The sequence below is a fragment of the Pseudomonas sp. HMSC057H01 genome, from assembly GCF_001836405.1.
In the GTDB taxonomy this organism is placed as follows: Bacteria; Pseudomonadota; Gammaproteobacteria; order Pseudomonadales; family Pseudomonadaceae; genus Pseudomonas; species Pseudomonas aeruginosa.
Genome location: NZ_KV828514.1, coordinates 14,989 through 70,991, shown reverse-complemented (window position 1 = coordinate 70,991; position 56,003 = coordinate 14,989). Strand labels below are relative to the sequence as shown.

Below are 56,003 nucleotides of genomic sequence, written 5' to 3'. Positions count from 1 at the left end.
GAAAGGCAGCGATGCGGTGGCGGTGGCCTTCTTCGGCGATGGCGGCTCCAACGAAGGCGCGGTGTTCGAGGCGATGAACCTGGCCGCGGTGTGGAACCTGCCGTGCCTGTTCGTCGCCGAGAACAACGGCTATGCCGAGGCCACCGCGGCCAACTGGTCGGTGGCCTGCGACCACATCGCCGACCGCGCCGCCGGTTTCGGCATGCCCGGGGTGACCGTCGACGGCTTCGACTTCTTCGCCGTCCACGAGGCTGCCGGCGCCGCCATCGAGCGCGCCCGCGCCGGCGAGGGGCCGTCGCTGATCGAAGTCAAGCTGACCCGCTACTACGGACACTTCGAGGGCGACGCACAGACCTACCGCGATCCCGACGAAGTAAAGCACTACCGGGAAACCCGCGACTGCCTCAAGCAGTTCCGCGAACGCACCTGCCACGCCGGCCTGCTCTCCGCCAGCGACCTGGACGCCATCGACGCCGAGGTCGAGGCGCGCATCGAGGATGCCGTGCAGCGCGCGAAGAACGATCCCAAGCCGGAGCCGGACGACCTGCTGCGCGACGTCTACGTGTCCTATCCCTGAGCCGCCCGAAAACAAGAACGAGGAGAACCATCATGGCGAGAAAGATCAGCTACCAGCAGGCCATCAACGAGGCGCTGGCCCAGGAAATGCGCCGCGACCCGAGCGTCTTCATCATGGGCGAAGACAATGCCGGCGGCGCCGGCGCGCCCGGCGAGGACGACGCCTGGGGCGGCGTGCTGGGGGTCACCAAGGGCCTCTACCACCAGTTCCCCGGCCGCGTGCTGGATACCCCGTTGTCAGAGATCGGCTATGTCGGCGCCGCGGTCGGCGCCGCCACCCGCGGCATGCGCCCGGTGTGCGAACTGATGTTCGTCGACTTCGCCGGTTGCTGCCTGGACCAGATCCTCAACCAGGCCGCCAAGTTCCGCTACATGTTCGGCGGCAAGGCGGTCACCCCGCTGGTGATCCGTACCATGGTCGGCGCCGGCCTGCGCGCCGCCGCCCAACATTCGCAGATGCTCACTTCGCTATGGACCCACATCCCCGGCCTCAAGGTGGTCTGCCCGTCGTCGCCCTACGACGCCAAGGGCCTGCTGGTCCAGGCGATCCGCGACAACGACCCGGTGATCTTCTGCGAGCACAAGCTGCTCTATTCGATGCAGGGCGAGGTACCCGAGGAGCTGTACAGCGTACCCTTCGGCGAGGCGAACTTCCTCCGCGACGGCGACGACGTCACCCTGGTGACCTACGGCCGCATGGTCCACCTGGCGCTGGACGCCGCCGCCAGCCTGGCGCGCCAGGGCATCTCCTGCGAAGTACTGGACCTGCGCAGCACCAGCCCGCTGGACGAGGACAGCATTCTCGAAAGCGTGGAAAAGACCGGCCGCCTGGTGGTGGTCGACGAAGCCAACCCACGCTGCTCGATGGCCACCGACATCGCCGCGCTGGTCGCCGAACGGGCCTTCTCCGCGCTGCACGCGCCGATCCGCCGGGTCACCGCGCCCCATACGCCGGTGCCTTTCTCCGACGCCCTGGAAGACCTCTACATCCCCGACGCGGCGAAGATCGAGGCAGCCGTGCGCCAGGCCCTGGAAGGGAGGGACGCGGCATGAGCCGGATCCATACACTGACCATGCCCAAGTGGGGCCTGTCGATGACCGAGGGTCGGGTGGACGCCTGGCTCAAGGAAGAGGGCGCGCATATCGAGAAAGGCGACGAGGTGCTCGACGTGGAGACCGACAAGATCTCCAGCAGCGTCGAGGCGCCCTTCTCGGGCGTGCTGCGGCGCAAGGTGGCGCGCGAGGACGAGACCCTGGCGGTCGGCGCGCTGCTCGGCGTGGTGGTCGAGGGCGAGGCGAGCGACGAGGAGATCGACGCACTGGTGCAACGCTTCCAGGCCGAATTCGTACCCGCCGACGAGGACGCTGGGGATAGCGGACCGGCACCGCGGAAAGTCGAGCTGGACGGGCGCCTCCTGCGCTATTTCGACCGCGGCGAGGGCGATCCGGCGCTACTGCTGATCCACGGTTTCGGTGGCGACCTGAACAACTGGTTGTTCAACCACGAGGCGCTGGCCGCCGAGCGGCGGGTGATCGCTCTAGACCTGCCGGGCCACGGCGAGTCCGGCAAGGCCCTGGTGCGCGGCGACCTCGATGAACTCAGCGGCAGCGTGCTGGCCCTGCTCGACCACCTCGACCTGGAACAGGTACACCTGGCCGGTCACTCCATGGGGGGAGCGGTGGCGCTGAACTGCGCGCGCCTGGCGCCGCAGCGGGTGCTGTCGCTGAGCCTGATCGGCAGCGCCGGCCTCGGCGAGGAGATCAACGGCGACTACCTGCGCGGCTTCGTCGAGGCGGCCAACCGCAACGCGTTGAAGCCGCAACTGGTGCAGTTGTTCTCCGACCCCGAGCTGGTCACCCGGCAGATGCTCGAGGACATGCTCCGCTACAAGCGCCTGGAAGGCGTCGATGCGGCCCTGCGCCAGTTGCTGGACAACCTGTTCGCCGACGGTCGCCAGCGCAACGACCTGCGTGCCGTGGCGAGCGAGGGCCGCCAGCCGGTCCTGGCGATCTGGGGCAGCGATGACGCGATCATCCCGGCGCGGCATGCCGAGGGCCTGCCAGCCCAGGTGGAGATCATTCCCGGACAGGCGCACATGGTGCAGATGGAGGCCGCCGAGCAGGTCAACCGCCTGCTGCTCGACTTCCTCCGCCAGCATTGAGGAGACGACCGACATGAACAGTTCCCCGCAAGCCAACGCGGCGATGCGCGCCGCCGTCTGGCACGGCCGCCACGATATCCGCGTGGAAGACGTGCCGCTCCCGGCCGAGCCGCCGCCCGGCTGGGTGCAGATCCGCGTGCACTGGTGCGGCATCTGCGGCTCCGACCTGCACGAATACCTGGCCGGCCCGGTATTCATCCCCGTGGAGGCGCCGCACCCGCTCACCGGCCTCAAGGATCAATGCATCCTCGGCCACGAGTTCAGCGGCGAAATCGTCCGCCTCGGCAACGGCGTGACCGGCTTCGCCCTCGGCCAGGCGGTCGCCGCAGACGCCTGCCAGCATTGCGGCACCTGCTACTACTGCCGGCATGGGCTGTACAACATCTGCGAGAACCTGGCCTTCACCGGGCTGATGAACAACGGCGCCTTCGCCGAATACGTCAACGTACCGGCCAACCTGCTCTACGCCCTGCCGGCCGGATTTCCCAGCGAGGCCGGCGCGCTGATCGAGCCGCTGGCGGTGGGCATGCACGCGGTGAAGAAGGCCGGCAGCCTGCTCGGGCAGAACGTGGTGGTGGTCGGCGCCGGCACCATCGGCCTGTGCACCATCATGTGCGCGCGCGCCGCCGGCGCGGCACAGGTGATCGCCCTGGAGATGTCCTCGGCGCGCAAGGCCAAGGCCCTGGAGGTCGGCGCCAGCCAGGTGCTCGACCCCTCGCGGTGCGACGCCCTAGGCGAAATCCGCGCCCTCACCGGCGGGCTTGGCGCCGACGTCAGCTTCGAATGCATCGGCAACAAGCACACCGCCAAGCTGGCCATCGATGCCATTCGCAAGGCCGGCAAATGCGTGCTTGTGGGAATCTTCGAGGAGCCCAGTGAATTCAATTTCTTCGAGCTGGTTTCCACCGAGAAGCAGTTGCTCGGGGCCCTCGCCTACAACGGCGAGTTCGCCGACGTGATCGCCTTCATAGCCGACGGCCGCCTCGACATCGCACCGCTGGTGACCGGTCGCATCGGCCTGGAAGAAATCGTCGAGCGCGGTTTCGAAGAGTTGGTGAACAACAAGGAGCACAACGTGAAGATCATCGTCTCGCCGGGCGGCTGACGCTTCAGCCCTTGTCGCGATTGCGACACAGCCCCGCGGCCGGCGGGGCTTGCTTTACGAAACGCAGAGACGCGGGCGGAGGCTCAGAACCACTTGTCGTTGCGCTTGCGCCGCACCCTCAGCAGCGACGGCAGGATCAGCCCGGCGAACAGGCCGGCGCCGGCGATGCTGCCGCCGTAGACCATGTAGCGCATCAGCACCTGCTTGTTCTCGTCGCCCAGTTGCGCCTGCACCGCACGCAGGTCGGAGCGGGCCTTGCCGAGCTCGGCGTCCAGGTTGCTGCGCGCCGCCTGCAATTCGTCGATCAACTTCTTGCGCGTGTCGAGGGTTTCCTGCATGCCCTGCACGCGGGTCTTCCAGGTGTCGTTGATGCCGTCCAGCTCAGCGGTCAGGGCGGCCACCTTCTGTTCCAGTTGCGGCAGGCGCTCGGCCTGGCCGGGAACCTCCTGCAAGTCGCGGCTGGGAATCCACACGGTGCTGCCGTTCTCGCCGCGCACCTGGCTGTAGTTGCCCTGGGTGCCAAGCAGCTCGACCTTCTGCCCGGAGGTGAGGGTGCCAACGATGCGATAGCCATCGGTGGGGCCGCTGCGCACGAAAGTGGTCAGGCTGTCGCTCACCCAGCGCGCGTTGCCGGTCGCCTCCTCGGCCTGCGCCGGGGCGCCGGCCGCCAGCAGGCCGCCGAGCAGGCAGGCTCCGATGACGCGGTTCTGGAACGGGGAAAGAGCGGCGGGGATGCGACGGGATAGGGACATGGCAATCTTCACATGGCGAGAGAACGAAACCCGCAAAGGGGAGCGAAAAAGCCGGCCAGTCGAATTGTTATGGACAAGCGCGCGACCGGGGCGGGGCTACCGCATGGCCAAGGGCCATGCGCCCGGCCCGGTTGGGCCGACGGCTGACAGACAGCGCTCGGGGCGATTGAGTTCACTCGTTTCCGCAGGAATGGATGGATGGTTGTAACAGCAGAATGCCAGGCCTGCCGACGGCCAGCGCTGCCCAGGCTGCGACCTGTCCGGATGATCCCCGGGGTACGACGGTATCTACGCCAAGGCAGAGGCTCCCTCGCCTGTACCACGCCCCACCGGTCGGATGGCGTGCTGCGATACAGCGGGCCCGTCAGGCGGCCAACCGCAGGCGGTCACTCGCTCGCCATCGCCGCCAGGTCGCGGCCGTCGCCGGCCCTTTCCATCATTCCTCTGCCAGGTGCCCGGCGAAGGTAGTGGCGCTGTAGCGCTCGCGGAACAGCCCCTTCTCCACCAGGCGCGGCACCACCTGTTCGAGGAACAGCCGCAGCGAGCCGACCGAGCCTCCCGGCGCGGCGATGAAACCGTCCATGGCGCCGGCGGCGGCCCAGTCGACGATCTGCTCGACGGCATCGTCCACCGTACCGATGACCTGCCAGTGCGCCGCGGAAACCACCTCGGGGCGCAGCAGCAACTGGTCCAGGCGTAACGTCTCGCGCTCGATCAGGCGCCGCAGCAGGTCGGTGTGGGTGCGGCTGCCGGGGTTGGCCACCGGCGGCGGCAGGTCGGCCGCGGAAATCGGCCGGTCCAGCGGCCAGTCGCTGAGGTCGAGGCCGAGCATCTGCCTGATCGTGGCGAACTTGCGCGCGCGGTCCAGGCGCGCGTGGGTCTGCATGAAGATTTCCCGCGCCTCCTCACGGCTCTCCGCCAGGTACAGGCTGAAGCCCGGCAGCAGGCGCACGTCGCGCGGCGAGCGACCGTGGCGTTCGGCGCGGCGGGAAAGGTCGCGGCGCAGTTCCAGGGCAGCCTCCTTGTCCGGGGTCGGCGCGAACACCAGGTCGGCCACCGAGGCGGCGAAGTCGCGCCCGCTCTCGGAGGCGCCGGCCTGCACCAGGGGAATCCGCGCCTCGCCGAAGGCCGGCAGGTTGAGCGGTCCCTTGACCTTGAGGAATTCGCCGTCGTGGTCGACCGGGCGCACCCGGGAAACGTCGGCGTAGCGGCCGCTCTCGCGGTCGACCAGGAGTGCCTCGCGGGGGAAGCTGTCCCACAGGTCGTGCACCAGCCGGGTGAACTCGGCGGCGCGCGCGTAGCGCTGCTCCGCATCGGGCATCGCGTCCAGGCCGAAGTTCTCGTGGCCCTGCAGCGCGGTGACGATGTTCCAGCCGGCGCGGCCGTCGCTGATCCAGTGCAGCGATTGCAGCTGCCGGGCCACCACGTAGGGCGGATAGAACGTGGTGGAGACCGTCGACACCAGGCCGATCCGCGAGGTTTCGCGGGCGACCGCGGCAAGCAGTACGGTGGGATCCAGGCTGGCGAAGCCGGAGCCGGTCTCCAGCACATCCAGTGGCAGGCTGCTGACGTCCGGGCGAAACACGAAGTCGAGGTGGGCGGCTTCGGAGCGCCTGGCGATGTCGACGGCGAAATCGCTGCCGAAGATGCCTTCGATGTTGCTGTCGGGGCGCCGCCAGGCATCGCCGCTGAGCCAGGTGGGGGCCAGCGACATGCCGATGTGCAGGCGTTTCGGGGTACTCATCGTGCCAATCTCCTGTATGGGCTCTGGGGCTGGGCCGGCCCTGCGCGGGGCCGGCTTCTCGGGGCGCCTAGAAGGTGCCCTTGATGCCGATGCCGAGGGTCCGCGGCTGCGTCATGCTCGCCTCGATGCCACCGATCCCCCGGTTTTCCTGCATGTAGGTGGGCGAACGGTCGTCGAACACGTTCTTCACGTAGCCATAGAGCTGCACCTGGTCGTTGAAGCGGTAGCTGGCGCGGGCGTCGGTGAGGGTGTAGGCCTTGATCGAGTAGGCCTTGGTGTTGGCGGTGTCCGAGTAGTAGCCGTCCAGGTAGCGCACCTGGGCGTTCAGGTTGAGGCGCTCGGTGACGTCCCAGCTCGGTCCGAAGCTGAGGGTATAGCCCGGCGAGCGGGCGAACTCGTTGTGCTCGTAGCCGGTATTGCCGGACATCTCGTCGATCCGGGTGCGTAGCACGCCGGCGCTGGCCTTCAGCCGCAGGTCGTCGCGTAGGCGGTAGTCGAGGTCCAGCTCCATGCCGTAGGCGTGGGCCTTCTCGGCGTTGATGGTGTACGACTGCGCCACCCCCGGCGAAACCACCACCGGGATGTTGTACTGGGCGTCCTTGAAATCCATGAAGAACAGGTTGCCGTTCAGCAGCAGGCGGCCGTCGAGCAGGCTGGCGCGGGTGAACAGTTCGTAGTTCCAGATGGTTTCTTCCTTGAAGTAGGCCCAGTTGCGGGTAGTCAGGTTGAGCGACACGCCGCCGGGGTTGTAGCCGCGGCTGACCAGGCCGCCGACGGTCCAGTCCGGGGTTGCGGCGAAGGCCAGGGAGACTTTCGGCAGGAAGGCCGAGAAGGTCTTCTGGTAGTCCAGCGGACGCGGCGCCAGCACCGAGTTGCCGCTGCGCTCGATGCGATCCTCCTGGTAGCGCAGGCCGGTGGTCAGGGTCCAGCGGTCGCTCAGGCGGTAGTTCAGCTCGCCGAACACACCGAGGTTCTTCTTCGTGTCGTCGAAGGCCGACAGCCCGCGCAGGTGCAGTGTCTCGTCGGTGCGGGTGCGGGCGTAGTAGACCCCGCCCATGCCGCTGATCCGGTCCTCCTGCTCGCCGAAGCTGATCCGCGATTCGTTGGAGGCGTTCTTCTGGCGGATGTCGGCGTCGCCCTCGCCGCCCGCGCCGGTGGTGCGGTGCACCGAGGACAGCGAGTACTGCGCCTGGTTGAACAGGCGGATGCCATTGTCGAGGTCATAGGCGACGTCGAGGATGCTGGTGTTGGTGTCCTGCTCCCAGCTGGGCATGGTGGTCGAGCGATGGTCGAGCTTGTCGAACGGGCGGGTCGCCGCTTCCTGGGTCGGGCGGTTGCTGTCGTTGTGGGAGAAGGTGAACTTGCTCTCCAGGCCCGGAATTCCGCTGGGCAGCCAGAGCAGCTTGGCGCGCGCGTTGAGGGCGCGGAAGTCCTGGTCGGTGCCGCTGTCCTGGAACTTCGGGTTGTCGTAGTCGATGAAGGTGTCGCGGCCCGCGTAGTCCACCGCCAGGCGCCCGGCGAAGTCCTGCGCCAGCGGGCCGGACACTGCGATCGAGCTGCGCCGCGAATGGTAGCTGCCGATCTCCGCCTGGTAGGCAGCCTCGGGGCTGAAGGTCGGGTCCTTGGTGTTGACGATGATCGCCCCGGCGATGGCGTTGGCGCCCTGGGAGGTGGTCTGCGGGCCGCGGAACACCTCGATGCTGTCGACGTCCCAGACCGAGGTCGCGCCGAAGAACATCTCGTTGTAGTTCAGGTAGTGGCCATCGAGGTTGATCGTCGCCCGCGGCACTGTGCCACCCCAGAACACGTTCTGCCCGTTGTTCGGGCCCTGGGTGTCCTGGCCGCGGATGATCGGCGCGCCCACCGAGTCGGTGTAGACCACGTTGGGACTGCCATTGATCACCTCGGCGACCGAGGCGTTGCCGGTCTGCTTGCGGTCGATGTCGCGGGCGCTGGTGAGCGATACCGAGGACGCCGTGTCCTTCAGCGAGCGTTCACGTTTCTCGCCGGTCACGACCAGCGCCTCGAGGGCGGCGGGTTCGTCCTCGGCGGGCGGGTTTTCCCGGGCCAGTGCCGATGGCGAGGCGAGCAGGGTGGACAGCGTGACGACGCCGATTCCCCGGTTGAGCGTGCGGTGCGTGCGGGCGTTCAAGGATCTTCTCCAAATGGGAATGACTCTCTTTTCCATTCAGGCTATCACGCCACCAGATCATTCCTCAATGGGGAATACATTCCTCATTGCGAAATATGGAATCTCCTACGCCCGTCCCTTCCGCGGCGCCCCACCGCCCCGGGGAATCGGTATCATGGGCGCCGCCCGCGCCACCGCAGCGCGGACCGAAGCCTATGGATCAACCGTGGTGAGGAGACCGAGCCGTTGAATACTTCGCAGCCCCCGGCGGACGAGATGCCGGACGCCCCGGGCGAAAAGCGCTCCGGCACCATCCAGTCGGTGTCCATCGCCGCGCGCTTCCTGAAGACCCTGGCCAACGCCGAAGGCGAGCTGGCCCTCGGCGAAGTGGCCCGGCGCACCGGCACCGGCGGCTCCACCGCGCACCGCTACCTGCAGAGCCTGGTGAAGGAAGGCCTGGCCCGCCAGGACCCGCTCAGCGGCCTCTACGACCTCGGGCCGGCGGCGCTGAGCATCGGCATAGGCGCGCTGAAGCGGATCGACGCGGTGGATATCGCCGCCCGCCACATGAAGGCCCTGGCCCAACGGCATGCCGCCAGCGGCGGGGTGGCGATCTGGACCGAGCGCGGCCCGACCCTGGTGCGCTGGTACCGCAGCGCCTATTTCTCGATCAACCCGCTGGCCCTGGGCGATATCCTGCCCATCGACAATACCGCTTGCGGCCTGGTGTTCCAGGCCTTCCTGCCGAAGGCCGTGGTCGACGCCGCGCGCAAGCAGCAACCGGCGCACTTCCGCGGCAGCCCGCCGAGCCGCGCGCTGCTCGACGAGGTGCGCGAGCGCTGCTGGGCCGAACTGACCAGCCACCTGCTGTCGAACGTCACCGGCCAGGCGGCGCCGGTGTTCGACGCCCAGCAGGAGATCGTCTGCGCCATGACCACGGTGACCGATCTCGGCCAGTTGCAGTCGGCGGAAGACCGCGACGCGCTGTTCCACGAGGCGCTGCAGGTCAACCAGTCCACCGGCGGCCTGGTCCTCCATCCCGGCATGCGGCCGCCGCCGCGCTGAGCCACCTCAGCCCGGCGCGTCGGCGGCGATCCCGCGCGGCACCAGCAGCGGCGTGCCGCTGACCGGGTCGGCGATGATCAACGAGCGCAAGCCGAACACCTCCTCCACCAGACGCTCGGTGAAGATATGCGCCGGCGCGCCCTCGGCGAGGATCGCGCCGTCACGCATGGCGATCAGGTGCGAGGCATAGCGGCAGGCCTGGTTGAGGTCGTGCAGCACGGCGACGATGGTGCGCCCCTGGCGATTCAGCTCGGCGAGCAGTTCGAGCAATTCGATCTGGTGGACGATATCCAGGTAGGTGGTCGGCTCGTCGAGCAGCAGCAACGGGGTTTCCTGCGCCAGCACCATGGCGATCCACACGCGTTGCCGCTGGCCGCCGGAGAGCGCGTCGAGCGGTCGCTCGGCCAGGCCGTCGACCCGCGTGGCGCGTAGCGCCGCCGCTACCGCGCGCTCATCCGCCGGCGACCACTGGCGCAGGAACGACTGGTGCGGATAGCGTCCGCGCGCCACCAGCTCCGCCACCGTGATGCCATCCGGCGCCAGCGCGCTCTGCGGCAGCAGGCCGAGACGCCGCGCCACTTCCCGCCCCGGCAGGCTGTGGATATCCCTGCCATCCAGCACCACCCGGCCCTCGGCCGGCGCCAACAGACGCGACAATGCCGCCAGCAGGGTCGACTTGCCGCAGGCGTTGGGCCCGACGATCACACTGAACGAACCCTCGGGGATGGCCAGCGAGAGATTCCGCGAAACGGTCCGCGCGTCGCGACGCAAGGTCACGGCGTCCGCGTGCAGGCGATGGGTCATGAGAGGTTCCTAGATGAGATGGCTCGAATATGTGGAATCGATTCTACATTATGGAATAGACTGCATGAGAAGCATTATCATATGAATCCGTCCGCCCGGCTTCCCCTACAGCGAAAACAGCCTTCATGCCGACCCGCCGCCGCTCCGCCCTGCCATTACTCGCCCTCGCCCTGAGCCTGTTCGCCACCCTCGCCGCGGCCGGGGAGCCGAAGCCGGCGCGGATCGTCTCCACCACCCCGAGCGTCACCGGCATCCTGCTGGCGATGGACGCACCGCTGGTGGCCAGCGCCGCCACCACGCCAAGTCGCCTGACCGACGCCAAGGGCTTCTTCTCGCAATGGGCGAAGGTCGCCGACCAACGTGGCGTCGAGGTGCTCTACCGCAACCTGCGCTTCGACATCGAAGCGGTGATCGCCCAGGATCCGGACCTGCTGGTCGCCTCCGCCACCGGCGCCGACAGCGCCGCGCCATACCGTGCGGAGCTGGAGGCGCAGGGCGTACCGACGCTGGTGGTCGACTACTCGAAACACAGCTGGCAGGAACTGGCTACCGAGCTGGGCCGGCACACCGGCCTGGAACGCCAGGCGCAGGCCGCCATCCAGCGCTTCGACGCCTACACCGCCGAAGTCGCCGCGGCCATCGCGCCGCCGCAGGGCCCGGTCAGCGTGGTCGGCTACAACATCGCCGGCAGCTATTCCATCGGCCGCCAGGCCAGCCCCCAGGCACGCCTGCTCGAAGCCCTCGGCTTCCAGGTGGCGGAACTGCCGGAGGCGCTGGCGGGCAAGGTGACACGCGCCTCGGACTTCCAGTTCATCTCGCGGGAAAACCTGCCCGCCGCCATCGCCGGCGACAGCGTGTTCCTGCTCGGCGCCAGCGACGACGACGTGCAGGCGTTCCTCGCCGACCCGGTGCTGGCCAACCTGTCGGCGGTGCGCGAAAAGCGCGTGTACGCCCTGGGCCCCAGTTCCTTCCGCATCGACTACTACTCGGGGCGGCAGATGATCGACAACGTCGCCCGCCATTTCCGCTGAGCCATGCGCCCGTTCGCCGGAAGTCCGCTTATGCAGGCGTCCCCGATGCGCCGCCGGCGCCTGCGCGCCTGGGGCCTGCTCGCCGGCGCGCTGCTGCTCGCGCTGGCGGCCCTGGCCAGCCTGGCGCTGGGCTCGCGGCCGGTGCCTCTGGCGGTCACCCTGGACGCCCTGCAAGCCGTCGATCCGCACGATGATCGCCACCTGGTGGTACGCGAACTGCGCCTGCCACGCACCCTGGTGGCGCTGCTGGCCGGCGCGGCGCTGGGAGTGGCCGGCGCGCTGATGCAGGCGCTGACGCGCAATCCGCTGGCCGAACCCGGCCTGCTGGGGATCAACGCCGGCGCGGCGCTGGCGGTGATCGTCGGGGTCGCGCTGTTCGACCTGGCGAGCATGGGCCAGTACCTCGGTTGCGCCTTCCTCGGCGCCGGCCTGGCCGGCATCGCCGTATTCCTTCTCGGCCAGGCCCGCGAGACCGGCACCAACCCGGTGCGCCTGGTGCTGGCGGGTGCCGGCTTGTCGGTGATGCTCGCCTCGCTGACCGGGATCATCGTGCTGAACGCCCCGCCGGAAGTCTTCGACCGCTTCCGCCACTGGGCCGCCGGCTCGCTTTCCGGCAGCGGCTTCGCCCTGCTCGGATGGCCGGGTCTGGCCATCGGCGCCGGGCTGGCCGCCGCCTTCGCCCTCGCCGCCAGGCTCAATGCCCTGGCCCTGGGCCAGGAGATCGGCCAGGCGCTCGGCGTCGACCTGCGCCTGACCTGGTTGCTCGCCTGCCTGGCGGTGATGCTGCTGGCCGGCGCGGCGACCGCCCTGGCCGGGCCGATCGCCTTCGTCGGCCTGGTCGCCCCGCACCTCGCGCGACTGCTGGCCGGACCGGACCAGCGCTGGATCCTGTCTTTCTCGGCGCTGATCGCCGCCGGCCTGCTGCTCGGCGCCGACATCCTCGGGCGGCTGCTGGCGGCGCCGGCGGAGATCGCCGCCGGAATCGTCGCGTTGCTGCTCGGCGGACCGGCCTTCATCGTCCTGGTCAGGCGCTTCCGCCTGAGCCGCCTGTGAACGGTCTCCACGCCCTGCGCCTGGGTTCCCTGTCGCTGCGTTGGCGGCCACGGGCGGCGCTGGCCTGCCTGGTCCTCGCGGGGGTCGGGCTGGCGCTGGCGGCGGCGCTGCTGGGGACCGGCAGCCTGGCGCTGGGCCCGGCAGAGGTGTTCGCCAGCCTACTCGGCCAGGGCCAGGACCCCACCGCCCAGCGCATCGTCCAGCGCGTGCGCCTGCCACGGGTGCTCACCGCCTGCCTGGTCGGCGCCGCGCTGGGCATGGCCGGGGCGATCTTCCAGTCGATCTCGCGCAATCCGCTGGGCTCGCCCGACGTCATCGGTTTCACCACCGGCGCCGCCAGCGGCGCCATCGTGCAGATCATCCTGTTCGATGCCGGCCCGCTGGCCACCTCGCTGGCGGCGCTGGCCGCCGGCCTCTGCACGGCGCTGGCGGTGGTGCTGCTGGCGCGCCGGGGCGCCACCGCCGGCGGCTACCGCCTGGTGCTGGTGGGCATCGGTGTCGGCGCCAGCCTGTCGGGCCTGAACAGCCTGCTGCTGGTCACCGGCAACCTCGACCAGGCGATGTACGCCCAGCTCTGGCTGGCCGGCTCGCTGAACACCCGGACCTGGTCGCACGTCGTCCCGGCAGCGCTGGGCCTGCTCGCCAGCGTGCCGCTGGCGCTGTACCACGGTCGACGCCTGGAGGTGCTGGAGCTGGGCGATGCCAGCGCCGCCCAGCTCGGCGTGGCGGTGGAGCGCGTGCGCTTGCAGATGGTCCTGGTCGCCGTCGGCATGACCGCCATCGCCACCGCCGCGGCCGGCCCCATCGCCTTCATCGCCCTGGCCGGCCCGCAACTGGCCCGGCGCCTGACCCGCTCGGCCGGGGTGCCGTTGCTGTCCGGCGCATTGATGGGCGCGGTCCTGCTGCTGGCCGCCGACCTGCTCGGCCAGCGCCTGGCATACGTCGCCAACCTGCCGATCGGCCTGATGACCGGCCTGCTCGGCGGTTTCTACCTGCTCTGGCTACTGCTGCGCAGCCGCCGGATCTGAGCCCCGGCCTCAACGACCGCCCAGGCTGCCACCGCCGTCGACGCCGATCACCTGGCCGGTGACGAACGAAGCGCCCTCGCTGAGCAGGAACTCGATCAGCGCGGCCACTTCGTCCGGCCGCCCGAGCCGCTGCATGGGGATGGTCGAGAGAATCCGCCGCTCCTCCTCGCCGCCGACCGGGCGAGTCTGGCGGAACAGTTCGGTCTCGATCGGCCCGGGCGCCACCGCGTTGACCGTGATGCCCAGCGGCGCCAGCTCCAGCGCCCAGGTGCGAGTCACCCCGACCAGCGCGCTCTTCGCCGCGGCGTAGGCGGTGCGTTCGCGGGCGCCGTGGATCGCCCGGCTGCACAGGTTGACGATGCGGCCCGCCGGCGAACGTTTGAGCCCCGGCAGGCAGGCCTGGGCAAGCTGCACGGCGACCCGTACGTTGAGGTCGAAGACCTGTTGCAGAGCGGCCAGGTCGAGGTTCTCCAGGCTTTGCGGCAGGGCGATCCCGGCGTTGTTGACCAACGCATCCACGGCGCTTTCCGAGAGCAATCCGCGCAGCGTCTCGGCGGTTTGCGCAGGATCGGCCAGGTCGCAGCACAGCAGACGTCCAGGAAAGTCGTCGCTGGCATGGCGGGCGATGCCCACTACGCGCCAGCCGGAGGCCGCCAAGCGCCTGGCCAGGGCCAGGCCGATGCCACGGGTGGCGCCGGTGACCAGCGCGGTACGATGATTCGTCATGACGATTCCCCAGCGTGAAATGGTCCCCCCGACGCCGCACCTTACGCCTCGCCGGCGGCCGGCGACAGCCCGCGGACTTTCTCCGACGCCGCGCTTCGGCGAACATGGCGCGCATCATCCCCCTTCGCGAGAGGTCGCGGTGTTTTCCTCAGAACGTCTGAAAGGCATAGACGTCTTCGTCTGCGTCGCCGAAGCCGGCAGCTTCAGCGCGGCGGCGGAGCGACTGCACCTGACCGCCTCGGCGGTGAGCAAGGCCATTGCCCGGCTGGAAGACCGCCTCGGCCTGCGCCTGTTCGAGAGGACCACTCGTCGACTGGCGCTGACCGACGCCGGCACGACGTTCTACCGCACCTGTTCGCGAGTGCTCGGCGACCTCGAAGAGTCCGAGCTGGCGCTGCACGCCGAGCACCACCAGACAGGCGGACGCATCCGTCTCGACCTGCCTGCTTCCTACGGGCGCCTGCACGTGCTACCGGTGGTGCTCGACTTCGCCAGGCGCCACGCGCTGCTCGTGCCACATATCTCCTTCAGCGACGACTTCATCGACCCCGTCAGCCAGGGCATCGATATCCTGGTGCGCATAGGCGGTCCGGATATCTGGCCGGAAACCCTCGGTCACCGCTACCTCGGCGCACAGCGCCTGGTGTTCTGTGCCGCGCCGGCCTACCTCGCCGCACACGGCGAGCCCCGCGATGTGGAAGAGCTGGCCGCTCACGACTGCGTGCTGTACGGCCAGGGCGATGGCCTGACCACCCCCTGGAACTTCCCGGGACACCAGCCAGGCGAGCTGGAACGACGGGTGATGCCGACGCGGATCGCGATAGGCGATGGCGAGGGCGTGGTGCAGGCACTGCTTGCCAGCCACGGCATCGGCCAATTGCCGACCTGGCTGGTCAGCCGGCATCTGGAGAGCGGGCGCCTGCGCGAGGTCCTGCCACAACTGGCCAGCGACGGCCTGTCGATCAACCTGGCCTGGCAGAAGCGACGTGAAAACCTGCCCAAGGTCGGCGCCCTGCTCGACGTGCTTGGCCGCAGCCTCATCCCCTCCGGCCACATCTTGGGCAATTAATGAATTTGATTCCTCGCATAGAGGAAAAAACGCCAGGGATAGGAATTCGGAGAATCAATAGCATGGCGGCCTTCCATTCGAGGAATGCCGCTTCCATGACCGTCTTCACCAGCCCCGTTCCGGCCGCCGCCCCTCGCTCCACACTGAGCGTCGCGATCCTGGCCTTCTCCGCGTTTCTCATCGTTACCACCGAATTTCTCATCGTCGGCCTGTTGCCGAGCCTGGCCCGCGACCTGCAGATATCCATCTCCGCGGCAGGCCGGCTGGTGACCCTGTTCGCCTTTACCGTGATGCTCTTCGGGCCGCCGCTGACCGCCGTGCTCGCCCACCTGCCACGCAAGCCGCTGTTCGTCGCCATCCTGCTGGTGTTCGCCCTGTCCAACGGCCTCGCCGCGCTCTCGACCGACCTCAGGCTGCTCGCCGTCGCCCGCTTCGTGCCGGCGCTGATGCTGCCGGTGTTCTGGGGCACCGCCAGCGAAACGGCAGCGCAACTGGCCGGTACCGAGCGCGCCGGGCAGGCCATCGCCAGGGTCTACCTGGGCATTTCCTGCGCGCTCCTGCTGGGCATTCCGCTCGGCACCCTGGCCGCCAACGGCATCGGCTGGCGCGGCGCCTTCTGGATACTCGCCGGGCTGTCGCTGCTGATGGCCGTCGCCCTCGTCCTGTTCATGCCCGCCGTGGACCGTGGCGAACGTCTCGATCTGCGCCGGCAGGCGCGGATATTCGGCGAACCGCTGTTCCTCGCCAATGTCGCGCTGTCGGTGCTGGTGTTCAGTGCCATGTTCGTTTCATACACCTACCTGGCCGATATCCTCGAACGTATCGCCGGGATCACTCCGGCGCGGATCGGCTGGTGGCTGATGGGCTTCGGCGCGGTAGGCCTGTTCGGCAACTGGCTCGGCGGCAGGCTGGTCGACCGCTCGCCGCTGCGCGCCACCGCACTGTTCCTCGTCCTGCTCGCGCTCGGCATGGCCGCCAGCGTCCCCCTGGCCGGCCAGCCGCTCCTGTTCTGCCTCGCACTGGCGCTTTGGGGCGTGGCCAATACCGCGCTCTATCCGGTTTGCCAGGTGCGCGTGATGCGCTCGGTGCAGCATGCCCAGGCGCTGGCCGCGACCAGCAACGTCGCCGCCGCCAATGCCGGGATCGGCCTCGGCGCGCTACTTGGCGGAGAGACCATCGCGACTCTCGGCCTGGAACGAATCGGCTTCGTCGCAGCGGCCCTCGCCGTACTCGGTCTGGCGCTGCTCCCCGTCGTCGCGCGCCTGGCGCGACGACGCTGACGCCAGCGTCCTACCCCGCGCCAGGCGCAGGGCCGTCCAGCCGACAGGCATCGTGCAGCAGGTCCAGGTGCTGCTGGCAGAAATCCAGGTAGCACCTGACGATCGTCGACGGATGCCGGTGCGACGGATAGAGCAAGTGGATCTCCTGCTCCGGCAAGGGGTGCTCAGGCAGCAACTCGATCAGTTGCCCCGCACGCACCGCGGCGGCAGCCATGAACGGTGGTAGCTCGGTGACCAGTTCGGCATCCAGGGCGCGGGCACGCAGATGCGCGTAGTCATTGGTCGCCAGCACGATCCGCGGCTTGACCGCTTGGCCACCGAGCAGCCAGGCGCCCTCGCCGCTGCCGCCCGGGTACCACATGCCGACCGGGAAACGGCGCAGGTCGTCCAGCGTTTCCATTCCACCCTCGCGTTCAAGCAGGCGCGGGCTACCCACCAGAACGTGGCGATAGGCGAAGAGGCGGCGCGCCACCATCGCCTCATGGGCAACCGCGCCGACCCGAAGGGCCACGTCGACCCCATCCTCGACGAGATCGATGCGCCGCTCGGAGGTGAACACCTGCACGCGGATATCCGGATAGCGCCGCTGGAACACCCCCAGCAGCTCCCACCAGGGTTCGAAGCCGGGCGGCAACGACAACCGCAGGCGTCCCTTCAGACGCGCCTGGTCCGACGCCAGGGCCTGCTCCGCCTCGTGCAGTATCTCGACACCGCGCGCGGCGTTCTCGTAGAGACGCATGCCCGCCTCGGTCAGCCGCGTGCCGCGGACCGAACGCTCGAGCAGTTGCACGGCGAGCTGGTGCTCCAGCTCGCGGACCCGTCGGCTGAGCGTCGGCAGCGGTATCTCAAGGCGTGCGGCTGCAGCCGACAGGCTGCCCGCCTGAACGACGCCGACGAACATACGGAGCGCATTGAGGTCCATGCATCCCTCTCATAAATGATAGATAAACTCTCTATCCTGTAAGTTTTATACCGAATTCGAAAGGAGGAAAGTCGGACTCGCCCACCATCGACGGTGGCCCACCACGGAGATACCGACCATGACCATCCAGTCCATCCTGCAATCCTACGAGACCGCCCTCAACGCCAACGACATCGACGCCATCCTCGATCTCTACGGCGAAGCGCCGGTATTCATGCCGCAGCACGCCCCGGCCCTGGTCGGCCGCGAGGCAGTCCGCGCCGGCTACCAGCAAGTGTTCGCCAGTATCAAGTTGCAGATCCGCTTCGACATCCACGAGGTCGAGGTCATCGGCGACTGGGCCTGGGCCCGCACCAGTTCGGCCGGCCGCACCCGCCTCCTGGCCGAAGACGTGGAAATCGCGGAGGGCAACAACGAGCTGTTCGTGTTCCGGCGCGAACACGGCCACTGGAAGATCCACCGCTATCTCTTCGCCACCAACCAACCGCGCGCCTGAGGAGCCACCGACATGAAAGCCTACGTCATCGAACAGCCTGGCGGCCCGGAAGTCCTGCGCCTGCACGACATCGCCTCGCCCGAACCGAACGCCAACGAAGTACGGATACGCGTGCGTGCCTTCGGCCTGAACCGCGCCGAACTCTACCGGCGCGCCGGCAAGATGGGGCCGATCGCCGGGCCGGTGGTACCCGGTATCGAAGCGGTCGGCGAAGTCCTTCAGGACCCGGCCGGGCAATTCCGGGTCGGCCAGCGGGTCGCCACCGCGATGGGCGGCATGCAGTTCAGCCGCAACGGCAGCTACGCGGAAGAGGTCACGGTCCTGCGCAGCAATGTGGTGGCCTTGCCGGACAGCGAACTGTCCTGGGAAGAGCTGGCGGCGCTGCCACAGGCCTACCTGACCGTATGGGGCGCCCTGGATCGCAGCCTGGCGATCCAGCCTGGGCAGACCCTGCTGGTACGCGGCGCCACCTCTTCGGTCGGCCTGGCCGCCCTGACCTACGCCAAGGCACGCGGCCTGCGGGTGCTAGCCAGTACCCGCAGCGCGGAGCACACGGCGCGCCTGCGGCAGTTGGGCGCCGACCAGGTGTTCATCGACGACGGCGAACTCTGCGCGTCGATACTCGCGGCGGCGCCGGAAGGGGTGGACGCCGCGCTCGAGGTGGTCGGCGCGCCAACCCTGCGCGACAGCGTCCGCTGCCTGCGCCCGTTCGGCTCGGTGTGCGTGATCGGTCTGCTCGGCGGCCCGCCGTTGCTCGAACAGTTCCAGTTGATGCAGGACCTGCCCGGCGCGACCCGCCTGAGCTTCTTCCCCAGCGGCCTGCTCGGAGGCGCGTACATGGACCTGGGCGAGTCGCCACTGGGCTGGGTGGTGCGGGAACGGACCGCCGGCCGCCTGCCCTCTCTGCTCTCCGCCGCCTTCGACTTCGACGACCTGCCCCGCGCCCACAGCCTCATGGAGGCCAATCGCGCGTTCGGCAAGTTCGTCGTCCGTGTCTAGAGGAGAACCGACCATGCTCCGTATTCCCCTTGCCCGACTGGCGCTTCCGTTCCTGTTCGCCAGCCTCTCGCCGTTCGCGGCGCACACCGCCACAGCGGCCCCGGATACCAACGTCGAGACTGCCGTCACCCGGCAGTTGGAACGCTATGAACAGGCACTGAATGCCTCCGACGTCGACGCGGTGATGAAGCTCTATGCCCGCGACCCGGTGTTCATGCCGCAACACAGCCTGCCCGCGGTAGGCCGCGAGGCGGTACGCGCGGCCTACCGGCAGGTGTTCGCGAAGATCCGCCTGGACATCGACTTCAGCATCGACGAGATCCGTCCGCTGGGCCCGGACTGGGCCTTCGCCCGGACCCGCTCCAACGGCACGGTGAAAGTGCTCGGCGTCGACGCTCCCGCAGGCGCCGAGGCCAACCAGGAGGTGTTCCTCCTGCACCGCGAAAACGACGGCCAATGGCGCTTCGCGCGCTACATCTTCAGCACTACCAACCCTCCCCGGCAGCCCTGAGGCCGGGCCTGGCCGGGAACGGTCGCGACACGCCGGCCGGACAGCGCCGCCACCGGCCAAGTTGGTACACTGGCGCTTCCGGCGCCGGGCTAAGGTCCGCCCCCGTCGCAGCAAGCAGAGAACAAGAGGAACGATGATGAGCGTCGCTAACGGTCTCCCCGTCTCCATTCGCCAGGCGGTGACAGCATGATCGAGGTCACCGAGGTTTCCATCGCCGAGCTGCGTGACGCGCTCGAGTCCGGTCGTACCACGGCGGTCGAACTGGTCCAGGCCTACCTGGCGCGGATCGACGCCTACGATGCACCCGGCACGCCCACCGCGCTGAACGCGGTGGTGGTGCGCAATCCCGATGCGCTGGCCGAAGCGCAGGCCTCCGACGCCCGCCGGGCGCGTGGCGAGACCCTCGGTCCGCTGGACGGCATTCCCTACACCGCCAAGGACAGCTACCTGGTCAAGGGCCTCACCGCGGCTTCCGGCAGCCCGGCGTTCAAGGACCTGGTGGCCCAGCGCGATGCCTTCACCGTCGAGCGCCTGCGCGCCGCCGGGGCGATCTGCCTGGGCAAGACCAACATGCCGCCCATGGCCAACGGCGGCATGCAGCGCGGCGTCTACGGCCGCGCGGAGAGCCCGTACAATGCCGCCTACCTCACCGCGCCCTTCGCCTCGGGGTCCTCCAATGGCGCCGGCACCGCCACCGCGGCCAGCTTCGCCGCCTTCGGCCTGGCCGAGGAAACCTGGTCGAGCGGGCGCGGCCCGGCGTCGAACAACGGCCTGTGCGCCTACACCCCTTCGCGCGGGGTGATCTCGGTGCGCGGCAACTGGCCGCTGACGCCGACCATGGACGTGGTGGTGCCCTATGCGCGGAGCATGGCCGACCTGCTGGAAATCCTCGACGTGGTGGTCGCCGACGATCCCGATACCCGCGGCGACCTCTGGCGCATGCAGCCCTGGGTGCCGATCCCCAAGGCCTCCGAGGTACGCCCGGCGAGCTACCCGGCCCTGGCCGCAGGCGCCGAGGCCCTGGCCGGCAAGCGCTTCGGCGTGCCGCGCATGTTCATCAACGCCGACCCCGATGCGGGCACCAGCGAGTCCCCCGGGATCGGCGGCCCGACCGGCCAGCGCATCCATACCCGGCCCTCGGTCATCGCCCTCTGGGAACAGGCGCGCAAGGCCCTGGAAGCCGCCGGCGCCGAAGTGATCGAGGTGGACTTCCCGCTGGTGTCGAACTGCGAGGGCGACCGACCCGGCGCGCCCACCGTGTTCAACCGCGGCCTGGTGTCGAAGGAATTCCTCCACGACGAGCTGTGGGAACTCTCGGCCTGGGGCTTCGACGACTTCCTGCGCGCCAATGGCGATCCGAAGCTGAACCGCCTGGCGGATGTCGACGGCCCGCAGATCTTCCCCCACGACCCCGGCACCCTGCCCAACCGCGAGGGCGACCTGGCCGCCGGCATGGACGAATACGTGCGGATGGCCGAGCGCGGCATCAAGCCCTGGGACCGGATCGCGACCCTCCCCGATGGCCTGCGCGGCCTTGAGGAAACCCGGCGGATCGACCTCGAGGAGTGGATGCGACGCCTGCGCCTGGACGCCGTGCTCTTCCCCACCGTCGCCGACGTCGGCCCGGCGGACGCCGACGTCAACCCGGCCTCGGCCGACATCGCCTGGAGCAACGGTGTCTGGGTCGCCAACGGCAACCTCGCCATCCGCCACCTCGGCGTGCCGACGGTCACCGTACCGATGGGGGTGATGGCCGACATCGGCATGCCGGTGGGCCTGACCTTCGCCGGCCGCGCCTACGACGACTCGGCGCTGCTGCGCTTCGCCGCGGCCTTCGAGTCGACCGGCTCGCGGCGTATCGTGCCGCCGCGTACTCCACCGCTGGCAAGCAAGTGAAAGGCGCGGGCGGAAGGCTTCACGTCTTGCGCCCACGCTCTTCCGTTCAAGGGAGTTATCGATGCAGCGACTCTTCGTCTACGGCAGCCTCGGCCCCGGCCGTCCCAACGAACACCTGATGCAGAAGATCGGCGGGCAATGGCAGGCGGCCAGCCTCCGCGGTCGCCTGCTGGAAAAGGGCTGGGGCGCCGGGATGGGCTTTCCGGGCCTGGCGATCGACGCCGACGGCGAGGAAATCCACGGCCATGTGTTCGTCTCCGACCGCCTCGCCGAGCACTGGCCCGCGCTGGATGAATTCGAAGGCACCGAATACCGGCGCGTGGCGACCCGGGTAACGCTGGCCGACGGCGCCCAGGTCGATGCCTACGTCTACGCCCTGCGCGACTGAACGCTTGCCGGCGACCTAGGGATTCGCACGCAAACCGCGCAGGGTCTTCGCGAGGACCCCGACCGCCGCCTCCAGCTCGTCCGTGGTGTAGGCGGCGAAGCCCATCAGGAAACCCGCTCGCGGTGGCGCGGCGAGATGCAGGGCGCTGAGCCCGACCAGCTCGACACCGGCGCGGTATGCCGCCGCGATGGCGCGCGTTTCGTCGATTTCCGCGCAGAGCAGCCCGGGCATCTGTAGCCCGCCGGCCGGCACGCGCGGCTCGACCAGGCCGCCCAGACGCTTGCCTACCCGCTCCGCGAGGAATCCCAGGCGCTCGCCGTAGAGGTTGCGCATGCCGCGCACGTAGGCGCCGAAGTGGCCGCCGGCGATGAAGCGCGCCAGGGTCAGTTGCGCCAGCGAGGCGTTGTGCCCGTCCTGCAGGGAGCGGGCGACGGTCATCGGTGCCACCAGCGCCGGCGGCAGGACCATGTAGCCGATGCGCAGGCCGGGAAACAGCGACTTGGTGAACGTGCCGATGTAGAGCGTCCGCTCGTGGACGTCCAGGCCTTGCACGCAGGCGGTGGGCCGGCCGGCGTAGTGGAACTCGCTGTCGTAGTCGTCCTCGATGATCCATGCCTGCTGCCGCTGCGCCCATTCGATCAGCGCCAGGCGACGCTCCAGCGACAGGGTCACGCCGGTCGGGTAATGGTGCGACGGGGTCAGGCACAGCGCCCGCGCCGCCTGCGGCTGGGCGAGGATCGGCTCGGGCCGCAGGCCCTGTTCGTCGACCGGGACCGGCAGGCACTCCAGGCCTGCGGCCTCGAAGGCCTTGCGCGCGCCGTAGTAGGCCGGGTCCTCGACGAATATCCGCTCGCCGGCGTCGAGCAGCACGCTGGCGCAAAGACCCAGCGCCTGTTGCGAACTGGTCAGCACCAGTACCCGGTCGGCCGTGGCGCGTGCGCCACGCTCCAGGTTGACGTAGTCGGCGATCGCCTGGCGCAGCGGTTCGGCGCCCTGCGGGTCGCCGTGGGTCAGGGCGCGCGCGCCATATTCCTTGAGGACCTGGCGCTGCAGGCGCTCCCAGGTCGCCAGGGGAAAGGTGCGGGTCTCCGGCACGCCGGGAGCGAAGGGGCGCGGGACGAGCTGCTCGCGAACCCCGCCGCCAGCCTGCATCGCCTCGCCACGCCGGCTCAGTCGCGGCGCGCCGCCGACCCGTCGTGGAGCGCCCGCACCGCGCCGGCCGGGGGACAGCCGGGTAGCCGCGGCCACCACGCTGCCGCTGCCGACCCGACGCTCGATGAAGCCCTCGGCATGCAGGTGCGAATAGGCCGCTTCGACGGTGTCGCGGGATACCCCCAACGACTGCGCCAGCGCCCGCGAGGCCGGCAACGGATTGCCCGGCGCCAGGGCACCGTCGAGGATCAGTTGGCGGATCGCGCGCTGGATTCGCGCATGCAGCGGCAGGGCCTGGAGCTGTGGATGGAGGAGTCGCGCCTTGACCGATTCGAGCAGTGATTGCCTGAACAAATGGTCTGCCCTCGATCATCTAATTGGTGGGATATGGCAAGCCATTAGGCGGCTATAAAAACACCCGGGTCAAGACCCTCGGTCCCGGCCTCCGCCGGATCGCCCCATCAAGCCAAAGAAGGAAGCACTGGATGCAATCCCTGCACACACTGGTATCGGTACGCCCCGTGGCACACGAGGACTTCGAGCAGTGGCTCGAACACTGGAAGGCCTACCAGGCGTTCTATGAAGTCGAACTCTCGGCACAGACCACCGAGGCCACCTGGCGGCGCTTCTTCGACGAGGGCGAACCGATGCACTGCGCGGTGGCCAGCGACGGTCGCGGCCTGCATGGCATCGTCAACTTCCTCTACCACCGCTCGACCTGGGCGGCACAGGACGTCTGCTACCTGGAAGACCTCTATGTCTCGCCCGACGTGCGCGGCCAGCAGATCGGCAAGCAGTTGATCGAGTACGTCCGCCGGCAGGCCGAGGAACGTCGCTGCGCGCGGCTCTACTGGCATACCCAGGAAAGCAACCACAGGGCGCAGCGCCTGTACGACTGGGTGGCGGACAAGCCGGGCGTGATCGAATACCGCATCGAGCTCTGAACCGACCGCGCGACCGGAGCCTCGGCGCGGCGGACCCTCGACGCGGTTCTCAGTCCCAGGCCGGCGCCAGGCCCTGCGGACTGACCTCGCGGCCGTTACGCTCGAGGCCGGCGATGCGCGCCATGTCCTCGGCGTCCAGGCGCAGGTCGCGCGCCAGCAGGTTGCTGGCGAGGTTCTCGCGGCGGGTCGAGGACGGAATCACCGCGTAGCCCAGTTGCATCGCCCAGGCCAGCGCCACCTGGGCGACCGTGGCCCGGTGCCTGGCGGCTATCCCGGCCAGCGCCGGGTCCTTCAGCACCTTGCCGTAGGCCAGGGTCATGTACGAGGTGACCGCGATGCCCTGCTCCTCGAGGTAGGCGGTCAGCGCGCGGTTCTGCAAGTAAGGGCTGAGTTCGATCTGGTTGGTGGATATCTCGCCCGCACCGACCGCGGCGATGGCCTGGCGGGTCAGTTCGATGTTGAAGTTGGAGACGCCGATCCGCCGGGTCAGGCCCAGGGACTTGGCTTCCGCCAGCGCCGCCATGTACTCCGCCAGCTCGACGCCGTTGCCGGGTGCCGGCCAATGGATCAGGACCAGGTCCAACCGGTCGGTGCGCAGTTTCTCCAGACTCTCGCGCAGGCTGGCGAGCAGCTTTTCGCAGGCGTAGTTGTCGACCCAGACCTTGGTGGTGAGGAACAGCTCGGAACGCGGTACGCCGCTCTCGGCGATCGCGCGGCCGATATCCGCCTCGTTGCCGTAGATCTGCGCGGTATCGATGGCGCGATAACCCAGCTCGAGGGCGCTGCGCACCGAGTCGACGACGACCTGGCCGGTGAGGCGGAAGGTGCCGAGACCGAAGGACGGGAGGGGGTGGATGGTGGAAGACATGGCTGCGCTCCGTGGGCGGGATGACTCGAAGGAAGCGCAGTGTGGCGGCTTACATCTCTTCGATTAAGGCCCGAATCGAGCAAATTCATTTGCGTTGGAATCACGAATCCAGGCGGCCTGCACGGGAGGTATCCAGCGGAAATTCCCGCCAGCCGCTGGCAGAACGCAGTTCATCGGATTCCCACGAATACTACTGATAACGATAATCTCTATCATTTACTCCATTTTTACATTTACATACACTTGCCCCGCCGCGAATTCCTACGCCGGTTTCCCACATAAACAAGAAACGCAGCCGGTCGCGCCAACGGCCTGCCTGCGCCGCCATCCAGGACACTGCAGATGAAACACGTCGTTTCCAGTGCGTTATTGCTCGGTCTCTCCTCGCTTTCCCTGGCCGCCCAGGCCGCTCCCATCGCCCTTGACCTTCCCGCCCAGCCCCTGGCCGCATCCCTCGAGCAATTGCAGGGCGCCAGCGGCCTGCGCATCCGTTTCGACCGCGCGGCCGTGGCCGACCGGCGCGCACCGGCCCTACGCGGCACGCTGGAGCCGAGCGAGGCACTGCAGCGTCTGCTCGCAGGTTCCGGACTGAGCGGGGAGGTACGGGGCGGCGACGCCTGGGTCGAGGCCGCGCCGACAGGTGCCGGCATCGCCCCCGGCGACAGCGTCGACCTCGGCGCGCTCAGCGTGGTCGCCACCCAGGACCCGGCCACCGCCGCCATCACCGAAGACAGCGGCTCCTACACCACCCGGGCGATGCGCACCTCGACCAAGCTGGCGATGTCGATCCGCGAGACCCCTCAGTCGGTCAGCGTGGTCACCCGCCAGCGCATGGACGACCAGGGCATGCGCGACCTCAACGACGCGGTGAAGGGCGTCACCGGCCTCACCGTGCAACAGTACGGGCCGGCCCGGGTGAAGTACGCGGCGCGCGGCTTCGACGTCGACAACATCATGTACGACGGCCTGCCGACGAGCATTTCCACCTATACCCAGGACGTCATTTCCGCCGCCGACCTGGCCATGTTCGACCGCGTCGAAGTGGTGCGCGGTGCCACCGGCCTGATGCAGGGCGCAGGCAACCCGGCGGCGGCGATCAACATGGTGCGCAAGCGTCCGACCCAGGACTTCCGCGCCTCCCTGCAAGGCAGCGTCGGCACCTGGGACCGCTATCGCAGCGAGGCCGACGTTTCCGGTCCGCTGAACAGCGAAGGAACCCTGCGCGGCCGCGCGGTGGTCGCCTACCAGAAAGGCAACAGTTTCCAGGACCACGTCAGCAGCGAACGCGGCGTGTTCTACGGGATCGCCGAAGCCGACCTGAGCCCGGACACCACCTTCGCCATCGGCGCCTCGAACCAGAACGACAACCGCAACGACAACTGGGTAGGCCTGCCCAGCCCGCTGGGCGGCCGCCACCTGGACCTCAAGCGCTCGTCCTACTACGGCGCCGACTGGTCCTACTGGGATACCGACACCACCCACCTGTTCAGCGACCTGACCCACCGCTTCGCCAACGGTTGGCAGATGAAGCTGGCCGCCGACAAGCTGTGGGCGCGAATCAACATGCTCGGGCTGTACAACGACTGCTACTACTCGACCACCGGCTGCGCCAGCATGACCCAGAACCCCGGCGACTACAGCTACACCGACGACCACGACAGCTATGACGCCTATGCCAACGGTCCCTTCCAGTTGCTCGGCCGCGAGCACGAGCTGGTGGTCGGCGCCAGCTATCGCCAGGAACGCTTCGACGGCCACGGCGGCTGGGGCAGCCTGTTCAACAAGGACGGCACCCCGACCGGGCCGATGGACCCGACCCAATGGGACCCGAGCTCGACTCTCAAGCCGAGGCTGAACACCAGCCTGTGGGGCATGAAGCTCGACCAGGAACAGAAAGGCGCCTACCTCACCACCCGGTTGAACCTCGCCGACCCGCTGAAAGTGATCCTCGGCGGGCGCCTGGACTGGTACAAGGCCGACGCCGATACCGACAGCTACAAGGTCACCCGCAACGTCACCCGCTATGCCGGGGTGATCTACGACCTGAACCAGACCTACTCGGTCTACGCCAGCTATACCGACATCTTCAAGCCGCAGAGCAACTTCGACGCCGGCGGCGGCCTGCTCGACCCGATCACCGGCAAGAACTACGAGATCGGCCTGAAGGGCGAACACTTCGGCGGCGCGCTCAATTCGCAGATCGCGCTGTTCCAGATCGACCAGGAAAACCGCGCCACCGAGGACGTCGGCGGCCCCTCGCCATGCCCCTTCAGCCCCACCTCGCGCTATTGCTCGCGCGCTTCGGGCAAGGTCCGCAGCCAGGGCGTCGACCTGGAGCTGAGCGGTGCGCTGAGCGACGACTGGCAGATGATGGCCGGCTATACCTACGTCGACGCCAAGTACAAGCACGACAGCAACAAGGCCAACGAGGGCAAGCCATTCGACGCGGCCAAGCCACGCCACCTGTTCAAGCTCGCCACCAGCTACACGCTACCCGGCGAACTGCACAAATGGCGCGTCGGCGGCGACCTGGCCACCCAGAGCAAGACCGAGGACAGCAGCACCGGTTTCCAGCAGGGCGGCTACACCGTGGTCAATGCCATGCTCGGCTACAAGGTCAACGAACGGATCGACACGCGGCTGAACTTCAACAACCTGTTCGACAAGTACTATTACAGCGGCATCGACTTCGGCAACCTCAACTACGGCGAGCCGCGCAACCTGATGTTCACGGTGAAGTACTCGCTCTGATCCCGGACCGCCGGCGTGCCTCCGCAGGCGCGGCGGCGGTGTCCGAACGGCCCTTCGAGGCGCCTCAGCAGGGCCGATAGCGGCGCTCGAACTCGCTCGCCAACTGCTCCAGCGTGACGCTCCCCAGGCGCTCCAGGAGCAACGCCTGCGCCGCCTCGAACGCCTCGCCGAGCGCTTCGTTGACCGCCTGCTCGACCAGGCATTCCGGATGATCGGTAGACAGGCCGATGGCGAAGATCGAGGACGCTCCCAGCGCCTGGTGGATATCCAGCAAGGTGATGTCCGCCAACGGCTTGGCCAGCCGCCAACCGCCGCGATGGCCCTTCTCCGAACTCACGTAGCCTTCGTTCTTCAGCAGCGCCATGGTCCGTCGCACCACCACCGGGTTGGTGCCGAGCATCTGCGCGATGGCTTCGGAAGTCGCCGGCCCTTCGTGGCGGGCCATATGGATCAGCACATGGAGCATGCGCGAGAGGCGGGTGTCGTTTCTCATGAACGGCGGGCTCGTGACGGAAAGACCATGAGTATGTCTCGCTACAGAAAAAGTTACGAGAGCGTTGACAAGCGCATCTCATGAAACTTACGTTGTTGCGTGACTATCCGAATGGGAGATACGCCATGACTTTCGACGTGATCATCGTGGGCGGCAGCTACGCCGGCATCTCCGCGGGCATGCAACTGGCGCGGGCGCGGCGCAGGGTGCTGGTGATGGATACGGGACTGCGACGCAACCGCTTCGCCCGGGCCTCCCACGGCTTTCTCGGCCAGGACGGCCGCGATCCGGCGGCCATCGCCGATGACGCCCGCGCCCAGTTGCTGGCCTATCCCAGCGTCGAGTGGCTGTCCGAAGCCGCCGTCGCGGCGAAGAAGGAGGCGGACGGTTTCGTGGTGAAGGCCGCCAACGGAGAACGCTTCACCGCGCGCCGGCTGATCCTCGCCAGCGGGGTCGCCGACGAGCTGCCGGAGATCCCCGGTCTTGCCGAGCGCTGGGGACGGCACGTGTTCCATTGCCCGTATTGCCACGGCTACGAACTGGACGGCGGGCCGATTGGCGTACTGGCGGCCTCACCGCTGGCCATCCACCACGCCCTGATGTTGCCCGACTGGGGAGCGACCACCTTTTTCCTCAACGGCGTCTTCGAACCGGATGCCGAGCAAATGTCCAGGCTGGACCGGCGCGGCGTGACGATCGAGCGCGAAGCCGTGGTCGCGCTGGGCGGCGCGCGCGCCGACGTGACCCTGGCCAGTGGCCGCACGATTACGCTCGCGGGGTTGTTCACCCAGCCGCGTACGCGCATGGCCAGCCCGCTGGCGGCGTTGCTCGGCTGCGAGTTCGAGGACGGCCCGAGCGGGCCGTTCATCAGGACCGACGGCATGCGCGAAACCAGCGTTCCCGGCGTCTTCGCCTGCGGCGACGCGGCGCTGGCGGCCGGCAACGTCGCCATCGCGGTGGGCGACGGCGCGCGCACCGGTGGCGCGGCGCATCATTCGCTGCTGTTCCGCTGACGCCGGAGGCTGACAGGCCAAGGATCCGGCCCACCGCCCGGCAAATCTTTCGAACTCCCCGGCGCTCCAGCTTTCCACTCTCCTGCATGTCACGCCACGGCGCCCGCCACGGGCGCACCAGCAGAGGAGAAAACCATGAGCGCGAAGCTGCAAGGCAAGAACGTCCTGGTCATCACCGCCAACACCGGCATCGAGCGCGACGAGCTGCTCGAACCGCTGAAGACCCTGAAGCAACAGGGCGCCACGGTCACCCACGCGACCATCGAGGGCGGCGAAGCGCAGACCTGGGTGCACGACAGCGAGAAGGACCTGATCGTCAATTCCGACGCCAGGCTGCAAGGCCTGCGCGCCGAGGACTACGACTTGCTGCTGGTCCCCGGCGGCACGGTGAATGCCGACACCCTGCGCCAGGACAGCGAGGCCCGGCGCCTGGTCAGGGAATTCAGCGACGCAGGCAAGACGGTCGCCGCCATCTGCCACGGCCCCTGGCTGCTGATCGACGCCGGTGTCGCCCGCGGCAAGACCCTGACCTCCTATTCCAGCGTGCGTATCGACCTGACCAACGCCGGCGCGGACTGGGTCGACACGCGGGTGAAAGTCTGCCCGGCGAACGGCTGGACTCTGATCACCTCGCGCAACCCGGGTGACCTGCAGGCGTTCAACGAAGCCATCGGCGAAGCCCTGCAGGCGGCCGCCTGATCGTCATTCGCGGAGACAAGCGGTGGACACCCTGAAGATCGCCACCTTCAACGTCAACGGCATCCAGACCCGGCTGGCCGCGCTGCTGGCCTGGCTGGAGCGGGAAGCGCCGGACATCGTCTGCCTGCAGGAACTGAAGACGCCCGACGCGCGCTTCCCCGCCGCGGCGCTGGAGAGGGCCGGATACGGCGCGATCTGGCAGGGCCAGTCGGCGTGGAACGGCGTCGCCATCCTCGCCCGCGACAGCCAGCCGCTGGAGGTACGCCGCGGCCTGCCGGGCAACGCCAGCGATCCCCACAGCCGCTACCTCGAAGCGGCCGTCGACGGCCTGCTGGTGGCCAGTCTTTACCTGCCCAATGGCAATCCCCAGCCGGGACCGAAGTTCGACTACAAGCTGGCCTGGTTCGAGCACCTCATCCGCCACGCCGCCGAGCTGATGGAGAGCGGCCATCCGGTGGTGCTGGCCGGCGACTTCAACGTGGTGCCCAGCGACTTCGATATCTACGACACCCGCTCCTGGAAAAAGGACGCCCTGCTCCAGCCGGAGTCCCGCGAGTGCTTCGAGCGCCTCCTGCGGCAGGGCTGGGTGGACGCGCTACGCCAGCGTTTCCCCGACCGGCGCATCTATACCTTCTGGGACTACTTCCGCCAGCACTGGCAACGCGACGCCGGGCTGCGCATCGACCACCTGCTGCTCAGCGCCAGCCTGGCGGACCACCTGGAAGACGCCGGGGTGGATCGCTGGGTGCGCGGCGAGGAGCACGCCAGCGACCACGCACCGGCCTGGGTAAGCCTGCGGCGTCCCTCAGAGCCCCGGCGCTAGCCGAGCTGGCCCCGGCACTGCGCATCGGCTCTCACCGCCCCTCCGGCAACCTCGCCACCACCTTGATCTCGAAGCTGAAGCCATACAGCCAGTTCACCCCCACCGCCGTCAGCGTGGGGTACGGCGCCTCGCCCCAGTACTCCGGGACGATCTTCCAGATGCGCTCGAAGTTGGCCTCGGCGTCGACCATGAACACGGTGACGTCGAGCACATCGTCGAACCCGCAACCGGCCGCGGCGAGCACCGCATTCAGATTGTCGAAGGCGCGGCGGACCTGGGTCTCCAGCTCGGGTTCGGGAGAGCCGTCGTCGCGGCTGCCGACCTGGCCGGAGACGAACAGCAGGCCGTCGCTGCGGACCGCCGGGGAATAGCGGTTGCGCTCGTAGAGGGCCTGGCGGCCGGCGGGGAAAACCACGTCGCGTACAGTCATGCGATACCTCCATCCTGGGGCTCCCGGCCCCGTCATCGTCGATGGAAGAACGGTAAGGTCGTGCGCGCCGTGGATAAACGCGCAACCCTGGCCATGACTGTTTGTAGAATCCAAACAATCCTCCACGACCCGGAGTCCCGATGGACCGTTTCGATGCGATGCAGGCCTTTGCCCGTGTGGTGGAGACCGGCAGCTTCACCAAGGCGGCGGAGACGCTGCACATGAGCCGCACCAGCGTCACCCAGTTGGTCCAGCAACTGGAAGCGCGGCTGCGGGTACGCCTGCTCAACCGCACCACGCGCAAGCTCAACCTGACCGCCGACGGCGCCGCCTACTACGAGCGGGTGGTACGCCTGCTGGCGGAACTGGACGATGCCGAGACCAGCCTCTCCAGCGCCGCCCTGGCGCCCCGCGGGCGTCTCCGGATCGACGTGCCGAGCCCGCTGGCGCGGCTGCTGCTGATCCCGGCGTTGCCCGAGTTCCATGCGCGCTATCCGGATATCCAGATCGACCTGGGCGTGAGCGATCGGCTCGTCGACCTGATCGACGAGAACGTCGATTGCGTCATCCGCGGCGGCGAACTGCGCGACCAGTCGCTGATGGCGCGGCGGGTCGGCGACCTGCAACTGGGGGTCTACGCGGCACCGGCCTACTTGCAGCGCGCCGGCGTGCCGAGCCACCCGCGCGAACTGGAGGACAGCCACCAGCGCATCGTCGGCTTCCTCTGGGCGCGCACCGGCAAGGCCCTGCCCTACGCCATGCACAGAGGCGAGGAAAGCCTGCGGGTGGCGGGCCGCCATGTGCTGGCGGTGGACGACGGCAACGCCTACCTGGCGGCCGGGCTGGCCGGCCTGGGCATCCTCTGGCTGCCGCACTACATGGCGCGTGAGCCCCTCGCCCGCGGCGAGCTGCTGCCGCTGTTCGAGGACTGGAGCCTGGAGCCGATGCCGCTGTACCTGGCGTTCCCGCCGAACCGCCACGTCAGCGGCAAGCTGCGGGTGTTCATCGAGTGGGTCGCCGAACTGATCGCGCGGCATGCGCCGCCGTTGCATCCGCCGCTCTGAAACAAAGACGGAGGCGTATCCTGGAAAACCCTGGAGTAATGGTAAGCGGCCAGGGCTCTATATATGCCCCGCGATTATAAAGATGACTGATACGATCATAAGCCGGATATCCTGAAATTCAACCAAGCCGACATCGGAACGGTTTCCGAGCGATGAATGAAAGATTCACTCAGCCTTATATTCAGGACTGGTCAAACCGGATAACTTGAAAATCCGGATTTCGTTAACCCGATCACATCGACAGATGCACCAGCAAAGCACTCGCGCACTACACCCTGCACCTCTATGAAGCAAGCCGAAGGCTCTATAGCGGCACTCCAGACCAAACTTTAGTTGGTAGAGAGAGCACTCCAACATCAATGACAAGTGAGGGGAATAGCTATCTATTCTGCTATCCATAAACGCTTCTTCATATTTAATAGCTAGCAGAAACGAATATAAAAAATATTTGAACGACTCCGTCACCCCTGCATATCTTTCGCCACGCGAACGATTAAGGAAGTTGCCCTCCCCAAACTGAAGGAGTCGATTCATGCATAAGAGAACGTACCTGAATGCATGCCTGGTTCTCGCGCTGGCTGCGGGCGCGAGCCAGGCCTCGGCCGCGCCCGGTGCGAGCGAAATGGCTGGCGACGTCGCCGTGCTCCAGGCTTCTCCGGCGAGCACCGGCCACGCCCGCTTCGCCAACCCCAACGCGGCGACCTCGGCGGCCGGCATTCACTTCGCCGCGCCCCCCGCCCGCCGCGTGGCCCGCGCCGCGCCGCTGGCGCCGAAACCGGGTACGCCGCTGCAAGTAGGCGTGGGCCTGAAGACGGCGACTCCGGAAATCGACCTGGCAACCCTCGAATGGATCGACACCCCGGACGGGCGCCACACCGCGCGCTTCCCGATCAGCGCCGCGGGGGCCGCCAGCCTACGCGCCGCGATTCGCCTGGAAACCCGCAGCGGCTCGCTGCCCGACGACGTGCTGCTGCACTTCGCCGGCGCCGGCAAGGAAATCTTCGAGGCCAGCGGCAAGGACCTCTCGCTCAACCGTCCCTACTGGAGCCCGGTCATCGAGGGCGATACCCTGACCGTCGAACTGGTGCTGCCGGCCAACCTGCAACCGGGCGACCTGCGCCTGTCGGTACCCCAGGTATCGTATTTCGCCGACTCCCTGTACAAGGCCGGCTACCGCGACGGCTTCGGCGCCAGCGGCAGCTGCGAGGTGGATGCGGTCTGCGCGACCCAGAGCGGCACGCGGGCCTACGACAACGCCACCGCCGCGGTGGCGAAGATGGTCTTCACCAGCTCGGCGGACGGCGGCAGCTACATCTGCACCGGCACCCTGCTGAACAACGGCAACTCGCCCAAGCGCCAGCTGTTCTGGTCGGCCGCGCACTGCATCGAGGACCAGGCCACCGCCGCGACGCTGCAGACCATCTGGTTCTACAACACCACCCAGTGCTACGGCGACGCCTCGACCATCAACCAGAGCGTCACCGTGCTGACCGGCGGGGCGAATATCCTGCACCGCGACGCGAAGCGCGACACCCTGCTGCTGGAACTCAAGCGTACTCCGCCGGCCGGCGTGTTCTACCAGGGCTGGAGCGCCACGCCGATCGCCAACGGCTCGCTCGGCCATGACATCCACCATCCGCGCGGCGACGCCAAGAAATACTCGCAGGGCAACGTCTCGGCAGTGGGCGTCACCTACGACGGGCATACCGCCCTGACCCGCGTCGACTGGCCGTCGGCGGTGGTCGAAGGCGGCTCGTCCGGCTCGGGCCTGCTGACCGTCGCCGGCGACGGTTCCTACCAGCTACGCGGTGGCCTGTACGGCGGCCCCTCGTACTGCGGCGCGCCCACCTCACAGCGCAATGACTACTTCTCCGATTTCAGCGGCGTCTATTCGCAGATATCCCGCTACTTCGCGCCCTGAGGCCAGCCAGGCTATCGATCACGCACCGGCGGATAACCGCGCAGCGGTTATTCGCCCTACGCCTGGATCGGCGCGTGAAAGTGCAGCTTCTTTCATCGGTCCGGAACAGGTGCCAACGGCATTATCCGCCGTTTATCCCGCGCAGCGGTTATTCGCCCCACACCCGGATTGGCGCGTGGAAGTGCGGCTTCCTTCATCGGTCCGGGACAGGTAGGGCGCATAACGCCAACGGCGTTATCCGCCGTTTACCCCGTGCAGCGGTTATTCGCCCCACGCCCGGATCGGCGCGTGGAAGAGGGGCGTTATGCGCCGCCGCACGTTCAGTCCTGGCGGCTGGTGACTTCCAGCAGGTGGTAGCCGAACTGGGTCTTCACCGGGCCCTGGACCACGTTCAACGGCGCGCTGAAGACCACCTGGTCGAACTCGCGGACCATCTGGCCAGGACCGAACGAACCCAGGTTGCCGCCGTCGCGGCCGGAGGGGCAGGTGGAATGCTCGCGGGCGACTTCGGCGAAATCCGCACCACCTTCGATGGCGGTTTTCAGTTCGTTGCACTTGGCTTCGCTGGAAACCAGGATGTGGCGGGCAGTGGCTCGGGCCATGGGGAAATACTCCTAGGGTGAAACGGCAGAGCCTAGCAGACATCGACGCCAGCACCGACAGCCCACGACCAGAGGAGGCACTCGACAAGCATGGCGCGGGCTGCTTGACTCGCCGCCTTTGCGAATCCGGGAACGCCTTCCGATGAGCCAGACTTTCCACGGCAGTTGCCTGTGCGGCGCGCTGCGCTACCGCCTGTCGTCGCCCCCGCGGGCGCTCTCCCACCGTCATTGCAGCCAGTGCCGCAAGGCCCATGGGGCGGCATTCGCCAGTTATGGCAGCGTCCCCGTCGCGGACCTGCACATCGACCGCGGCGCCGACCTGCTCGCCGCGTTCAGCTCCTCCCCCGCCGTGCTCCGGCGCTTCTGCTCGCGCTGCGGCTCGCCGCTGTTCTGGTCAAGGAGCGAAGGCAAGTTCGCCGACTGGGTATCGGTCGCCCTCGGCAGCCTGGACACGCCCTTCCCATCGGAGAAACAGAAGCATGTCCAGGTCGCGTCGATGGCCTGCTGGTACCGGATAGCCGACGACTGGCCGCGGTTCGACTGAAGTCCGCCCGCGATCCGCCGGCCGGTGCCTGTTTTTTCGCCGGCAAAGCCCGGGCCTGGGGTACCATGCCGCGCCCTTCGCCGCCGGTCCTTGCCGCCCATGTCCGCCACTGCGCTGTACACCGACCTGTCCCACTATTACGACCTGATGTGCGCCGACATCGACTACCAGGCGCAGAGCCACTGCGTGCGTCGCCTGCACCAGTTGTTCGGCAACCAGGGCCGGCGGCACCTGGACCTGGCCTGCGGTACCGGCCCTCACGTGAGGCACTTCCTCGATTTCGGCTATCGCAGCGCCGGCCTGGACATCAACCAGCCGATGCTCGACCTCGCCCGACAGCGCTGCCCCGAAGCGCACTTCAGCCGGCAGGACATGGCCGGCTTCCAGGTGGACGAGCCGCTGGACCTGATCACCTGTTTCCTCTATTCGATCCACTACAACGCAGGGCTGGAGCGCTTGCGCGCATGCCTGGCCAGCGTGCATGGCGCACTGGCGGATGGCGGCGTGTTCTGTTTCAACACGGTGGACAAGGGGCAGATCGACAATCGCTCGTTCGTCCGCCATTCCGTGGAGCATCGAGGCAGCCGCTTCACCTTCGGTTCCGGCTGGTACTACAGCGGCGAGGGCGAGCGCCAGGCGCTGCGCCTCGGTATCGAGAAAACCACGGACGGAACGACCCAGACCTGGGAGGACGAACACCCCATGGTCGCCCTCAGCTTCGCCGAGCTGCAGCACCTGTTGCAGACGCATTTCGAGGTGCAGGTCTTCGAACACGACTACGAACGGATCACGCCCTGGGCCGGCAGCTCCGGGAATGCCCTGTTCGTCTGCGTGAAGCGCTAGCCTCCGGATATCCTGGCGCAAACGTGACGATCAGGCTGGCACGGGCGGGGCAGCGTTTCACAGGGGGCTGCGGAGGATTCTTCGTCGCTTTCGGCACGCTGCGTCCGACCCGCTAGAGGCCTGCCTGGCCGACGATCCGTGCGCGCCTTCTCGGCTAGACCAAGGTCGCAAAGACCCCGCCGACCATCTGTGACACCTTCGCGCGCTTTTTTACCCCCCGCTGTCGAGAGTCACCGCATGTCCGCCCCGTTTTCCCCCCGTTCGCCCCGCACCCTTCGCGGCCTGGGCGCCCTCGCCCTGTGCGGCGGATTCGTCGCCCCGGCCCCTGCCGCCTTCCTCGAGGACGGCAGCGCGCGCCTGGAAGCGCGCACCGTCTACTTCAACCGCGACTTCCGCGACGGCAGCTCGGCCAACCCGCAGGGCGCCTCCAAGCGCGAGGAAGCCGCGCAGGGCTTCATCCTCGACCTGCGCTCGGGCTATACCGAGGGCGCGCTGGGCTTCGGCGTGGATACCCTGGCGATGCTCGGGATCAAGCTCGACTCCAGCCCCGCGGACAGCAACAGCGGCCTGCTGCCTTCCAGCGGCCACGATCCGCGTCGCTCGGTCGACCAGTACGCCAAGGCCGGCGTCGCCGGCAAGATGCGCTTCTCGCAGACACAGTTCAGATACGGCGCGATGCTGCCGGACATGCCGTTGCTGAAATACAACGACGGACGCCTGCTGCCGACCCTGTTCCACGGCGCCCAGCTGACCAGCGAGGAGATCGCCGGGCTCAGGCTCTCCGCCACCCGCCTGGAGCGCTACACCGCGCGGGACTCCAGCGATGCCCAGGACATCCGCCTGCACTGCAAGAACAAACGCTACGCCTGCGACACCACCGGCAACCGCTTCGACGCCTACCAACTCGACTACCAGGTCAACGACGGCCTGCTGTTGCAATACGCCCAGGGCGGCCTGCGCAACGTCTATCGCCAGCGCTACCTCGGTGCCGTGGGCAAGCGGCAGCTCGGCGCCGGCAAGCTGAGCGCCGACCTGCGCTGGTTCGACAGCGAGGACGCCGGCGCGGCCCGCGCCGGCAAGATCGACAACCGCGCCCTCAGCCTGCTGCTCGCCTACGCCCAGGGCGGCCACACGCTCAGCGCCGGCTGGCAGCGGATGAACGGCGCCAGCTCGATGCCCTACCTCGACGGCAGCAATCCGTACCTGGCCAACTACCTGCAGGTGAACGACTTCGCCAACCCCGAGGAACGCTCCTGGCAACTGCGCTACGACTTCGACCTGCGCAGCGTCGGCGTGCCCGGCCTGAGCTTCATGACCCGCTACGTCAACGGCGACCATATCCGCCTGGCCAACGGCGACGAGGGCAAGGAATGGGAGCGCGACATCGAGCTGAAGTACGTGGTGCAGAGCGGCCGCTTCAAGGACCTCAGCCTGCGCCTGCGCAACGCCACCTACCGCACCGACTTCGAGCGCTCGGCGCGCGACGTGGACGAGGTGCGCCTGATCGCCAGCTACAACCTGTCGCTGTTCTGAGCCGTCGCGCCGGAACGCACGCCGGCGCGACGCTCCGGCGGTTCAGACCGCCAGGGCGCGTTCGCGCAGCTCGACGTTGAGGATGCGGTCGTTCTCCGAGTAATCCACCGGGCAATCGATCACATGCACCCCGGGCGTGCCCAGGCAGCGCTCCAGCAACGGCAGGAAGCCCTCGGCACTGTCGACCCGGTGGCCGTGGGCGCCGTAGGCCTCGGCATAGCGCACGAAGTCCGGGTTGCCGTAGTCCAGCCCGAAGTCGGCGAAGCCCATGTTCGATTGCTTCCAGCGGATCATCCCGTAGCCGTTGTCGCGCAGGATGATCACCGTCAGGTTCATCTTCAGCCGCACCGCGGTTTCCAGTTCCTGGCTGTTCATCATGAAGCCGCCATCGCCGCACACCGCGACGATCGGCCGGTCCGGGTAGACCAGGTGCGCGGCCATCGCCGAGGGCAGGCCGGCGCCCATGGTGGCGAGGGCGTTGTCCAGCAGCACGGTGTTGGGCATGTGCGCCTTGTAGTTGCGGGCGAACCAGATCTTGTACATGCCGTTGTCCAGGGCGACTATGCCCTGCGACGGCAACGCCCGGCGCACGTCGGCCACCAGGCGCTGCGGATAGAGCGGGAAGCGCGGGTCGTCGGCGCCTTCGGCGACCTGCGCCTCGTTGGCCTCGCGGATCGCCAGCAGGCGGGTGAAGTCCCAGTGCGCGGTATCGTCCAGCGCCTCGCCGATCTGCCAGATGGCGTTGGCGATGTCGCCCACCACTTCGATCTGCGGGAAATACACCGGGTCCACCTCGGCGGAACGGAAGTTCACGTGGATCACCTCGGTACCGCCGCGAACCATGAAGAACGGCGGCTTCTCGATCACGTCGTGGCCGACGTTGACGATCAGGTCGGCCGCCTCCACCGCGCGATGCACGAAGTCGCCGGCGGACAGCGCGGCGTTGCCGAGGAAGCGCGGGTGACGCTCGTCGACCACGCCCTTGCCCATCTGGGTGGTGACGAAGGGAATGCCGGTCTTGTCGATCAGTTGCTTGAGGACCTTGGCGGTCATCTTGCGGTTGGCCCCGGCGCCGATCACCAGGATCGGGCTGCGCGCGGCGCGCAGCTTCTCCACCGCGGCGCAGATCGCCTTGTATTCCGCCAGCGGCCGGCGGCTCAGGCTCGGCGGGATGGGCAGGCTGTCGGTCTGCTCGGCGGCGATGTCCTCCGGCAGCTCCAGGTGCACCGCGCCGGGCTTCTCTTCCTCGGCCAGGCGGAACGCCTCGCGGACCCGCGAGGGAATGTTGTCGGCGGAGGCCAACTGGTGGGTGTACTTGGTCAGCGGCTGCATCATGCCGACCACGTCGAGGATCTGGAAGCGGCCCTGCTTGGACTTCTTGATCGGCTTCTGCCCGGTGATCATCAGCATCGGCATGCCGCCCAGGTAGGCGTAGGCGCCGGCGGTGACCAGGTTGGTGGCGCCCGGGCCGAGGGTCGACAGGCTGACCCCGGTCTTGCCGGTGAGGCGCCCGTAGGTGGCGGCCATGAAGCCGGCCGATTGTTCGTGGCGGGTGAGCACCAGCCGGATCTGCGACTTGCGCAGGGACTCCAGCAGGTCGAGATTCTCCTCGCCGGGAATTCCGAAGACGTACTGCACGCCCTCGTTTTCCAGGCATTGCACAACCACATCGGCTGCCTTGGCCATCTGCGTTCTACCTCGGGTGGTGGCGGTTCTGACCGCTCGAACACTGCGCCCCTCGCGCCTCCCTGTCCAGCCCCGACCGGCCGGCGGAAGGCTCTGGCGCCGGCTTCGCCGGCAAGCGAACGCCGCCCCCGCCATTAGCGCAGCTGAACCCGACCACCCGATCATCAGCACAGCTAATAATTCATTCGCTGATTTCATGGTGAGGGCGGAGCCCGGATGGTAAAAATCCACCTACCGCTTTACGCGCCGGCCAAGCCGAATGCCCCGCCCCCTCCATCTCACCGAACCCTGAAGACGACCATGCCCGAGCACGCCCCGATCCTCCCCGTCATCGCCGCCGAGGTGGCCGCCCTCGCCCCCGGTTTCCGCGCCCTGAGCCTCACCGTCGAGGCGGCGCCGATCGTTCGTCCGGAAATCGCCGGCCGCGCCATGGAGCGCGCCTGCCAGGCGCTGGCGCGTGGCGAACCGGACTGGGCCGAGGCGCACCTGGCAGCCTGGGCCGAGGCGTTCCGCCGCTTCGGCGCCAAGCCGCAGCGTACCCCCTGCTCCGCCGAAGCCCTGCGCAAACGCGCGCTGCGCGACGGCGGGCTGCCGAGCATCGACCCGGTGGTGGACCTGTACAACGCCATCAGCGTGCAATTCGCCATTCCGGTAGGCGGCGAGAATCTCGCCGCCTATGCCGGCCCGCCGCGCCTGGTGGTCGCCGACGGCAGCGAGACCTTCGACACCCTGAAGAACGGCGAGGCGGTCGACGAATCCCCCGACCCCGGCGAGGTGGTCTGGCGCGACGACCTCGGCGTCACCTGCCGCCGCTGGAACTGGCGCCAGGGCGTGCGCACCCGCCTGGACGCCAGCGCCCGGCGCATGTGGTTCATCCTCGAGAGCCTGCCGGAAATGCCGCTGGCGGCCCTGCACGAAGCGGGCGGCCTGCTGCTCGACGAATTGCGCCTGATGATGCCCGGCATGCGCGCCGACTCGCGCCTGCTGTGCGTGGCGACGGTACCCGCCGACAGCGTATAAGGACCCAGTCCCCGAGGAGAACAGAACATGTACCTGCCTTCGCATTTCGAAGAGTCCGACCCGCAGGCGCTGCACGCGCTGATCCGGGACTATCCGCTGGGCCTGCTGGTCAGCCACGGCGAAGCGGGCCTGGACGCCAACCACCTGCCGTTCGAGCTGAGCCCGGCAAAGGGCGCGCAAGGCACCCTGGAAGCCCATGTCGCGCGCAACAACCCGGTTTGGAGCGAGCTGCGCGACGGCGACGAGGTGCTGGTGGTGTTCCGCGCCGGCGATGCCTACATCTCGCCGCAGTGGTACCCGAGCAAGCAGGAGCACCACCGCCAGGTGCCGACCTGGAACTACCGGGTGGTCCACGCCCACGGCCGGGTGCGGATCCGCGACGACGAACGCTATGTGCGCGGACTGGTGGCGCGCCTGACCCGCACCCACGAGGCGACCCAGGAAAAGCCCTGGAAAATGACCGACGGCCCCGCCGACTACATCGACGAGATGCTCCGGCTGATCGTCGGCATCGAAATCGAGATCACCCGCCTGGTCGGCAAGTTCAAGCTCAGCCAGAACAAGGAAGCCCGCGATATCCGCGGCGCCAGCGCAGCGCTGCTGGCCCGCGGCGAACAGGCGATCGGCGCGGCCATGGACGATTGCGCCGCCCGGCGCGAGGGCTGAGGTTCAGGCCTCGCCCGGCTGCGGCCGGTGGTGGACGAACTCGACCACCGTGCCGTCCGGCAGCAGCGCATTGAAGCAGGCACCGGTGGGCGCGCGCGCCGGCCCGAAGATGATCTGCGCGCCGGCAGCCAGCAACCGCCGGTGATAGGGCTCGATGTCGTCCACCAGCAGGGTGCCAGTGGTGCTGCGGAACGGCGCCAGCGCCTCGTCGCTGCCCTCCAGCAGGAGGAAGGCGCCGACTGCGGCGAGTGTCAGGCGTTTCTCGGGAAAGTCGAAGCGCATGTCGTGGGCGACGCCCTGCAGGTCTTCGTAGAAAGCGATGGCCGCATCGATGCTGCCCGGTTCCAGGTAGACACGGATGAACACCCGCGGCTCGGCGAAACCGGACGAGTCGTTGACGCGACGCCAGAGAAAAGGCTGGGACATGGCGCAGGACCTCCGCAGGCCAGGGCGAAAGGTCCGTTCTAGCATGCCGGCCGCGTCCGGCGAAACGCCCTCATTTCGTCGAGCGGACGTTGCCGTAGCGCACTTCTTTCGACGGCGGGTAGCCGTAGAAGGCGGTGTAGCACTTGCTGAAGTGGCTGGGCGAGACGAAGCCGCAGGCGACCAGGACCTCCAGCATGGTCAGGTCGGAATGTTGCAGCAGGCGCCGGCACTCGGTGATCCGCAACTCCAGGTAGTAGCGCACCGGCGTGGTTCCGAGCTGCTGCTGGAACAGCCGCTCGATCTGCCGCCGCGAGCGCCCCACGTAGTGGGCGAGCTGCTCCTGGCTGAGCGGTTCCTCGATATTCGCCGCCATCAGGTTGATCACTTCGCGCAGCGGCTCGCTCATCTTCTCGTGCAGGGCCGGGCGCACCCGTCGGTAGCGCGACTCCTCGAAGGCGAGGATATCCACCACCGCCTCCACCAGGTCGCGCCCGTGGCGCCGGGCGATCCACTCCAGCGCCAGGTTGAAGGCGCCGGTGGGGCTGGCCGCGGTCAGGCGGTCGCGGTCGACCATGTAGCTGTCGCTGGTCACCTGGCTGTTGCGGGCGATCTCGGCGAGGGCGGCGCGGTGCTCGGGATGGATGCAGCAGCGGTAGCCATCCAGCAGGCCGGCGTCGCCGAGGAACCAGGCACCGTTCCACAGCCCGGCCAGGGCGACGCCGCGCGACGCCACGTCCTGCAACGCTTCCCGCAGCGCGGCGGACGAGCGCAGGGGCGTGCGCAAACCGCCGCAGACCACCAGCAGGTCGAGTCCTTGCCGCGCCGCCGAGGCGAGCGCCAGGTCCGGGCAGATCAGCAACCCGAGGTCGCTGGTCACCGGCTCGCCGCTCAGGCTGAAGTTGCTCACCGCGAAGGACTCGCTGCGGATCAGGTTGGCGGTCACCAGGGTGTCCAGCGCCTGGGTGAAGGCCGGCAGGGAAAAGTGTTCGAGCAGCAGGAAGCCCACCCGTGCCCGTGCCGAGCCCCCCTCCCCGGCCCCGGTGAACCTGAGGTTCTGCCCTTGCAGGGCGGCGCTGAAACGCCTTCTTTCCATCGATTCGTGCCTCTTGTTCTTCTTGTTCCCGGCCAGCGGGCCGCGACGCCTGCCGTCGCGGCGAAAACCCCGGGCGCTCCATCATATGCGCAAGCCATGTGACTTGGCGCCTCCCTGGCGCGCCGGGGGAATATGCTCAAATACGCCCTCGGGGGGGCTGCCCCTTTCGCACGCCACGGCGTCAGCGGAAACAGCGCGGACGAACGGTACGGAAACGCCCCGAAAAACCTGTAGACATATTGTCTAACAGAATCCTATAGTCATTATACAAACTGTAGACACAGCCCATGACAAGTAGAAAGGCCTCCATGAAAGCCCAACCCGACGTCGACTCGAACAGCGCCGATGCCCCCTTCGACCGCAAGGCGGTGCTGGGCGATGCGCTGCGCCGGCGGATCCTGAGCATGGAACTGGCGCCCGGCGCGGTCGTCGACGAACTCGCCCTGTGCGACGAGTTCGGCCTCTCGCGCCCGCCGGTGCGCGAACTGCTGCGGCAGATCGCCGCCGAGGGCTACATCGAACTGGAAGCCAACCGTGCGCCGCGCGTCGCGGCCATGAGCCACGACTCGCTGCACGCCTTCTTTCTCGCCGCGCCGCTGATCTACATCGCCACCACACAACTGGCGGCCACCCATGCCAGCGAAGCGGAGATCGAGACGCTCAAGGCGATCCAGGAAGATTTCCGCAAGGCCATCGAAGAGAAGCATGTGGAAAACCGCGTCATCCACAACGACGCCTTCCACCTGGAGATCGGCAGGATGGCCCACAACGACTACCTCATGCCCAGCCTGCGCCGCTTGCTGATCGACCATGCGCGGCTGGGCAAGATCTTCTACCGCCATCCGACCACCGACGACATGCAACGCGACCTGGAACTCGCCTGCGACCAGCACGACCAGATCGTCGATGCCATCCAGCGGCGCGATCCGGATGCGGCGGCGGACATCGTCCGTGCGCATTTCGAGCTGTCGCGCCGGCGCATGGCCGAGTACGCGGCGCCGGCCGGAGTGGAGGTGGCGCTGGTCTACGAGGGTTAGCAAGCCCCCCGCGCCACAGCCCCGCCCGAGAAGCGGAGGCGGTCACGCAGGGGATGGTTACCGGGTTCCAATAACAAGAGTCAGGTCCCTGCGATGACGAAAGTAACCCACCTCCCGGCCGACGACCGTTCCTGCGGCTGGTACCACCTCAGCCCGCCGCGGCGGCCGAAGCCGGCCCACTACGGCAGGAGCGCCGCCCGCTGGGTGGTGGTCGGCGCCGGCTTCACCGGCCTCGCCGCCGCGCGCCAGCTGGCGCTGCATTTTCCCGACGAGGAGATCGTCCTGGTCGAGGCCCAGGAAGTCGGCTTCGGTACCGCCGGGCGCAACGCCGGCTTCGCCATCGACCTGCCCCACGACATCGGCGCCGACGACTACATCGGCGACATAGCGACCGCCCGGATCGGCCTGAAGCTCAATCTCGCCGGCCAGTCGCTGCTCCGCGAACAGGTGCAGCGCCATGCCATCGACTGCCAGATGAAGGCCTGCGGCAAGTACCAGGCGGCCGTCGAGGCGCGCGGCGTGGCTGTGCTCGACGCCTACCGGCGCGGCCTCGATCGGCTCGGCCAGGCCTACGAGGTGATCGAGGCGGACGACCTCCCGGGACACATCGGCACCGCTTTCTATCGCAAGGCCCTGTTCACCCCCGGTACCCTGCTGGTGCAGCCCTCGGCCCTGGTCAAGGGCCTGGCCGACAGCCTGCCGGGCAACGTCAGCCTCTACGAACACACACCGATCACCGCCGTGGAATATGGCGACAGGACCCTGCTGAGCCATCCCCACGGCAGCATCCTGGCCGACCGCCTGGTCCTCGCCAACAACGCCTTCGGCATGAGCTTCGGCTTCCTCCAGGGGCGGATGCTGCCGATCTTCACCTACGCCAGCCTGACCCGGCCGCTCGAGGCCGAGGAGCAGGCCCGCCTCGGCGGGCGCCCCTACTGGGGCCTGATCCCGGCCGACCCTTACGGCACCACGGTGAGGCGTACCCCGGACAACCGCCTGCTGATCCGCAACAGCTTCAGTTTCAACCCTGACGGACGCAGCGCCGGGAAGTACCTTGAGCGCTTCGCCGTACGCCATCGCGCCTCGTTCCGCCAGCGCTTCCCGATGCTCCCGGAAGTCGGCTTCGACTACACCTGGGGCGGCTCGCTGGCGCTGTCGAGGAACCACATGGGGCACTTCGGCGAGCTGGCGCCCAACGTCTATGGCGCCCTGTGCTGCAACGGCCTGGGGGTAACCCGCGGGACCGTCACCGGGAAGCTGCTGGCCGACTGGCTGGCGGGCGAACGCAACGAGCTGATCGACTTCCTGCTGCGCGCGCCCGGTCCCAGCGGCAATCCACCCGAACCACTCCTTTCCCTTGGCGTGAACCTCAACCTGAGGTGGGGGCAGTATCGAGCAGGTAGAGAAAGCTAGGCATCCCTAGTAACGCGCCCACGGGCGCCGACTTCGATTCAGACGGCCATTGAAGACCGGAGCTGGAGAGCGTTCCAGCCTCGCGGATTCGCTCGGCCCGAATTCACCGGCAGCGGTTAGAACCAGGAGACAATAATGACAAATCCTACGACCTCGATCGAAGACGTACCCCTCAACGCCTTCCACCGGCTGTTGACCCTGCGCTCCGGCGGCGGCTCCTTCGTCGACGGCTACGTGCTGAGCATCATCGGCGTGGCGATGCTGCAGATGACCGCGGCATTGCAACTGAGCAGTTTCTGGCAGGGCATGATCGCCGCCTCGGCGCTGGTCGGCATCTTCTTCGGCGGTTTCCTCGGCGGCTGGCTGACCGACCGCCTGGGCCGCCGCAGGCTGTTCTTCGTCGGCCCCAGCCTGTTCGTCCTCGCTTCCCTGGCGCAGTACGGGGTCGACTCGGCGGCGGCGCTGTTCGTCCTGCGCTTCCTGATCGGCGTGGCGGTGGGCATCGAGTACCCGGTCGCCACCGCCTTGCTGGTGGAGTTCCTGCCGAAGAAGTATCGCGGACCGCGCCTGGCCACCCTGACCATCCTCTGGTTCGCCGGCGCCGCCTTCGCCTACCTGGTCGGCGACCTGATCCTGCGCAGCGGCGGCGAGGACGCCTGGCGCCTGGTACTGGCCAGCACCGCGGCGATCGGCGCCGTGCTGTTCCTGCTACGCATCGGCACCCCCGAGTCGCCGCGCTGGCTGCTGAGCAAGGGCCGCGACGCGGACGCAGAACGGGTCATCCGCCAGGTCTACGGCGAAGCCTTCTCGCTGGCGAACCTGCCCGAACAGGCGCTGGAACGGAAGGTCACCATCTGGCACCTGCTCTACGCCGGCTACGGCAAGCGCATGCTCTTCGTCACCCTGTTCTGGACCTGCTCGGTGATCCCCGTGTTCGCCGTCTACGCCTTCGCGCCCAAGGTGCTGCTGGCGCTGAACCTGAAGGGCGACTGGGCCTCCTACGGTTCGGTGGCGATCACCCTGCTGTTCGTCATCGGCTGCATCATCGCCACCCGCCTGATCAACCGCATCGGCCGGCGCTGCATGCTGCTGCACAGCTTCCTCTGGTCCGGCCTGGCGCTGCTCGGGCTGGGCGTCTTCCACGCCGGCTCGGAGGCGACCATCCTCGGCCTGTTCGGTGCCTACGCGCTGTTCATCGGCGGCGCCCAGGTGCTGCAACTGGTCTACCCGAACGAACTGTTCCCCACCGAGATCCGCGCCTTCGCGGTCGGCGTCGGCACCTCGTTGTCGCGCGTCGGCGCCGCGGTGGGCACCTACCTGGTGCCGCTTTCCCTGGAAACCCTGGGTACCGCCCAGACCATGTACGCCGCCGCGCTGGTGACCCTGCTCGGGCTGCTCGTGACCTGGGCCCTGGCGCCGGAAACCCGTTCGCTGAACCTGCAGCAGGCGGCTTCGCTCACCTGAACCACCCGCCGCGGCAGCGTCCGCCGGGTGCGCCGCGGCCCAGCATCCCACAGGAGGAAACCCCGTGAAATTCGAAGGTATCTATACCCCCGCCATCACCCCGCTGAGCGCCGACGGCAGCATCGACACCCAGGCCTTCGCCGAGGTCCTGGAGTTTCTCGTCGAGTCGAAGGTGCACGGCATCGTGATCGGCGGCTCCACCGGCGAGTACTACGCGCACACCGCCGAGGAACGCCTGGCCCTCGCCGCCCACGCCAGCGAAGTCATCGCCGGGCGCCTGCCGCTGGTGGTGGGAACCGGCGCGATCCGCACCGAGGACTCGCTGGCCTACGCCGAAGCCGCCCGCGCCATCGGCGCCGACGCCATCCTGGTCGGCTCGCCGCCCTACGCGCTGCCGACCTCGCGGGAGATCGCCGAGCACGTGCTGGCGGTGGACCGCGCCGCCGGCCTGCCGATCATGCTCTACAACTATCCGGCGCGGATGGGCGTGGAGATGGACGAGGCGTTCTTCGCCGCCGTCGCCGGCTGCCGCAACATCGTCGCGATCAAGGAAAGCTCCGGCTCCACCGCGCAATTGCACCGCCTGGCCTGCCGCCACCCGCGGATCGCCTTGTCCTGCGGCTGGGACGACCAGGCCCTGGAGTTCTTCGCCTGGGGCGCGCGCAGTTGGGTCTGCGCCGGCTCCAACTTCATCCCTGGCGAACACCTCGCCCTGTACCAGGCCTGCGTGGTCGAGAACGACTTCGCCAAGGGCCGGCGCATCATGGCGGCGATGATGCCGCTGATGGACTTTCTCGAAAGCGGTCACTTCGTCCAGTCGATCAAGCACGGCTGCGAGCTGGCCGGCCTGCGCGCCGGCGGCGTACGTGCGCCGCTGAAGGCGCTGGACGAGGCCGGCAAGGCGGCACTGGCGGAGATCGTCGCCAGGCTCAAGGGCGAGGTCGCGCGGATCGTCGAGGGTGGCCGCCATGACTGAGCTGCTGAGCCGGGAGGAATACGCGGCCATCGCCGCGACGCTGGACCTTCCCCAGCGCGCCTTCATCGACGGAGGGTTCCGCGATGCCTGCGGCGGCCGCACCTTCGCCTCGACCAACCCGGCCACCGGCGAGCTGCTGGCGCAGGTCGCCGCCTGCGACGCGGAGGACGTCGGGCACGCCGTGGCCAGCGCGCGGCGGGCGTTCGAGGACGGCCGCTGGCGCTCGCGCACGCCCGCCGAGCGCAAGGCGGCGCTGCTGCGCCTGGCCGAGCTGCTGGAAGAGCACCTGCTGGAACTGGCGGTGATGGAGAGCCTCGACAGCGGCAAGCCGATCCGCGAATGCCAGCACACCGACCTGCCGGAAACCATCAATACCCTGCGCTGGCATGCCGAACTGATCGACAAGATCTACGACAGCACCGCCCCGGTCGGTTCGGCGGCGCTGGCCATGGTGGTGCGCGAGCCGATCGGCGTGGTCGGCCTGGTGCTGCCGTGGAACTTCCCGCTGCTGATGCTCGCCTGGAAGATCGGCCCGGCGCTGGCGGCAGGCTGCTCCGTAGTGGTCAAGCCGGCCCCCGAGACCAGCCTGACCGCCCTGCGCGTCGCCGAACTGGCCAGCCAGGCGGGGATCCCCGCCGGGGTGTTCAACGTGGTCCCCGGCGGCGGCCGCGAGGCCGGCGAACCGCTGGGCCGCCACCCGGACGTGGCGATGGTCAGCTTCACCGGCTCCACCGCGACCGGCCGCCTGTTCCTCAAGTACGCCGCCGAGTCCAACCTCAAGCGGGTGGTACTGGAGTGCGGCGGCAAGAACCCGGCGGTGGTGATGAACGATGTCGAGGACCTCGACCTGGTGGCGCAACACGTGGTCAACGGCGCGTTCTGGAACATGGGCGAGAACTGCTCGGCGTCCTCGCGACTGATCGTCCACGCCGAGGTCCGCGAGGCACTGCTCGAACGCATCGGCGCGCAGCTCCGCGAGTGGCGCATGGGCGACCCGCTGGATCCGCGTAATCGCCTCGGCGCGCTGGTCAGCCCGGCGCACTTCGAGAAGGTCCGCGCGTACCTCGACCAGGCCAGGACGGAGCGGTTGGCGGTGCGCTTCGGCGGCGCCACCGAGGCTGGCATCTTCGTCGAGCCGACCGTGGTCGATGGCGTCTCGCCGCACAGCCGGCTGTTCCGCGAGGAAATCTTCGGCCCGCTGCTCTCGGTCACCTCTTTCGACGACATCGACGAAGCCATCGCCCTGGCCAACGACACCGTCTACGGCCTCGCCGCCTCGGCCTACACCGGCAGCCTGCGCCACGCACTGCGCCTGTCGCGGGAGATCCGCGCGGGGATCGTCACCGTCAACTGCTTCGGCGAGGGCGACGCCTCGACGCCCTTCGGCGGCTACAAGGAGTCAGGCTTCGGCGGTCGCGACAAGTCGGTCTGGGCACACGACCAGTACACAGAGCTGAAGACCATCTGGATCGACGCTTCCTGAAGCTGTCCGGCCCGCAAGGGCCGGCACTCCCGCCTGGCGGCGAGACCGGACAATCGGGCCGGACAGGCGACCAAGTGCAGACAACACCCATTCTGCATAACGTTCCGTCGCTATGCTGCTGCCTCCACCCTTCCCTTTTCCGCCAGGAACGACACGGAGACTCATCCATGACGGACAACCATATCGATGTACTGATCAACGGCTGCGGCATCGGCGGGGCGATGCTCGCCTACCTGCTCGGCCGCCAGGGCCACCGCGTGGTGGTAGTGGAGCAGGCACGGCGCGAACGCGCGATCAACGGCGCCGACCTGCTCAAGCCGGCCGGCATCCGGGTGGTCGAGGCGGCCGGGTTGTTGGCCGAGGTGACCCGTCGCGGCGGGCGGGTCCGCCATGAGCTGGAGGTCTATCACGACGGCGAGCTGCTTCGCTATTTCAACTATTCCAGCGTCGACGCGCGCGGCTATTTCATCCTCATGCCCTGCGAGTCGCTGCGCCGCCTGGTACTGGAAAAGATCGACGGCGAAGCGACCGTCGAGATGCTGTTCGAGACCCGCATCGAAGCGGTGCAGCGCGACGAGCGCCACGCGATCGACCAGGTGCGCCTGAACGACGGCCGCGTGCTGCGCCCGCGGGTGGTGGTGGGCGCCGACGGTATCGCCTCCTACGTGCGCCGCCGGCTGCTCGATATCGAGGTGGAGCGCCACCCCTACCCGTCGCCGATGCTGGTCGGCACCTTCGCCCTGGCGCCCTGCGTGGCCGAGCGCAACCGCCTGTACGTGGACGCGCAGGGCGGGCTGGCCTATTTCTACCCGATCGGTTTCGACCGCGCGCGACTGGTGGTGAGCTTCCCCAGGGAAGAGTCGCGCGAGCTGATGGCTGACACCCGCGGCGAGTCGCTGCGCCGGCGCTTGCAACGCTTCGTCGGCGACGAGAGCGCCGAGGCGATCGCCGCCGTCACCGGCACTTCGCGCTTCAAGGGCATCCCCATCGGCTACCTGAACCTGGATCGTTACTGGGCGGACAACGTGGCGATGCTCGGCGACGCCATCCACAACGTGCATCCGATCACCGGCCAGGGCATGAACCTGGCCATCGAGGACGCCAGCGCCCTGGCCGACGCCCTCGACCTGGCCTTGCGCGACGCCTGCGCGCTGGAGGATGCCCTGGCCGGCTACCAGGCCGAACGCTTCCCGGTGAACCAGGCGATCGTCTCCTATGGCCATGCGCTGGCCACCAGCCTGGAGGATCGCCAGCGCTTCGCCGGGGTCTTCGACACCGCCCTGCAGGGCAGCAGCCGTACGCCGGAAGCCCTGGGCGGCGAGCGTTCCTATCAGCCGGTGCGGTCGCCGTCCCTGGAGGCTCCGCGCGGCTGAGCCCTCAGGCGTCCTCGCGCAAGCGCAGCGGGTCCACCAGCCCGGCGGCGATGGCCATGCCCACCAGCTCCGGCAGGGTCTGGGCCTGCATGCGCTTCATCACCCGCGCGCGGTAGAGGTCGACGGTCTTCACGCTGACTTCCAGTTGCTCGGCCACCTCGCGGCTGGTATAGCCGCGCACCAGCGGCAAGAGCACGTCGCGCTCGCGCGGGGTGAGGCTGTCCAGGCGTTCGCGCAACCCGGCGTCGAGATCGCGGTGGCGGCGCCGACGGGCGTGGCGATCGAGGGCCTGCTGCACGCTGTCGAGCAGCAATTGTTCGTTGTAGGGTTTCTCGATGAAATCCACCGCACCGGCCTTGAAGGCGCGCACCACGATGGGCACGTCGGCATGGCCGCTGACGAAGATCACCGGCAGGTCGATGCCGCGCGCCAGCAGTTCGTCCTGCACGTTCAGCCCGCCCATGCCGGGCATCCGCACGTCGAGCAGGACGCAGGCATGGCGGCCGCCCTCGCAGGCGTCGAGGAAGTCCCGGCCCTGGGTGAAGGGCCGTGCCTTGAGACCGACCGATTCCAGCAGCCAGACCGTCGATTCGAGCATGCCCTGGTCGTCGTCGACCACGTAGACCAGCGCTTCGTCAGGCATAGCCATCCTTAACCTCCCGTGGCGCCGGCGGCGAGCGGCAGCCGGCAGTTCATGAGCAACCCGCCATCCGCCGGCAGCTCGGCTTCGAGGGTGCCGCCGAAGCCCTCGACGATGCTGCGGCTCATCGACAGGCCCAGGCCCAGCCCTTCCGGCTTGCTGGTGTGGAACGGCGTGAAAATGTGTTCCAGCTGATCCGCCGGCACTCCCGGTCCCTGGTCGCGAACCCACAGGCAGAGCAGCCCGCCGGGCTCGACGCGGCTACCGATGACGACCCGCGACGGCGAGCCGGGATGCGCCTCGCGGTTGGCTTCGATGGCGTTGCGCAGCAGATTGAGGAACACCTGTTCGAGCAGCACGCGGTCGGCATACAGCGGCGGGGGATTGTCGGTCATCGCTTCTTCCACCGCCACTTGCCAGTGCCCGGCTTCCCACGCGCAGAGGCCGATGGCCTCGCGTGCCACCTGGTTGAGGTCGAGCGCCTGCAGGCGCCGCTGGCCCTTGCGCAGGAAGGCGCGCAGGCGCTTGATCACCTCCGCCGCGTGGCCGGCGTGCTCGCCGATCCGCGCCAGCCCCTCGGCCACCCGCCCGGCGGCCTCGGGCTGGCTGCCGAGGACGGCCAGGTAACGCTGGCTGGCGCTGGCGTAGTTCATCACCGCCGCCAGCGGCTGGTTGATCTCGTGGGCGATGCCCGAGGCCAGTTCGCCGAGAGTGACCAGCCGCGCAGTGTGCGCCAGTTCGTCCTGGTGACGGCGCTGCTGAGCCTCGCGCAGTTCGCGTTCGGTCATGTCGCGGGCCACCAGCGAGTAATAGCGCTCCTCGCCGCGGCCGCGATGGGCCAGCAACACCAGCGAGACCGGCAGCGACGGACGCCCGTCCTGCGGTTGCAGGCGCCCCTCGCGGCTCCAAACGCCGCCATCGCGCGCCTGTCGCCAACCCTCTTCGGCCAACCGCGCAGGAGTGTCGCCGGCCAGCAGGCGTTCCAGTGCCGGCGCCTCCTGCCCGTCGGCGATGCCGAGGGCGGCACGTGCCGAAGGATTGAGGTAGGTGACGCGGCCGCCATGCTCGACGAACAGCACCAGGTCGGTGTTCGCCTCGACCACTTCGGCCAGGCGCCGGCGGTTCTCCTCCGCCTCGACCCGCCGGGTGACATCGCGGGACACGCTGACCACCTCCACCACCGCCCCGGTGTAGGTCTCGCGGATCGCCCGGCTGGCGGTCTCGAACCAGCGGTAGCGGCCGTCGCGGTGGCGGATACGGTAGGTGATGGTCAGGTAGCCGTCCTGCTCCAGCGCTTCGCGCGCGCGCAGCGCCACCTGGCCGCGGTCCTGGGGGTGGAACAACGCCTGCGCCGGACGCCCGCGCAGTTCCTCCGGCCAGTAGCCGAGCAGGGTCCAGGAGGCCGGCGAGGCGTCGAGGAAAATGCCGTCGAGGGTATGCCGGGAAATCAGGTCGGTGGTGTTCTCGGTGATCAGCCGGTACAGCCGGCTGGCCCGCGCCGCCTCGCGCTCGCCGCGCAGGCTGGCGGTGGCGTCGCGGCAGCGCGCCAGCACCCGGGCCTCGGCGCTGTCGGGAATGAACTGCCAGAGCAGGATGCGCCCGTCGCACTCCGCCTCCACCTCGCCGAGGGCCCGCGCCTGCCCCAGGCTGGCGCGCACCAGTTGCCCATGGTTGGCTGGGAGGAAGGCGCGCCAGGCCTCGCGCGGCCGCTCGCCAAGCAAGGCAAGGAAAGCCTGGTTGAATTCCACTGCCTGCGCCTCGCCGTCGAGCAGCAGTGCCGGCTGCGGGTCGGCGGCGAGGAACGGCGCGGCGCGGGTGACGCCACGGGCGGCGGCGAGCAACGGTGCGAGGAGCAGGCCGAGCCAGTCCAGCGCGGCGCTCTGCGGCGTATCGCTGGCCACCAGCAGCAGGCCTTCGTCGCCGGCCTGCAGGTCGAGGGCGAAGGCCATGCCATGCTCCACGCCGGCACGCCGCAAGCGCGCGCCGAGCCAGGACGCGGAACGCCGCAATTCGTCCAGCGCCAGCCGGCCGTCGCGCGCCAGGCGCTCGCGCAACGCCAGGTCGCTGGCCCGGTTCGGCTCGCCGGCGCCCGGCGGCAGCGCCGGCGACGGCGGCACCGGGGTATAGGTCTGCGCCTGCGGCTGCCAGGCCAGGTACCAGGCCTGGCGCGTGCCCGGATGTTCGAGCAGCAAGCGGCGCAGTGCACCGACCCGCTCGACCAGCGGCGCGCCCTCGCGCAGCAGGCGCAGGAGGCTGTTGAGGGCAGGCGAAGCGGGAAGCGGACTCATGGGCGGAAGATGATCCTGGGAACTTATATGGTATTTATACTATAAGCTTATGGTTTAACTTCCATATATTTTTCATCGTTGCTATAAATCGCCCCAACCCAAGGAGCGCTTCGCCTGGTCCTTGGAAGCTGTTCACGATCTGCCGAGCCAGAGAAGCCAGCCGTTTTCGACGCAGTCTCTCCGCGCGCGGCAGATCGTGACCCTTACCCAGAACAGAGCTAACAATCAGCCACGGGGTACTCTTCATGTCGATCTTCGAACAGGGTCTCGCGCCCGCCGCCGTCAACCACATCGCCCTGACGCCGCTGAGCTTCATCGAGCGCACCGCCAGCGTCTATCCGCACTACCCCGCGGTGATCCACGGCAACATCCGCCGCGACTGGGCGCAGACCTACCAACGCTGCCGACGCCTGGCCTCGGCCCTGGCCGGGCGCGGCATCGGCCAGGGCGACACGGTGGCGGTGATGCTGCCGAACATCCCCGAGATGCTCGAGGCGCACTATGGCGTGCCGATGATCGGCGCGGTGCTGAACACCCTCAACGTACGCCTCGACGCCGAAGCCATCGCCTTCATGCTGCAACACGGCGAAGCCAAGGTGCTGATCACCGACTACGAATTCCACGAGGTGATCCATGCCGCCATCGGCATGCTCGACCACCCGCCGCTGGTGGTCGACGTCAACGACCCCGAGTATGGCGAAGGCCGCCCGGTTGGCGAACTGGACTACGAGGCGCTGCTCGCCGAGGGCGACCCGCAGTTCGCCTGGGAATGGCCCCGGGACGAGTGGCAGGCGATCTCGCTGAACTACACCTCGGGCACCACCGGCAACCCCAAGGGCGTGGTCTACCATCACCGCGGCGCCTACCTGAACGCGCTGGGCAACCAGATGACCTGGTCCATGGGCCAGCACCCGGTGTACCTCTGGACCCTGCCGATGTTCCACTGCAACGGCTGGTGCTATCCGTGGACGGTGACCGCGCTGGCCGGCGTCCACGTCTGCCTGCGGCGGGTCGATCCGCAGAAGGTCCTCACCCTGATCCGCGAGCACCAGGTCAGCCACCTGTGCGGCGCACCCATCGTGCTCAACGCCCTGATCAACATGCCCGACTCGGCCAAGGCCGCCATCGACCACCCGGTGCATGCCATGGTCGCCGGCGCCGCGCCACCGGCCAAGGTGATCGGCGCGGTGGAAGAGATGGGCATCCGCGTCACCCATGTCTACGGCCTCACCGAGGTCTACGGCCCGGTCACGGTCTGCGCCTGGCACGGCGAGTGGGACGAACTGCCGCTGGAGCGGCGCGCCGCGATCAAGTCGCGCCAGGGCGTGCGCTACCCGACCCTCGAAGGGGTGATGGTGGCCGACCCGAAGACCCTCGAGCCGGTGCCGCGCGACGGCCAGTCCATCGGCGAGATCTTCATGCGCGGCAATACCGTGATGAAGGGCTACCTGAAGAATCCCAGCGCCACCGAGGAAGCCTTCGCCGGCGGCTGGTTCCATACCGGCGACCTGGCGGTCTGCCATCCGGACGGCTACATCGAGATCCGCGACCGGCTCAAGGACATCATCATCTCCGGCGGCGAAAACATCTCCACCATCGAACTGGAGGGCGTGCTCTACCGCCACCCGGCGGTGCTGGAGGCGGCGGTGGTGGCGCGGCCCGACGAAAAGTGGGGGGAAACGCCCTGTGCGTTCATTACCCTGAAGAGCGATCATCAGGGGCTCGCCGAGAGCGAGATCGTCGCGTTCTGTCGCGAACACCTGGCCGCGTTCAAGATTCCGCGTACCGTGGTGTTCTCGGAACTGCCGAAGACCTCCACCGGCAAGATCCAGAAATACGTGCTGCGCGAGTGGGCCGCCGCCCTCTGAGCGCCGCCAGCCGAATTGCCCGTGCAGCGGCCGTGCCACGGCGGCCGTAGGCAGGATGCGCACGGGCAACCCTGTACCTGCGGCCGTCCCGCCGGCCGTTCACCGACGAGGTGTGCAATGCCTGAATACAACGCCCCGCTGCGCGACATGCGCTTCCTGCTCAACGACGTGTTCGACGCCCCCGCCCTGTGGCAGCGCCTGCCGCGACTGGCCGAGCGGATCGACGCCGACACCGCCGACGCCATCCTCGAGGAAGCGGCCAAGGTCACCGGCGGCCTGCTCGCGCCGCTCAACCGCAGTGGCGACGAAGAAGGCGCGCAGTGGCAGGACGGCGCCGTGCGCACCCCGGCCGGCTTCCGCGAGGCCTACGCGACCTACGCCGAGGGCGGCTGGGTCGGCCTCACCGGCAATCCGGCCCATGGCGGCATGGGCATGCCGAAGATGCTGGCAGTGCAGTTCGAGGAGATGATGTACGCGGCCAACGCCAGCTTCAGCCTCTACTCGACCCTTTCCGCCGGCGCCTGCCTGGCCCTCGATGCGCACGGCAGCGAGGAGCTGAAGAACAGGTACCTGCCGAACATGTACGCCGGCACCTGGGCCGGCTCCATGTGTCTGACCGAACCGCATGCCGGCACCGACCTGGGCATCATCCGCACCAAGGCCGAGCCGCAGGCCGACGGTTCCTACAGGATCAGCGGGACGAAGATCTTCATCACCGGCGGCGAACAGGACCTCACCGAGAACATCATTCACCTGGTGCTGGCCAAGCTGCCCGACGCGCCGGCCGGTTCGCGCGGCATCTCGCTGTTCCTGGTGCCGAAGTTCCTGGTCGGCGACGACGGCGCGCTCGGCGCACGCAACGCGGTGCACTGCGGCTCCATCGAGCACAAGATGGGGATCAAGGCCTCGGCCACCTGCGTGATGAACTTCGACGGCGCCAGTGGCTGGCTGGTCGGCGAAGTCAACAAGGGCCTGGCGGCGATGTTCACCATGATGAACTACGAGCGCCTGTCCATCGGCATCCAGGGCATCGGCTGCGCCGAGATGTCCTACCAGAGCGCCGTCGCCTACGCCCGCGAGCGCCTGCAAAGCCGCGCGCCGACCGGCCCGGTGGCCAGGGACAAGGCCGCCGACCCGATCATCGTGCACCCC

Annotated in this window: 51 protein-coding genes (1 of these 51 running past the window's edge); 35 read left to right on the top strand and 16 right to left on the bottom strand. The window is 68.4% G+C overall.

Annotation, left to right across the window (positions count from 1 at the left end; all coding sequences use genetic code 11):
* The 4 genes in view from HMPREF2581_RS28475 to HMPREF2581_RS28460 are tightly spaced (at most 43 nt apart) and all read left to right on the top strand, a layout consistent with a single transcriptional unit that may run on beyond the window.
* Positions 1-577, top strand: partial view of a thiamine pyrophosphate-dependent dehydrogenase E1 component subunit alpha gene (locus HMPREF2581_RS28475; RefSeq protein WP_003137541.1) — the 3' portion only. 398 nt of this gene lie to the left of the window's left edge; the window shows 577 of its 975 coding nt (coding positions 399-975); its start codon lies beyond the left edge, outside the window; it ends in the stop codon at positions 575-577.
* Positions 578-609: 32 nt separating this feature from the next.
* Positions 610-1,629, top strand: a complete 1,020-nt coding sequence (locus HMPREF2581_RS28470) for an alpha-ketoacid dehydrogenase subunit beta (protein WP_003137540.1) — start codon at positions 610-612, stop codon at positions 1,627-1,629.
* The gene (locus HMPREF2581_RS28465) at positions 1,626-2,738 is read left to right on the top strand and encodes an acetoin dehydrogenase dihydrolipoyllysine-residue acetyltransferase subunit (RefSeq protein WP_003137537.1); all 1,113 of its coding nucleotides are present in this window, start codon (positions 1,626-1,628) and stop codon (positions 2,736-2,738) included. Before HMPREF2581_RS28470 ends, HMPREF2581_RS28465 begins: the two co-directional genes overlap by 4 nt.
* A 43-nt stretch (positions 2,739-2,781) precedes the next feature.
* Positions 2,782-3,843, top strand: a complete 1,062-nt coding sequence (locus HMPREF2581_RS28460; protein ID WP_223718321.1) for a 2,3-butanediol dehydrogenase — start codon at positions 2,782-2,784, stop codon at positions 3,841-3,843.
* A gap of 83 nt (positions 3,844-3,926) precedes the next feature.
* On the opposite strand, the gene HMPREF2581_RS28455 is transcribed toward HMPREF2581_RS28460, so the two are convergent.
* The 3 genes from HMPREF2581_RS28455 to HMPREF2581_RS28445 all read right to left on the bottom strand — a co-directional run bounded on the left by HMPREF2581_RS28455 (position 3,927) and on the right by HMPREF2581_RS28445 (position 8,491).
* Complete coding sequence (locus HMPREF2581_RS28455; RefSeq protein WP_003104779.1) at positions 3,927-4,595, bottom strand: TIGR04211 family SH3 domain-containing protein; 669 nt, start codon at positions 4,593-4,595, stop codon at positions 3,927-3,929.
* Between the two features lie 436 nt (positions 4,596-5,031).
* A complete protein-coding gene (locus tag HMPREF2581_RS28450) occupies positions 5,032-6,339 on the bottom strand; it encodes an NtaA/DmoA family FMN-dependent monooxygenase (protein ID WP_003137533.1) in 1,308 nt (435 codons plus the stop codon).
* Positions 6,340-6,406: 67 nt separating this feature from the next.
* A complete protein-coding gene (locus tag HMPREF2581_RS28445; RefSeq protein ID WP_003093526.1) occupies positions 6,407-8,491 on the bottom strand; it encodes a TonB-dependent receptor in 2,085 nt (694 codons plus the stop codon).
* A gap of 255 nt (positions 8,492-8,746) precedes the next feature.
* On the opposite strand from HMPREF2581_RS28445, the gene HMPREF2581_RS28440 reads away from it, so the two are divergent.
* Complete coding sequence (locus HMPREF2581_RS28440) at positions 8,747-9,535, top strand: IclR family transcriptional regulator (protein ID WP_003119004.1); 789 nt, start codon at positions 8,747-8,749, stop codon at positions 9,533-9,535.
* A gap of 6 nt (positions 9,536-9,541) precedes the next feature.
* On the opposite strand, the gene HMPREF2581_RS28435 is transcribed toward HMPREF2581_RS28440, so the two are convergent.
* On the bottom strand, positions 9,542-10,339 hold the full coding sequence (locus HMPREF2581_RS28435) for an ABC transporter ATP-binding protein (protein ID WP_003093530.1): 798 nt from the start codon (positions 10,337-10,339) through the stop codon (positions 9,542-9,544).
* A 125-nt stretch (positions 10,340-10,464) separates the two neighbouring features.
* Between HMPREF2581_RS28435 and fepB the strand changes: the two genes are divergently transcribed.
* The 3 genes from fepB to HMPREF2581_RS28420 are packed head-to-tail and all read left to right on the top strand — an operon-like array spanning position 10,465 to position 13,451.
* Positions 10,465-11,370, top strand: coding sequence for a Fe2+-enterobactin ABC transporter substrate-binding protein (gene fepB, locus HMPREF2581_RS28430; protein WP_003093531.1), 906 nt, complete (start codon positions 10,465-10,467; stop codon positions 11,368-11,370).
* 30 nt (positions 11,371-11,400) lie between these two features.
* Entirely contained in the window at positions 11,401-12,423 is a 1,023-nt protein-coding gene (locus tag HMPREF2581_RS28425; RefSeq protein ID WP_003137530.1) for a FecCD family ABC transporter permease, read from the top strand.
* Positions 12,420-13,451, top strand: coding sequence for a FecCD family ABC transporter permease (locus HMPREF2581_RS28420; RefSeq protein WP_003119001.1), 1,032 nt, complete (start codon positions 12,420-12,422; stop codon positions 13,449-13,451). Before HMPREF2581_RS28425 ends, HMPREF2581_RS28420 begins: the two co-directional genes overlap by 4 nt.
* Positions 13,452-13,460: 9 nt before the next feature.
* Here HMPREF2581_RS28420 and HMPREF2581_RS28415 read toward each other — a convergent pair whose 3' ends face one another.
* Positions 13,461-14,177, bottom strand: a complete 717-nt coding sequence (locus tag HMPREF2581_RS28415; RefSeq protein WP_003137528.1) for an SDR family oxidoreductase — start codon at positions 14,175-14,177, stop codon at positions 13,461-13,463.
* 139 nt (positions 14,178-14,316) lie between these two features.
* Here HMPREF2581_RS28415 and HMPREF2581_RS28410 point away from each other — a divergent pair, with 139 nt between their 5' ends.
* Together HMPREF2581_RS28410 and HMPREF2581_RS28405 are read left to right on the top strand one after the other, a co-directional pair.
* Positions 14,317-15,246, top strand: coding sequence for a LysR family transcriptional regulator (locus tag HMPREF2581_RS28410; RefSeq protein ID WP_003137526.1), 930 nt, complete (start codon positions 14,317-14,319; stop codon positions 15,244-15,246).
* 95 nt (positions 15,247-15,341) lie between these two features.
* Complete coding sequence (locus HMPREF2581_RS28405; protein ID WP_003137524.1) at positions 15,342-16,526, top strand: MFS transporter; 1,185 nt, start codon at positions 15,342-15,344, stop codon at positions 16,524-16,526.
* A 10-nt stretch (positions 16,527-16,536) separates the two neighbouring features.
* On the opposite strand, the gene HMPREF2581_RS28400 is transcribed toward HMPREF2581_RS28405, so the two are convergent.
* A complete protein-coding gene (locus tag HMPREF2581_RS28400; RefSeq protein ID WP_003137522.1) occupies positions 16,537-17,448 on the bottom strand; it encodes a LysR family transcriptional regulator in 912 nt (303 codons plus the stop codon).
* A gap of 118 nt (positions 17,449-17,566) precedes the next feature.
* Between HMPREF2581_RS28400 and HMPREF2581_RS28395 the strand changes: the two genes are divergently transcribed.
* The 5 genes from HMPREF2581_RS28395 (at position 17,567) to HMPREF2581_RS28375 (ending at position 21,738) form a co-directional block, all read left to right on the top strand.
* Complete coding sequence (locus tag HMPREF2581_RS28395; protein ID WP_003121900.1) at positions 17,567-17,944, top strand: YybH family protein; 378 nt, start codon at positions 17,567-17,569, stop codon at positions 17,942-17,944.
* A gap of 12 nt (positions 17,945-17,956) precedes the next feature.
* Complete coding sequence (locus tag HMPREF2581_RS28390; protein ID WP_003121899.1) at positions 17,957-18,943, top strand: zinc-binding alcohol dehydrogenase family protein; 987 nt, start codon at positions 17,957-17,959, stop codon at positions 18,941-18,943.
* 13 nt (positions 18,944-18,956) lie between these two features.
* On the top strand, positions 18,957-19,454 hold the full coding sequence (locus HMPREF2581_RS28385; RefSeq protein WP_003121898.1) for a YybH family protein: 498 nt from the start codon (positions 18,957-18,959) through the stop codon (positions 19,452-19,454).
* Between the two features lie 186 nt (positions 19,455-19,640).
* The gene (locus HMPREF2581_RS28380) at positions 19,641-21,350 is read left to right on the top strand and encodes an amidase (RefSeq protein ID WP_003112050.1); all 1,710 of its coding nucleotides are present in this window, start codon (positions 19,641-19,643) and stop codon (positions 21,348-21,350) included.
* Between the two features lie 61 nt (positions 21,351-21,411).
* Positions 21,412-21,738: a gamma-glutamylcyclotransferase family protein gene (locus tag HMPREF2581_RS28375; protein ID WP_003093540.1), complete on the top strand. Its 327-nt coding sequence runs from the start codon at positions 21,412-21,414 to the stop codon at positions 21,736-21,738.
* 15 nt (positions 21,739-21,753) lie between these two features.
* On the opposite strand, the gene HMPREF2581_RS28370 is transcribed toward HMPREF2581_RS28375, so the two are convergent.
* Positions 21,754-23,244 (bottom strand): MocR-like pyridoxine biosynthesis transcription factor PdxR, encoded by a 1,491-nt coding sequence (locus HMPREF2581_RS28370; RefSeq protein WP_003129375.1) that lies wholly within the window; start codon positions 23,242-23,244, stop codon positions 21,754-21,756.
* A 131-nt stretch (positions 23,245-23,375) separates the two neighbouring features.
* Here HMPREF2581_RS28370 and HMPREF2581_RS28365 point away from each other — a divergent pair, with 131 nt between their 5' ends.
* Positions 23,376-23,834 carry a GNAT family N-acetyltransferase gene (locus HMPREF2581_RS28365; protein WP_003137521.1) on the top strand — a complete coding sequence of 153 codons (459 nt, stop codon included), beginning with the start codon at positions 23,376-23,378 and terminating at the stop codon, positions 23,832-23,834.
* 49 nt (positions 23,835-23,883) lie between these two features.
* Here HMPREF2581_RS28365 and dkgB read toward each other — a convergent pair whose 3' ends face one another.
* Positions 23,884-24,702 (bottom strand): 2,5-didehydrogluconate reductase DkgB, encoded by an 819-nt coding sequence (dkgB, locus tag HMPREF2581_RS28360; protein ID WP_003137520.1) that lies wholly within the window; start codon positions 24,700-24,702, stop codon positions 23,884-23,886.
* A 342-nt stretch (positions 24,703-25,044) separates the two neighbouring features.
* Between dkgB and HMPREF2581_RS28355 the strand changes: the two genes are divergently transcribed.
* Positions 25,045-27,453, top strand: coding sequence for a TonB-dependent siderophore receptor (locus tag HMPREF2581_RS28355; protein ID WP_003137519.1), 2,409 nt, complete (start codon positions 25,045-25,047; stop codon positions 27,451-27,453).
* 64 nt (positions 27,454-27,517) lie between these two features.
* Here the strand turns inward: HMPREF2581_RS28355 and HMPREF2581_RS28350 are convergent, their stop codons facing one another.
* On the bottom strand, positions 27,518-27,946 hold the full coding sequence (locus HMPREF2581_RS28350; protein WP_003101327.1) for an Rrf2 family transcriptional regulator: 429 nt from the start codon (positions 27,944-27,946) through the stop codon (positions 27,518-27,520).
* Positions 27,947-28,026: 80 nt separating this feature from the next.
* On the opposite strand from HMPREF2581_RS28350, the gene HMPREF2581_RS28345 reads away from it, so the two are divergent.
* The 3 genes from HMPREF2581_RS28345 (at position 28,027) to xth (ending at position 30,481) form a co-directional block, all read left to right on the top strand.
* A complete protein-coding gene (locus HMPREF2581_RS28345) occupies positions 28,027-28,959 on the top strand; it encodes an NAD(P)/FAD-dependent oxidoreductase (protein WP_003121894.1) in 933 nt (310 codons plus the stop codon).
* Between the two features lie 135 nt (positions 28,960-29,094).
* Positions 29,095-29,658 (top strand): type 1 glutamine amidotransferase, encoded by a 564-nt coding sequence (locus HMPREF2581_RS28340; protein ID WP_003118177.1) that lies wholly within the window; start codon positions 29,095-29,097, stop codon positions 29,656-29,658.
* Positions 29,659-29,680: 22 nt separating this feature from the next.
* A complete protein-coding gene (gene xth / locus HMPREF2581_RS28335; RefSeq protein WP_003137518.1) occupies positions 29,681-30,481 on the top strand; it encodes an exodeoxyribonuclease III in 801 nt (266 codons plus the stop codon).
* Positions 30,482-30,512: 31 nt separating this feature from the next.
* Here xth and HMPREF2581_RS28330 read toward each other — a convergent pair whose 3' ends face one another.
* Positions 30,513-30,911: a RidA family protein gene (locus tag HMPREF2581_RS28330; RefSeq protein WP_003101334.1), complete on the bottom strand. Its 399-nt coding sequence runs from the start codon at positions 30,909-30,911 to the stop codon at positions 30,513-30,515.
* Positions 30,912-31,051: 140 nt separating this feature from the next.
* Here HMPREF2581_RS28330 and HMPREF2581_RS28325 point away from each other — a divergent pair, with 140 nt between their 5' ends.
* Positions 31,052-31,975 carry a LysR family transcriptional regulator gene (locus tag HMPREF2581_RS28325; RefSeq protein ID WP_003137516.1) on the top strand — a complete coding sequence of 308 codons (924 nt, stop codon included), beginning with the start codon at positions 31,052-31,054 and terminating at the stop codon, positions 31,973-31,975.
* Between the two features lie 532 nt (positions 31,976-32,507).
* Positions 32,508-33,896: a protease IV gene (piv, locus tag HMPREF2581_RS28320; protein ID WP_003110541.1), complete on the top strand. Its 1,389-nt coding sequence runs from the start codon at positions 32,508-32,510 to the stop codon at positions 33,894-33,896.
* 320 nt (positions 33,897-34,216) lie between these two features.
* On the opposite strand, the gene HMPREF2581_RS28315 is transcribed toward piv, so the two are convergent.
* Positions 34,217-34,498 (bottom strand): peptidylprolyl isomerase, encoded by a 282-nt coding sequence (locus HMPREF2581_RS28315; protein ID WP_003093561.1) that lies wholly within the window; start codon positions 34,496-34,498, stop codon positions 34,217-34,219.
* A gap of 142 nt (positions 34,499-34,640) precedes the next feature.
* Here HMPREF2581_RS28315 and HMPREF2581_RS28310 point away from each other — a divergent pair, with 142 nt between their 5' ends.
* The 3 genes from HMPREF2581_RS28310 to HMPREF2581_RS28300 all read left to right on the top strand — a co-directional run bounded on the left by HMPREF2581_RS28310 (position 34,641) and on the right by HMPREF2581_RS28300 (position 37,418).
* Positions 34,641-35,042, top strand: coding sequence for a GFA family protein (locus HMPREF2581_RS28310; protein WP_003137513.1), 402 nt, complete (start codon positions 34,641-34,643; stop codon positions 35,040-35,042).
* Between the two features lie 99 nt (positions 35,043-35,141).
* Positions 35,142-35,885 (top strand): class I SAM-dependent methyltransferase EftM, encoded by a 744-nt coding sequence (gene eftM, locus HMPREF2581_RS28305; protein ID WP_003093564.1) that lies wholly within the window; start codon positions 35,142-35,144, stop codon positions 35,883-35,885.
* A 237-nt stretch (positions 35,886-36,122) separates the two neighbouring features.
* Complete coding sequence (locus HMPREF2581_RS28300; protein WP_003093566.1) at positions 36,123-37,418, top strand: OprD family porin; 1,296 nt, start codon at positions 36,123-36,125, stop codon at positions 37,416-37,418.
* A gap of 42 nt (positions 37,419-37,460) precedes the next feature.
* Here the strand turns inward: HMPREF2581_RS28300 and HMPREF2581_RS28295 are convergent, their stop codons facing one another.
* Positions 37,461-39,104, bottom strand: a complete 1,644-nt coding sequence (locus HMPREF2581_RS28295) for an acetolactate synthase large subunit (protein WP_003093568.1) — start codon at positions 39,102-39,104, stop codon at positions 37,461-37,463.
* Between the two features lie 300 nt (positions 39,105-39,404).
* Between HMPREF2581_RS28295 and HMPREF2581_RS28290 the strand changes: the two genes are divergently transcribed.
* Together HMPREF2581_RS28290 and HMPREF2581_RS28285 are read left to right on the top strand one after the other, a co-directional pair.
* Complete coding sequence (locus HMPREF2581_RS28290) at positions 39,405-40,124, top strand: B3/B4 domain-containing protein (protein ID WP_003093570.1); 720 nt, start codon at positions 39,405-39,407, stop codon at positions 40,122-40,124.
* 27 nt (positions 40,125-40,151) lie between these two features.
* Positions 40,152-40,790 (top strand): FMN-binding negative transcriptional regulator, encoded by a 639-nt coding sequence (locus tag HMPREF2581_RS28285; RefSeq protein ID WP_003137510.1) that lies wholly within the window; start codon positions 40,152-40,154, stop codon positions 40,788-40,790.
* A gap of 3 nt (positions 40,791-40,793) precedes the next feature.
* Here HMPREF2581_RS28285 and HMPREF2581_RS28280 read toward each other — a convergent pair whose 3' ends face one another.
* The gene (locus HMPREF2581_RS28280; protein ID WP_003118992.1) at positions 40,794-41,261 is read right to left on the bottom strand and encodes a VOC family protein; all 468 of its coding nucleotides are present in this window, start codon (positions 41,259-41,261) and stop codon (positions 40,794-40,796) included.
* 25 nt (positions 41,262-41,286) lie between these two features.
* On the bottom strand, positions 41,287-42,309 hold the full coding sequence (locus tag HMPREF2581_RS28275; protein WP_003129343.1) for a GlxA family transcriptional regulator: 1,023 nt from the start codon (positions 42,307-42,309) through the stop codon (positions 41,287-41,289).
* A 308-nt stretch (positions 42,310-42,617) separates the two neighbouring features.
* Here HMPREF2581_RS28275 and HMPREF2581_RS28270 point away from each other — a divergent pair, with 308 nt between their 5' ends.
* From HMPREF2581_RS28270 to pqsL, 6 genes are all read left to right on the top strand, one after another.
* The gene (locus tag HMPREF2581_RS28270; protein ID WP_003101372.1) at positions 42,618-43,346 is read left to right on the top strand and encodes a GntR family transcriptional regulator; all 729 of its coding nucleotides are present in this window, start codon (positions 42,618-42,620) and stop codon (positions 43,344-43,346) included.
* A 93-nt stretch (positions 43,347-43,439) separates the two neighbouring features.
* The gene (locus HMPREF2581_RS28265; protein ID WP_003137508.1) at positions 43,440-44,759 is read left to right on the top strand and encodes an NAD(P)/FAD-dependent oxidoreductase; all 1,320 of its coding nucleotides are present in this window, start codon (positions 43,440-43,442) and stop codon (positions 44,757-44,759) included.
* Between the two features lie 135 nt (positions 44,760-44,894).
* Complete coding sequence (locus HMPREF2581_RS28260) at positions 44,895-46,223, top strand: MFS transporter (RefSeq protein WP_003129340.1); 1,329 nt, start codon at positions 44,895-44,897, stop codon at positions 46,221-46,223.
* A gap of 64 nt (positions 46,224-46,287) precedes the next feature.
* A complete protein-coding gene (locus HMPREF2581_RS28255; protein ID WP_003093588.1) occupies positions 46,288-47,199 on the top strand; it encodes a dihydrodipicolinate synthase family protein in 912 nt (303 codons plus the stop codon).
* Positions 47,192-48,682, top strand: coding sequence for an aldehyde dehydrogenase (locus tag HMPREF2581_RS28250; RefSeq protein WP_003101377.1), 1,491 nt, complete (start codon positions 47,192-47,194; stop codon positions 48,680-48,682). The genes HMPREF2581_RS28255 and HMPREF2581_RS28250 overlap by 8 nt, the downstream gene beginning before the upstream one ends.
* Before the next feature lie 167 nt (positions 48,683-48,849).
* A complete protein-coding gene (gene pqsL / locus HMPREF2581_RS28245; RefSeq protein ID WP_003137506.1) occupies positions 48,850-50,055 on the top strand; it encodes an FAD-dependent monooxygenase PqsL in 1,206 nt (401 codons plus the stop codon).
* 4 nt (positions 50,056-50,059) lie between these two features.
* On the opposite strand, the gene bfiR is transcribed toward pqsL, so the two are convergent.
* Positions 50,060-50,704, bottom strand: a complete 645-nt coding sequence (bfiR, locus tag HMPREF2581_RS28240) for a two-component system response regulator BfiR (RefSeq protein ID WP_003129339.1) — start codon at positions 50,702-50,704, stop codon at positions 50,060-50,062.
* 2 nt (positions 50,705-50,706) lie between these two features.
* Positions 50,707-52,983, bottom strand: coding sequence for a two-component system sensor histidine kinase BfiS (bfiS, locus tag HMPREF2581_RS28235; RefSeq protein ID WP_003137505.1), 2,277 nt, complete (start codon positions 52,981-52,983; stop codon positions 50,707-50,709).
* A gap of 245 nt (positions 52,984-53,228) precedes the next feature.
* Here bfiS and HMPREF2581_RS28230 point away from each other — a divergent pair, with 245 nt between their 5' ends.
* A complete protein-coding gene (locus HMPREF2581_RS28230) occupies positions 53,229-54,851 on the top strand; it encodes an acyl-CoA synthetase (protein WP_003137504.1) in 1,623 nt (540 codons plus the stop codon).
* Positions 54,852-54,968: 117 nt separating this feature from the next.
* On the top strand, positions 54,969-56,003 hold a 1,035-nt coding region (locus HMPREF2581_RS33690; protein WP_256565217.1), incomplete at its 3' end, for an acyl-CoA dehydrogenase family protein.

Coding starts and splice junctions, on each gene's coding strand:
- HMPREF2581_RS28470 (WP_003137540.1), top strand. CDS start 610: ATGGCGAGAAAGATCAGCTACCAGCAGGCCATCAACGAGGCGCTGGCC.
- HMPREF2581_RS28465 (WP_003137537.1), top strand. CDS start 1,626: ATGAGCCGGATCCATACACTGACCATGCCCAAGTGGGGCCTGTCGATG.
- HMPREF2581_RS28460 (WP_223718321.1), top strand. CDS start 2,782: ATGCGCGCCGCCGTCTGGCACGGCCGCCACGATATCCGCGTGGAAGAC.
- HMPREF2581_RS28455 (WP_003104779.1), bottom strand. CDS start 4,595: ATGTCCCTATCCCGTCGCATCCCCGCCGCTCTTTCCCCGTTCCAGAAC.
- HMPREF2581_RS28450 (WP_003137533.1), bottom strand. CDS start 6,339: ATGAGTACCCCGAAACGCCTGCACATCGGCATGTCGCTGGCCCCCACC.
- HMPREF2581_RS28440 (WP_003119004.1), top strand. CDS start 8,747: ATGCCGGACGCCCCGGGCGAAAAGCGCTCCGGCACCATCCAGTCGGTG.
- HMPREF2581_RS28435 (WP_003093530.1), bottom strand. CDS start 10,339: ATGACCCATCGCCTGCACGCGGACGCCGTGACCTTGCGTCGCGACGCG.
- fepB (WP_003093531.1), top strand. CDS start 10,465: ATGCCGACCCGCCGCCGCTCCGCCCTGCCATTACTCGCCCTCGCCCTG.
- HMPREF2581_RS28425 (WP_003137530.1), top strand. CDS start 11,401: ATGCAGGCGTCCCCGATGCGCCGCCGGCGCCTGCGCGCCTGGGGCCTG.
- HMPREF2581_RS28415 (WP_003137528.1), bottom strand. CDS start 14,177: ATGACGAATCATCGTACCGCGCTGGTCACCGGCGCCACCCGTGGCATC.
- HMPREF2581_RS28405 (WP_003137524.1), top strand. CDS start 15,342: ATGACCGTCTTCACCAGCCCCGTTCCGGCCGCCGCCCCTCGCTCCACA.
- HMPREF2581_RS28400 (WP_003137522.1), bottom strand. CDS start 17,448: ATGGACCTCAATGCGCTCCGTATGTTCGTCGGCGTCGTTCAGGCGGGC.
- HMPREF2581_RS28395 (WP_003121900.1), top strand. CDS start 17,567: ATGACCATCCAGTCCATCCTGCAATCCTACGAGACCGCCCTCAACGCC.
- HMPREF2581_RS28390 (WP_003121899.1), top strand. CDS start 17,957: ATGAAAGCCTACGTCATCGAACAGCCTGGCGGCCCGGAAGTCCTGCGC.
- HMPREF2581_RS28385 (WP_003121898.1), top strand. CDS start 18,957: ATGCTCCGTATTCCCCTTGCCCGACTGGCGCTTCCGTTCCTGTTCGCC.
- HMPREF2581_RS28380 (WP_003112050.1), top strand. CDS start 19,641: ATGATCGAGGTCACCGAGGTTTCCATCGCCGAGCTGCGTGACGCGCTC.
- HMPREF2581_RS28375 (WP_003093540.1), top strand. CDS start 21,412: ATGCAGCGACTCTTCGTCTACGGCAGCCTCGGCCCCGGCCGTCCCAAC.
- HMPREF2581_RS28365 (WP_003137521.1), top strand. CDS start 23,376: ATGCAATCCCTGCACACACTGGTATCGGTACGCCCCGTGGCACACGAG.
- dkgB (WP_003137520.1), bottom strand. CDS start 24,702: ATGTCTTCCACCATCCACCCCCTCCCGTCCTTCGGTCTCGGCACCTTC.
- HMPREF2581_RS28355 (WP_003137519.1), top strand. CDS start 25,045: ATGAAACACGTCGTTTCCAGTGCGTTATTGCTCGGTCTCTCCTCGCTT.
- HMPREF2581_RS28350 (WP_003101327.1), bottom strand. CDS start 27,946: ATGAGAAACGACACCCGCCTCTCGCGCATGCTCCATGTGCTGATCCAT.
- HMPREF2581_RS28345 (WP_003121894.1), top strand. CDS start 28,027: ATGAAACTTACGTTGTTGCGTGACTATCCGAATGGGAGATACGCCATG.
- HMPREF2581_RS28340 (WP_003118177.1), top strand. CDS start 29,095: ATGAGCGCGAAGCTGCAAGGCAAGAACGTCCTGGTCATCACCGCCAAC.
- HMPREF2581_RS28330 (WP_003101334.1), bottom strand. CDS start 30,911: ATGACTGTACGCGACGTGGTTTTCCCCGCCGGCCGCCAGGCCCTCTAC.
- HMPREF2581_RS28325 (WP_003137516.1), top strand. CDS start 31,052: ATGGACCGTTTCGATGCGATGCAGGCCTTTGCCCGTGTGGTGGAGACC.
- piv (WP_003110541.1), top strand. CDS start 32,508: ATGCATAAGAGAACGTACCTGAATGCATGCCTGGTTCTCGCGCTGGCT.
- HMPREF2581_RS28315 (WP_003093561.1), bottom strand. CDS start 34,498: ATGGCCCGAGCCACTGCCCGCCACATCCTGGTTTCCAGCGAAGCCAAG.
- HMPREF2581_RS28310 (WP_003137513.1), top strand. CDS start 34,641: ATGAGCCAGACTTTCCACGGCAGTTGCCTGTGCGGCGCGCTGCGCTAC.
- eftM (WP_003093564.1), top strand. CDS start 35,142: ATGTCCGCCACTGCGCTGTACACCGACCTGTCCCACTATTACGACCTG.
- HMPREF2581_RS28300 (WP_003093566.1), top strand. CDS start 36,123: ATGTCCGCCCCGTTTTCCCCCCGTTCGCCCCGCACCCTTCGCGGCCTG.
- HMPREF2581_RS28295 (WP_003093568.1), bottom strand. CDS start 39,104: ATGGCCAAGGCAGCCGATGTGGTTGTGCAATGCCTGGAAAACGAGGGC.
- HMPREF2581_RS28290 (WP_003093570.1), top strand. CDS start 39,405: ATGCCCGAGCACGCCCCGATCCTCCCCGTCATCGCCGCCGAGGTGGCC.
- HMPREF2581_RS28285 (WP_003137510.1), top strand. CDS start 40,152: ATGTACCTGCCTTCGCATTTCGAAGAGTCCGACCCGCAGGCGCTGCAC.
- HMPREF2581_RS28280 (WP_003118992.1), bottom strand. CDS start 41,261: ATGCTAGAACGGACCTTTCGCCCTGGCCTGCGGAGGTCCTGCGCCATG.
- HMPREF2581_RS28275 (WP_003129343.1), bottom strand. CDS start 42,309: ATGGAAAGAAGGCGTTTCAGCGCCGCCCTGCAAGGGCAGAACCTCAGG.
- HMPREF2581_RS28270 (WP_003101372.1), top strand. CDS start 42,618: ATGAAAGCCCAACCCGACGTCGACTCGAACAGCGCCGATGCCCCCTTC.
- HMPREF2581_RS28265 (WP_003137508.1), top strand. CDS start 43,440: ATGACGAAAGTAACCCACCTCCCGGCCGACGACCGTTCCTGCGGCTGG.
- HMPREF2581_RS28260 (WP_003129340.1), top strand. CDS start 44,895: ATGACAAATCCTACGACCTCGATCGAAGACGTACCCCTCAACGCCTTC.
- HMPREF2581_RS28250 (WP_003101377.1), top strand. CDS start 47,192: ATGACTGAGCTGCTGAGCCGGGAGGAATACGCGGCCATCGCCGCGACG.
- pqsL (WP_003137506.1), top strand. CDS start 48,850: ATGACGGACAACCATATCGATGTACTGATCAACGGCTGCGGCATCGGC.
- bfiR (WP_003129339.1), bottom strand. CDS start 50,704: ATGGCTATGCCTGACGAAGCGCTGGTCTACGTGGTCGACGACGACCAG.
- bfiS (WP_003137505.1), bottom strand. CDS start 52,983: ATGAGTCCGCTTCCCGCTTCGCCTGCCCTCAACAGCCTCCTGCGCCTG.
- HMPREF2581_RS28230 (WP_003137504.1), top strand. CDS start 53,229: ATGTCGATCTTCGAACAGGGTCTCGCGCCCGCCGCCGTCAACCACATC.